Below are 57,671 nucleotides of genomic sequence, written 5' to 3' on the forward strand. Positions count from 1 at the left end.
CTTCGACAGAACCGTTGCGATTGCAGCGGTCAGCGTGGTTTTACCGTGGTCGACGTGGCCGATGGTGCCGACGTTGACGTGCGGCTTGGTCCGTTCGAATTTACCTTTTGCCATTTTATTCTTCCTTAGAACAATGATTTAAATGTAGGGACCGGCATTCTCGTGAAAGCCGGCCCGGAACTTCTATTACTTAGCTTTCGAGCTTACGATCGCTTCAGTCACATGCTTAGGTGCTTCAGCATAGTGCTTGAATTCCATCGTGTAAGTCGCACGACCTTGGGTCGAGGAACGCAACGATGTAGCGTAGCCGAACATTTCCGACAGCGGTACTTCGGCCTTGATGATCTTGCCGCCACCGCCAGCAATTTCATCCATACCTTGCACCATGCCGCGACGCGACGACAGATCGCCCATCACGGTACCGGCGTAGTCTTCCGGCGTTTCCACTTCCACGGCCATCATTGGCTCCAGGATGACTGGCGATGCTTTGCGGCAGCCATCTTTGAATGCCATCGAAGCGGCCATGCGGAATGCATTTTCGTTCGAGTCAACATCATGGTACGAACCGAAGAACAGCGTGACTTTCACGTCAACGACTGGGTAGCCAGCCATCACGCCCGAAGTCAGCGTGTCGCGCACACCTTTTTCAACTGCAGGGATGTATTCGCGAGGAACGGTACCGCCCTTGATCGCGTCAACGAATTCAAAGCCCTTGCCTGGTTCTTGCGGTTCGATCTTCAGAACCACGTGACCGTATTGACCACGACCACCCGATTGCTTGACGAATTTGCCTTCCGACTCTTCGCACACTTTACGGATCGTTTCGCGGTAAGCCACTTGTGGCTTGCCGACGGTGGCTTCAACGTTGAATTCGCGCTTCATGCGGTCAACGATGATGTCCAGATGCAACTCGCCCATACCGGCGATGATGGTCTGGCCCGATTCTTCATCGGTACGCACGCGGAACGATGGATCTTCTGCTGCCAGACGGTTCAGCGCCAGGCCCATTTTTTCCTGGTCGGCCTTGGTTTTTGGCTCAACCGCTTGCGAAATCACTGGCTCAGGGAAGACCATGCGCTCCAGAACCACGCTTGCCTTGTCGTCGCAAAGCGTATCGCCGGTGGTGGTGTCTTTCAGACCCACAACAGCGGCGATGTCGCCAGCGCGCATTTCCTTGATTTCTTCGCGTTCGTTCGCTTGCATCTGCACGATACGGCCGATACGCTCTTTCTTCTGCTTCACGGAGTTCAACACCGAGTCGCCCGAATTCAGGGTACCCGAGTAGCAACGGATGAAGCACAGCTGACCCACGAACGGATCGGTTGCGATCTTGAATGCCAGCGCCGAGAATTTCTCGTTGTCGTCAGCTTTACGCTCGACTGGCTGTTCATCTTCATCCAGGCCTGGTACTGGTGGAATGTCCAGTGGCGATGGCAGGTACTCGATGACCGCGTCCAGCATGGCTTGCACGCCCTTGTTTTTAAAGGCGGTACCGCACAGCATTGGAACGATTTCGCTGGCGATGGTACGCTGACGCAGGGCAGCCTTGATCTCGTCTTCCGACAGGTCGCCTTCTTCCAGGTACTTGTTCATCAGGTCTTCCGACGCTTCAGCAGCGGCTTCAACCATGTTCTCGCGCCACTTGGCAGCATCAGCGGCCAGGTGTGCAGGAATCTCTTCGTATTCGAACTTCATGCCTTGCGAAGCGTCGTCCCAAATGACGGCCTTCATCTTGACCAGATCGATAACACCGGTGAACACGTCTTCAGCGCCGATAGGCATCTGGATAGGCACCGGGTTAGCTTTCAGGCGCGAACGCATCTGATCGTAAACCTTGAAGAAGTTGGCGCCGGTACGGTCCATCTTGTTGACGAAGGCCAGACGTGGCACTTTGTACTTGTTAGCCTGACGCCATACCGTTTCCGATTGTGGCTGCACGCCGCCGACTGCACAGTAAACCATGCAAGCGCCATCCAGCACGCGCATCGAACGTTCCACTTCAATGGTGAAGTCAACGTGGCCTGGGGTGTCGATGATGTTGATGTGGTGAGCTGGGAAGTTGTTAGCCATGCCTTTCCAGAAGCACGTAACAGCAGCCGAGGTAATCGTGATACCGCGCTCTTGCTCTTGTGCCATCCAGTCGGTGGTGGCAGCGCCATCATGGACTTCGCCCAGCTTGTGGTTCACGCCTGTGTAGAACAGGACGCGCTCGGTCGTGGTCGTCTTACCTGCATCGATGTGAGCGGAGATACCGATATTACGATAGCGCTCAATGGGGGTCTTGCGGGCCATAATTAATCCTAAATGAATGGACAAAACCGAGCAGCATTTTTTTGCAAAAATGAGCCCGGCCTCGAACAACAGATGCTTGACAGCCGCCTTGCGGTAGCTGGCTTTATATTAGAAGCGGAAATGCGAGAACGCTTTGTTCGCTTCAGCCATACGATGGACTTCGTCGCGTTTTTTCATCGCGCCGCCGCGGCTTTCAGCCGCTTCCATCAGCTCACCGCCGAGGCGTTGTGGCATCGATTTTTCGCTGCGCTTGTTAGCAGCTTCACGCAACCAACGCATGGACAGGGCCATACGACGGACTGGGCGAACTTCGACCGGCACCTGGTAGTTTGCACCACCGACGCGACGGGATTTCACCTCAACCAACGGCTTGGCGTTGTTGATTGCGGTAGCAAAAACTTCGAGCGGATCTTTGCCCGATTTTGCTGCGATGTGCTCGAAGGCACCGTAGATGATGTTTTCTGCAACCGATTTCTTACCGGACAGCATCAGCACGTTTACAAATTTAGCGACATCAGTGTTGCCGAATTTTGGATCTGGCAAAATTTCGCGCTTGGGTACTTCACGACGACGTGGCATATCAATTCCTTTCAATCTTCAGTTGAGCGCGCGTTCTTCGCACACTCGCGGACGACCATCATAGTCCTCCACTTACTCGACCAGATGCGGTCGACTACATTCACTTAGCTAGTTGCCACTGAGCGAAACTTGGGTTTGCTGCGTACAACTTATTACTTCTTGCCTGCTTTAGCGCGCTTGGTACCGTACTTCGAACGCGATTGCTTACGGTCTTTAACGCCTTGGGTATCCAGGGCACCGCGAACCATGTGGTAACGCACACCCGGCAAATCCTTGACGCGGCCGCCGCGCAACAGCACAACACTATGCTCTTGCAGGTTATGGCCTTCACCGCCAATGTACGAAATGACTTCGAAACCATTGGTCAGGCGAACTTTAGCGACTTTACGCAGAGCCGAGTTTGGCTTCTTTGGAGTCGTGGTGTAAACACGTGTGCAGACGCCACGCTTTTGCGGGCTGTTTTCCAGCGCCGGCGATTTGCTCTTCACGGTCAAAGCGACGCGTGGATTGCGAATCAATTGATTGATGGTTGGCATCGTTATAAATCCAACAAAAAACTACGATTAATAACCCGGGCAAGATGCCCGGCGACTAAAACCTCGTCCCGCTTTCATCTGCTGCGCACCGGCGGCGCCCGCAGCCACTCGATTAGGAGCGGCCATGAAATGCCAAGTAACACGTAAACGATGTGCAGAATAAAATCGAGAACTCGCTAGTTTAGACCTTGTGTTACAGGGGGTCAATCAGTTTACGGCTTTTTGCTATAAAAAAAGGCAAAGATCCGCCCCTTTTGTGGCGTTTTGGCTAATTTTTCCCGCTGGCACGGTCATCACCCACTTGCCGATTTGAAACTCTTTCTCCGCAGATACGCCGCTGCCGGGGCCGCTCTTGTATGACCACAAGATGACAAAAGGAATGATAATAGCGGACATTTTTCGCTGCCCTCCCTTATGCGCCCCTTGCTTCGTCCCGCCAATCTGTTCCTGCTGCTGACCTACGCCCTGCTGACGGCCGTGCCCTTCCTTCCCGCGCTGCTGGGGCGTCCGCTCGAGCATCCATGGCAGATGCTGACGTTCGAACTGCTGGCCTGGCTGGCCGTCTGGTGCATCTTCAAGCGGCCCGCGTATTTCCACTGGCTGCTGGTACCAGCCTTCCTCGCCCTGCCGACGGAAATCTACCTGTTCATCTTCTATGGCCAGGGCATTTCCACGCACCACCTGGGCATCATCGTGGAAACCAGCCCCAAGGAAGCGATGGAGTTTCTGGGCCAGAAAGTCTGGCTGATGGGCGCCGTGATGCTGGGCGTCATCGCCTGGTGCGCCCTGAGCTGGCATGCGGCCACGCGCACGCGCGACCTGGACTGGCGCGGCAAGACGCGCCCGGCCGCCTTCGCGCTGCTGCTGATGCTGGGCGCTTTCTGGGGCTATGGCTATGAATTCGGTTTCGACGCCAAGGTCCTGCATAGCGCCGCCGCGTCCGCCAAGGCCAACAAGCCGGCGGCCAGCGCCAAGGCGGGCGCCTCCGGCTTCGGCGACGCCAGCGCGGCCGACGACGAGTCAGCCGAGGAAGACGAGGAAAGCAGCAAGCCGGAAAACGCCAGCATCGCCGGCGCCGACGAGACAGGCCTGGGCTGGCCCAGCCTGCCCCACTGGGCGCGCCTGCCCTACACCTTCGAGACCATCAGCAATGCCTGGCCCTTCGGCCTGATGGCGCGCGGCCTGGACTTTTACAAGGAACGCAAATACCTGGCCGAACTGGGCCAGAAAAGCAGCACTTTCCGTTTCGGCGCGCACCAGCAAAATCCCGATACCCAGCCGGAAGTGGTGGTGATGGTGATCGGCGAATCGTCGCGCTACGACCGCTGGAGCCTGAATGGCTACGAGCGCGACACGAATCCCCTGCTGAAACAGGAAAGCAACCTGGTGCCACTGGCCGACGTCATCACGGCCGTTTCCGCCACGCGTTTGTCCGTGCCGGTGATCATCTCGCGCAAGCCGGCCACGCAAAGCCTGAAGGATGGTTTTTCAGAAAAATCCTTCCTGACGGCCTACAAGGAGGCGGGCTTCAAGACCTACTGGCTGTCGAACCAGATCTCGTTCGGCCAGTTCGACACGCCCGTTTCCGTGTTTGCCAAGGAAGCGGACGTGGTGCAGTTCCTGAACCTGGGCGGCTTTACCAACAATTCGAACTTCGACCAGATCCTGTTCGACCCGCTGAAAAACGCGCTGGCCGATCCGGCGCCGAAAAAGCTCATCGTGCTGCACACCCTGGGTAGCCACTGGAACTACAGCCAGCGCTATCCGAAAGCGTTCGACAAATGGCAGCCCTCGCTGTTCGGCGTCGACAAGCCCGTCTACACGGATACGGCCATCAAGCCGCAGCTCAACAACAGCTATGACAGCTCGATCCTGTACACGGACTGGTTCCTGTCGAACGTGATCGGCATCCTGAAGGACGATGGCCAGCGCATGGCCCTGCGCAGTTCGCTCGTCTACGTGGCCGACCACGGCCAGACCCTGTACGACGGCACCTGCCGCCTGGCCTTCCACGGGCATAACACGCAGTTCGAGTTCCACGTGCCCGCCTTTGTCTGGTATTCGCCGCAGTTCCAGCAGCACTACCCGGACAAGGTGACGCAGCTGCAGCGCCATCAGAAGGCGCGCCTGTCGACGGAAAACATGTTCCACACCCTGCTTGACCTGGGCGACATTCGCTTTGCCGGCGAACAGCCGGAATGGAGCATCGCCAGCCCGCGCTTCAAGCAGCACAAGCGCTACGTCGACAGCTACGGCTGGACCAACTACGACAACGCCATCATCCGCGGCGACTGCCGCGAAGTGATCGACAAGAGCACGCCGGAAAAGCAGGACAAATAAGCGCTGCCCTCAAGCCCGCTCCAGCACCCCCGCGCAATCGGCCGGCTGCGCCATGTGGGTGCTGAGCCAGTCAAAGACGCGCCCGGCCTTGTCCGCGATGCCGGCATCAAAGCCCCGCTGCGCCAGCAGGGCGATGCCGTTGGTGGCCTGCAGCACGCCGGGCGCCAGCAGCAGCGCGCCATCGGCGTCGCGGCGCACGCACCAGGGCGCCAGGCAGTCTTCCAGCAAGGGACCCAGCACCAGGTTGTGCGAGGACACGATCACCAGGTGCCGCGCCGCCAGGCTGTGCAGCACGGCCGCCGCTGCCGCCACCGATTCGAGGTGGTTGGTGCCACGGAAAATCTCGTCGATCAGGAACAATGCCGGCGTGCCGTCCTCGGCCAGCGCCAGCAGTTCGCGCGCGCGCCGCAGTTCGGCGATATATAAACTTTCGCCGCCATCGAGCGTATCCTCGTTCTGCATGCTTGAATACAGCGGCGCCATCGGCACGCTGGCCGCCTGCGCATAGCAAAAGCCGAAGGCGCGCGCGCTGACCAGGTTCAGGCCCACGCCGCGCAGCAAGGTGCTCTTGCCGATCGCATTCTGTCCCGAGATGAAGGCGCCGCGGCCATCGAGGCGCAGGGACAGCGGCACGGCGCCGCCCAGCAGCGGGTGCACCATCGCCTCGAACGACAGTTGCCGCGCGCCCGCTTCCTGTGCCCAGCAGAACTGCGCGCGGCCGCGCAGGTGGCGCGCCAGGGCCAAGTCCGCTTCCAGGTCGGCCAGCAGCAAAAAGCTCTGGCGCAGGAAGGCGCGCTCGCGCCGCACCACGCGCAGGCTATGAAAATAGCGGCGGATATTGCCCAGCATGAGCCAGTCGTCATATTCACTCAGCATTGGCACCATCTTGATCCAGCGCAGCGGCGTGATCTGGCGGTTGATCGCGCCTGCCGCACGGCCGCCTTCGCGCAGCGCCGCCGTGAATGGCATGTCGAGCGCGGCCAGGCGGCCATGCACCAGCAGTATGCGCTGCAGGGTAAACACGCTGCGCTCCCACGGCTTGCAGCGCTCATGAAAGCGCATCTGCAGCCCCATCAGGAACAGCCAGACAGGCACCACGACGGCCCATGCCAGCGGCGCGACCAGCCATGCGGCCAGCAGCGCCACCATCAGCGCCAAGGTGGGCAGCAGCAGCCAGCGGCTCCACCAGGGCACCGCGGCGGGTGCGGCGCCGCACAGCAGCGCCGCCACTTCCATGTCGACCGTGCGCAGCGGCAGCATGGCCTGTTCGAGCGCCGCCTGCTGTCCCGGCGCGGCCAGCAGGGCCGCGATGCGCGCGCGCGACGCGGGGTTCGCCGTGCCGCTGGCCACACGCTGGTGCAGGCGCTGCTGCCCGAGGATGCTGGTCTGCTCGCCCAGCTGCGCATGGTAGTCGTCGAGCAGCATTTCGTCCCACGTCTGGCCATCGAGCTGGCGCGCGCCACCTTTGACCTGCTGCAGCATGGCGATGTCGCTGGGGCCGAACGGATAATCGAATTCGGCCGGCTCGGGCAGGCTGGCGAACTGGCGCAGCCAGTGTTTTACCGTGGCGAACTTGCTCTGTTTGAAGGGCGAGGCAGGCATCATGCTCCAGAAAGTGAGCAGCATGGCGCCGCGCGCCATCACTGCGGGCAACAGATCAGGACGATTGCCAGATTATCAAGATCCCTGCGCCTGTCCTGTCCGCAGGACGCGCGCGGACACCCGCTGGCCGGCGCGGACACCCCGGACAGCCGGACACGCGGTTTTTTCTCCTTGCCAATCAAAGGCTTATGCATTGGCATGGATCGTGCATTGAAAAAACCATTGTCCACGAAATGTCCACCATGATCCGCGATACTTCTTCCCAAGATGCCGTAGTGAGCGCGCCACCGGGCCAGCGCCACAAGAAACGCGCCCTGCTGCTGGCCGGTGCCGTCATCGTCATCGGCGGCGCCGTCGCCGTGTTTGCCGGCTGGCGCAACAGCGAACACTCCGTCAACGCCAGCCGTTTGCGCATCGCCGACGTCACGCGCGGCACCCTGATCCGCGACGCCGCCGTGAATGGCCGCGTGGTGGCCGCCATCAGCCCCACCCTGTATTCCACCACGGTGGCCACCGTCACCTTGAAAGCCAAGGCGGGCGACACGGTGAAGAAAGGCGACATCCTCGCCGTGCTGGAATCGCCGGACCTGTCCGATGCGCTGAAACGCGAACAGTCAAGCGTGCAGCAGCTGGAGGCGGAAGTGGCGCGCCAGCAGATCCTGGCCAAGAAACAGAAGCTGCTGGCGCGCCGCGAAGCGGACACGGCGGAGATCGAGCGCCTGTCCGCGCAGCGCACCCTGGAGCGCTACGAAAGCGTGGCGCAGGTGGGCATCATCGCCAAGATCGACTACCAGAAGGCCAAGGATGCCTTGAATTCCGCCGAGATCCGCAGCAAGCACGCTTCGCAGGCGGCAGGCCTGGAAAGCGAGGACGTGACCCTGGCGCTGAAGACCAAGGCGAACGAACTGGAACGCCAGCGCCTGAGCCGCGACAATGCCCAGCGCCGCGTCGACGAACTGACCGTGCGCGCGCCCGTCAACGGTTTCATCGGCACCCTGTCGGTGGCCAACCGCAGCGTGGTGCAAGCCAATACGGCGCTGATGACCCTGGTTGACCTGTCGCAGCTGGAAGTGGAGCTGGAAGTGCCGGAAACGTATGTGGCCGACATCGGCCTTGGCATGGGCGCGGAGATCGAGACGGGCGCCATCAGGGCGACCGGCAAGCTGTCGGCGCTGTCGCCGGAAGTGGTGAAGAACCAGGTGCTGGCGCGCGTGCGCTTCAATGGCGAACAGCCGGCCGGCCTGCGCCAGAACCAGCGCGTCACGGCGCGCCTGCTGATCGACGAAAAACCGAATGTGCTGATGCTGGCGCGCGGTCCCTTCGTCGAAGCCGACGGCGGCCGTTTCGCCTACGTCGTGCGCGACGGCGTGGCCATCCGCACGCCCATCAAGATGGGCGCCACGAGTGTCTCATCGGTGGAAATTCTCGGTGGCCTGAAGCTGGGCGACAAGGTCGTTGTCGCCGGCATGGAAGCGTTTGACAACGCCGCCCGCGTCTCCATCAATCAATAAACCGCATCCCATCCCAGAAAGAGGCACGCCATGCTGCGCATGCAAAACCTGAACAAAGTCTACCGCACCCACATGATCGAAACGCACGCGCTGCGCGGCTTCGAGATCCACGTCAAGCAGGGCGAATTCGTCACCGTCACGGGGCCGTCCGGCTCCGGCAAGACGAGCTTCCTGAACATCGCCGGCCTGCTGGAAGAATTCACGGATGGCGAATACATCCTCGACGGCGTCAACGTGAAAGGCATGAACGACAATGCCCGCTCGCGCCTGCGCAATGAAAAACTCGGTTTCATCTTCCAGGGCTTCAACCTGATTCCCGACCTGTCGCTGTTCGACAATGTCGACGTGCCCCTGCGCTACCGCGGCTACAACAGCGCCGAGCGGCGCGAACGCATCGAGGATGCGCTGGCCAAGGTGGGCCTGGCCTCGCGCATGAAGCACTACCCGGCCGAGCTGTCGGGCGGCCAGCAGCAGCGCGTGGCGATCGCGCGCGCGCTGGCCGGCTCGCCCAAGCTGCTGCTGGCCGATGAACCGACAGGCAACCTCGATACGCAGATGGCGCGCGGCGTGATGGAACTGCTGGAAGAAATCAATGCGCAAGGCACCACCATCCTGATGGTCACCCACGATCCGGAACTGGCGCTGCGCAGCCAGCGCAACGTGCACATCATCGATGGCCAGGTCTCGGACCTGGTGCACAAGGAGCCGTCGCTGGCCAGCAGCCCGGCCAAGGCCGGCAGCCACACCGCCACCGCCTGAGGACAGATCCATGCTCCAGTACTACTTCCTGCTTGGCCTGCGCAGCCTGCGCCGCAACCCTGCCCTGACGGCGCTGATGGTGCTGACCCTGGCCATCGGCGTGGCCGCCAGCATTTCGACCCTGACGATCCTGCACGTCATGTCGGGCAATCCGCTGCCGCACAAAAATGGCCGCATGTTCGTGCCGCTGGTCGACAACGGCTCGCTCACCGGCTACACGCCGGGCAACGAGTCGGGCGACAAGCAGCTCAGCTACCGCGATGCCGTCAACTTCCAGAACAGCAAGATCGGCGAGCGCCGCAGCGTCATGTACGGCGTGAGCGGCGCCATCGAACCGGAGCGCAAGGATATCGGCGCCTTCAGTTCGCAGGGCATCGCCGCCTACCGCGACTTCTTCCCCATGTTCGAGACGCCGTTCCTGTACGGCCAGCCATGGAGCGCGGCCGACGATGCGGCCGGCGCCGACGTCATCGTCCTGTCGCGCAAGCTGGCGGAAAAACTGTATGGCGACAGCAACCCGGTTGGCCAGCGCATGACCTTCATGGGCTTCCAGTACCAGATCACGGGCGTGCTCGACAAATGGGATCCCGTGCCGCGCATCCACCGCATCATCGGCAGCGGCGCCTTCGGCAGCGAAGACAGTTATTTCATCCCGTTCAGCAGCGCCATCCGCCACCAGACGGGCCACAACGGCAGCATGAATTGCAGCGGCAACCGCGAACCGGGATTCCAGGGCACGCTCGATTCGGAATGCACGTGGATGCAGTTCTGGTTCGAGATGGCCAGCGATGGCCAGCGCGGCGAACTGCAGAATTACCTGGACAGCTATGCGCAGGAACAGCGCAAGCTGGGCCGCCTGAAACGGGCCGCGCCGAACAAGCTGTTTACCATCGATGAATGGCTGGCGCACCTGCGCGTGGTTGGCAACGACAACAAGCTGTCGGCCTGGCTGGCCTTCGGTTTCCTGGCCCTGTGCCTGGTCAACGCCATCGGCCTGCTGCTGGCGAAGTTTTCCGTGCGCGCTTCCGAGGTGGGCATCCGCCGCGCGCTGGGCGCCTCGCGCGGCGACATCTTCCGCCAGTTCCTCATCGAGACGACCGTCATCGGCCTGGCCGGCGGCGTGCTGGGCCTGCTGCTGTCCTTCGGCGCGCTGGCACTTATCGGCATGCAGTCGAAACAGCTGACCGTCGCCGCGCACATGGACTGGGTGATGCTGGCCATGACCTTCGTCATTTCGGTCGCCGCCGCCATCCTGGCCGGCTTGCTGCCGACCTGGCGCGCCTGCCAGGTGACGCCGGCCATCCAGCTCAAATCCCAATGACCACACACACCGCACACGAATAGGACACCATGGAAATCCGACCCATCCTGTCTGCGCTGATGCGCAGCAAAACCGGCGCCATCCTGGTTGCCGTGCAAGTGGCCCTGAGCCTGGCCATCCTCGCCAATGCCCTGCATATCGTCAACGTGCGCCAGGAAGTGGCGGCACGCCCCAGCGGCGTGGCGGCCGAGGGCGACGTCTTCCACCTGCTGGCGCGCAACCTGCGCCCGCTCGGCCACAATGAAGAACTGGCCCTGCAAAAACGCCTGGCCGCCGCCGCGCGCGCCGTGCCCGGCGTCGTCTCCGTGGCCCAGGTGAGCCAGGTGCCGCTGTCGCGCAATGGCAGCAACAGCGGCTTCGCCGCCAGCCGCAAGCAGGAAAACAGCACCGCCGTCGCCGCCGTGTACATCACGCCGGATTCCCTGATCAAGACCTGGGGCCTGCAGCTGCGCGAAGGGCGCGATTTCACGCCCGCCGAAATCGCCGAGATCGACCAGAACGTGACCGAGGTATTTCCGCCGCAAGTGATCGTCACGCGGGCCATGGCCGAAAAAATCAATCCGGGCGGTGGCAGCGCGCTGGGCATGCCGCTGTTCCTCGGCACCGGTGAAAATGCCCAGCAACTGCAAGTCGTCGGCGTCATCGAGCGCCTGCAAAGCCAGGGCGCGGAAGTGGGCGAACAGGGCGAATACTCCGTGATCTTTCCCGTGCGCCTGACGGGCGACGGCGATACCCTGCTGACCATCCGCGCGGAGCCGGGCCAGCGCGACCGCGTGATGAAGGAAGCCGAGCAGGCGATCCGTGCGGCCACGCCGGACAAGCTGATCGTGCGCATCCGCAGCCTTGAGGAAGACCGCAGCACGCGCTACCGCGCCGACCGCGCGCTGTCGTGGATGCTGATCACGGTGTCGGCCCTGCTGCTGCTGGTCACCGCCAGCGGCATCGTCGGCATCGCCAGCCTGTGGGTGACGCAGCGGCGCAAGCAGATCGGCGTGCGCCGCGCCCTGGGCGCGCGCCGTATCGACATCCTGCGCTACTTCCTGACGGAAAATTTCATGATCACCAGCGTCGGCGTGGCGGTGGGCGTGGTGCTGGCCCTGGCGCTGAACCAGCTGCTGGTCAGCCAGCTGGAAATGGCGCGCCTGCCCTTGCCGTATCTGCTGGGTGGCGCACTGCTCTTCTGGCTGCTGGGCCTGGGCGCCGTGTATGGCCCGGCCTGGCGCGCGGCCAGCATTTCGCCGGCCACCGCCACGCGCAGCACGTGAGCTTTCATCGCTGTCATGGCGGCCATGAGAATGTTATGCTGCGCGCATGCCTACCGTACTGATAATTGACGACAATGCCGCCGTGGCCATCGCGCTCGACGTGCTGTTCTCGCTGCACGAGATCGATGCGCTGCGCGCCGCCTCGCCCGAGGAGGGCCTGGCCCTGCTGGCGCGCCATCCCGTCGACCTGGTGGTGCAGGACATGAACTTCACGGCCGACACCACCTCGGGCGAGGAAGGCAGCGCCCTGTTCCACGCCATCCGCGCGCGCCATCCGGACCTGCCCGTGATCCTGCTGACGGCATGGACGCAGCTCGATGCGGCCGTCGACCTGATCAAGTCGGGCGCGGCCGACTACCTGGCCAAGCCATGGGATGACCGGCGCCTGATCGCGTCCGTGCACAACCTGCTGGAACTGGGACAAGCCAGCCGCGCGCTGCGCCAGCGCGTGGTGCAGGAGCGGCGCCAGCGCCACGCGCTCGAAGACAGCTTCGATTTGCGCGGCATGGTCTGGCAAGACCCGGCCACGGAGCGCGTCGTGCACCTGGCGTGCCAGGTGGCGCGCGCCGACGTGCCGGTGCTCATTTCCGGTCCGAACGGCAGCGGCAAAGAACACATCGCCGCCATCGTGCAAGCCAATTCCCAGGTCGCCGGCGGCCCCTTCGTGGTGCTCAATTGCGGCGCCGTGCCGGTCGACCTGATCGAGGCCGAACTGTTTGGCGCGGAAGCGGGCGCCTACACGGGGTCCACGCGCGCGCGCGACGGCAAGTTCGATGCGGCCGACGGCGGCACCCTGTTTCTCGACGAGATCGGCAACCTGCCGCTGGCCGGGCAGATGAAACTGCTGCGCGTGCTGGAAACGGGCCGCTTCGAGCGCCTCGGCTCGAACCGCGAACGGCAGGTGAAGGTGCGCGTCATCAGCGCCAGCAACGCCGACCTGCCGGCCATGATCCGTGCCGGCACCTTCCGCGAAGACCTGTTTTACCGCCTGAACGTGATCGAGCTGCGCCTGCCGCCGCTGGTCCAGCGTCCGGCCGACATTCTGGTGCTGGCGCGGCACTTCCTCGGTCCCGGCAAGGCACTGCATGCGCAAGCCGAAGCGGCGCTGCAAGCCCATGGCTGGCCCGGCAATGTGCGCGAGCTGAAAAACGTCATGCAGCGCGCCAGCCTGCTGACGGCCGGCAGCGTGATCCATGCGCAGGAACTGGGCTTGCCGCAGGCAAGCGCGCCAGCGCTGCGCACGCCGCCCGACCCTGCCGGCGCCGAGCCCGATCGCGACAGCCTCGTCGCCGCGCTGGCCCGCGCGCACGGCGTGGTGGCGCAGGCGGCACAAGACCTGGGCCTGTCGCGCCAGGCGCTGTACCGGCGCATGGAGCGCCTGGGCATCGCGCGCAGCTGATGCCACCTACCGCGCCCAGGCCGATGCGCCCGACTGGCTTGCGCCTGTCCTTGCTCACGCGCTGGACGGCCCTGATCGTCACCCTGCTGGTCCTGGGCATGGGCATCGCCCTGCTGCTCGCGCACTTCCTGCCGGGCCAGCCATGGCTGGTGCTGGGCCTGTCCCTGCTGTGCATCCTGCCGATTGCCATCATCACCATCCGCGCGCAGCTGCAAGCGATGCTGTCGCTGTTCCGCGCCCTGTCCGGCACGGTCGCCAGCTACCAGGACGGCGACTTCGCCTTCAGCCTGCGCTGGCCGCAAAACGATGAACTGGCCGACCTGGTGGCCACGCATAATGCGCTCGGCGACGTGCTGCGCAAGCAGCGCCTGGACCTGGTGCAGCGCGAACTGCTGCTCGACACCATGGTGCAGAACACGCCCGTGGCCATGCTGCTGGTGGCCGAGGGCAGCGCCATCGTCTACGCCAACCTGGCCGCGCGCCAGCTGCTGCACCAGGGGCGGCGGCTGGAAGGCCAGCACCTGGACGACATCGTGCAACAGGCGGCCCCCGCCCTGGCCGAAGCCCTGGCGCGCGCCAGCGACGGCCTGTTTACCAGCGGCGACGGCGAGCAGGAAGAGGTGTACCACCTGGCGCGGCGCAGCTTCAGCCTGAATGGCCGCAAGCACGAATTGCTGCTGCTGCGCCAGCTGACCCTGGAGCTGCGGCGCCAGGAGGTGCAGACGTGGAAAAAAGTCATCCGCGTCATCAGCCATGAGCTCAACAATTCACTGGCGCCGCTGGCCTCGCTGGCCCATTCCGGCGCCGAGCTGGTGCGCCGCGGCCAGACGGAACGGCTGCCGCAGATCCTAGCCACCATCGAGGAACGCACGCGCCACCTGGAGTCCTTCATCCTCGGCTACGCGCGCTTTGCCAAGCTGCCTGCGCCGCGCCTGGCGGCCTGCGAATGGGCGCCGTTCCTCGACAGCCTGGCTTCGCAGGCGGCCTTCACGCTCGACTGCCCGCCGCCGGATCAGCCAGCCGTGTTTGACGCGGCGCAGATGCAGCAGGCGCTGCTGAACCTGCTCAAGAATGCGCTGGAGTCCGGTTCCAGGGAAGAGCATATCGGCCTGCACGTGAGCCAGGCGCAGGGGCAGGTGCGCATCGAAGTGCGCGACCGGGGGCCAGGCATGAACGGCGCCGTGCTGGAAAACGCGCTGGTGCCGTTCTATTCCACCAAGCGCAGCGGCACGGGCCTGGGACTGGCGCTGGCGCGCGAAATTGCCGAGGCACATGGCGGACGCATCACCCTGGCCAACCGCGAGGGCGGCGGCCTGGCCGTGAGCATGACCTTACCATTGCTGCAGGCAAATTAGATTCCTTCGAAACAATAAATTTCTCACACAATTTCACATTTCTTTAATGCAATTTACACAATTACTGTTTTAAATTTTACAATTAAAATGCCCTTATGCCCGTGTAGTAGCAATAAGCTATTTAAGCGAGGACAGCGATAAAAAAATAGCTCGTTGACAATAAAAATTGGTAACGATAATTTGTCGGTGCGGTACGGTTTTTTTGAATATCAATCGTCTTTTCGCGGGGATAAATATGAAACTGAAATCATTGATCGCAGTAGCGGTACTGGGCACTGCGTCCATCGGCAGCGCGTACGCGGCGGCGTACACCGTCAATCTGACAAATACCACCGGCAATCTGTGGACGGGCGGCTTCAACGCCGTACCGAGCCCGCTCGGCGACTTCACGGACGTCTTCACCTTCACGCCCGATGCCACCTTCGGCTCGACCGCGCAAGCCTTCCTGGCCAACCTCTCGGTCACGGGCAGCGATGCGGCCTCCATCAACTTCAGCAACGCCAATCTGAACGGCATCGCCCTGACAGGCTTTGGCGGCCCCACCGTCTTTGGCTATGCCCAGGGCCAGATCCTCGCGCCCACCAACATCCTGTTCAATGGCCCGCTGGTCCTGACCGTGATGGGCAATACCAAAGGCGGCAGCTATGGCGGCACCTTCAACCTGAACCTGGCGCCGGTACCGGAGCCGGAAACGTATGGCATGATGCTGGCAGGCCTGGGCATACTGGCCTTCCTGGCGCGGCGCCGCAAGCAATCTTGAGCTCTCCACCCAAAAGACGCCACGGCGTCTTTTTTCTTGCGGCTGCTACACTGGCGCCATGACGACCGATTTCACTTCCACCAGCAGTACCGCTTTCAGCCATCCTGGCCACCCGCCGGCCACCACCACCGAACACCGCGGCATCCGCTATCTGCACCTGGGCACCAAATGGGTGCAAGGCGCCATGCGCCTGGACAAGCCCGACGCCATCGAGCTCGAATACGTGCAGCTGATGATGATGTGGATGCTCTTCAAGATGCAGCCGAAACGCGTGGTGCAGCTGGGCCTTGGCAGCGCTGCGCTGACCAAGTTCAGCTACCGCCGCTTCCCCGACGCCACGGTCACGGCCATCGAGCTCAATCCGAACGTGATCGCCATCTGCGGCGCCCAGTTCGCGCTGCCGCCCAACGATGCGCGCCTCGACGTGCGCGAAATGAATGCGCTCGACTTCGTGCTCGACCAGGCCAACCACGGCACGGTGGACGTGCTGCAGGTGGACCTGTATGACGAGGAAGCGCGCGGTCCCGTGCTCGACACGCCCGAGTTCTACCAGGCCTGCTTCGACTGCCTGACGGACGATGGCATCATGTGCACGAATGTCTTTGGCGACTTCCCCAACTACGACAAGAATTTGCAGGCGATGGAACTGGTTTTCGACGCCGTCGTCTGGGTGCCGGAAATGGAAGACGAGAACATCGTCGTGCTGGCCTTCAAAAAATCACCGTCGCTCGATTTCAGCGAGTTGTACGAGCGTGCCGCCGCCATCAAGAAACAGTGCAACCTGCCCGCCAAGAACTGGGTCAACGGCTTGAAGCAATGGATGCTCGACCAGCAGTAGCGCGGTAGCGCCGCCTCACACCGGAAGCAGCGCGCCCAGGCGGCGCGCCAGGCCATCCATGTGCTCGGCCGGCACCTGCGCGTAGCCAAGCAGGAAGCCGTTCCAGCCGCTGCCCTCGCGCATGCTGTCGCCCGTGCCATGGGCGGACAGGGCCAGCGCCACGATGCCTTCCTGCGCGGCGCGCCGGCTCAGCGCCAGGTCATCCCGGCCCGCATCCTCGAAGCGCAATGCCAGGTGCATGCCGGCCGAACCGCCATGGATGGCCGCGCCCGCGCACGCATGGCGCTGCAAGGCCTCGCCCAGGGCGTCGCGGCGCTGGCGGTACAGCCGTCGCATGCGCCGCACGTGGCGCGCAAACAGGCCGCTGCGCAGGAACTCGGCCAGCGCCAGCTGCTCGGCCACCCGCCCGCGCGCCGCGCCCTGTGCCTGCATCTGCGCGAAGGCCCCTGCCAGCGCGGCCGGCACGACGATAAAGGCGATGCGCAAGGCGGGAAACATAGTCTTGCTGAACGTGCCCAGGTACACCACGGGCGCGTCCGCCACCAGCCCCTGCATGGCGGCCAGCGGTGGCCCGCCATGGCGAAATTCACTGTCGTAATCATCCTCGATGATCAGGGCGCCGGCCGCGCGCGCGCGTTCGAGCAGCGCCATGCGGCGCGCGGGACTGAGCACGCTGCCCGTCGGATACTGGTGCGATGGCGTCGTATAGATCAGGCGCGGCGGCGTGGCCAGCCAGTCCGCGTGCGTCGGCGCGATGCCATCCATGTCGACGGCGATGCCGGTCACCTGCAAGCCGGCGCCACGGCCTGCCGCCAGCGCGCCGCCATAGCCGGGATGCTCGATCCACAGGGTCTCGCCCTGGTCGGCAAACGCCCGCAGGCACACATCGAGGCTGCTCTGCGTGCCATCCGTGATGAACACCTGGCCCGCATCGCAGACGACGCCGCGCGCGACGCGCAAATGCTCGGCAATGGCCATGCGCAATGCCGGTTCGCCGGCCGGATCGCCGTAATTGAGCTGGCGCGGCGTCAGCGCGCGCCAGGCGCGTTCCAGCATGCGCCGCCACTGCGCCAGCGGGAATTCATCGAGCGCCGGCACGCCAGGCGCGAACGCGCCCATCGCATCGGCGGGAAACACCAGCGCCGCATTCACATCCTGCCCCGCCACGCCGCGCAAATAACGGGCGCGGCGCGACAAGCCATCCTGGCCATCGACCACTGGCAGCGCCGCCGGCACGCCGGTGCTGCCCGCGACCACGGTGCCGCGCCGGTCCGGCAAGACAAACCCTTCGCTGGCCAGCTGCTCGTAAGCGTACAGCACCGTATTGCGCGCCACGCCCAGTTCGGCCGCCAGCACGCGCGTGGCGGCCAGCCGCGTGCCGGGGCCCAGCTGGCCGCTGCGGATGGCGGCGCGCAGGCATTCGTGCAGCAGGCGCTGGCGCGGCCAGCCCCGTTCGCGATGCGTGCGCTCGAATGCGCTCAGCAGTAAAGCATAATCCATGCGGTTTTCCCGTTTTTGGTTTGCATCTGTGGCCCTAAATTATTTCGTAGTTCTGGATCTTTTTTCAGAGCCAGATGACGATTATAGTGCGGCCTGTCTCCTCAACCAACCGGACTTCCGCCATGAACGCTGCCGCCCTCCCTCCCAGCCCCCGTACCCGCGTACGCCGTGTCGCCGAACTGGCCAACTACACGCCTGCCGCGCTGCACGCCATCATCGATGCCGCCTATCTGTGCCACATCGCCTTCCAGGACGAGCAGGGCCGCCATTGCATCCCGACGGCATGCTGGCGCATCGGCGGCCACCTGTACATCCATGGCTCGAACGGCAGCCGCATGCTCAAGCAGCTGCTGCGCGACACGGATGTCTGCGTGGCGGTCACCCACCTCGACGGCCTGGTGCTGGCGCGCTCCGCCTTCAACCACACCATGAACTACCGCTCGGCGATGATCTACGGGCAGTTTGAAAAAGTGAGCGATATCGGCCAGCAGCATGCGGCCATGGATGCGCTGATGGAGAAGCTGGCGCCGGGACGCCTGGCCCAGGTGCGCGGCGGCAGCGCCAAGGAGTACGCGGCCACCACCGTGCTGCGCATCGCGCTCGACGAATGCGCCGTCAAGCAGCGCACGGGCGGTCCGCTCGACGACGCGGGCGACATGGCACATGTGGTCTGGACGGGCGAGCTGCCCTTCACGCACGGCCGTGGCGCGGCCATCGCCGATGCGCGCAACACCAGCGCGCTGCCCGCGTATGCGGCGGCATGGGCGACGGAATCCGCTTGACCCGTCCGCGCGCTTGCCCGATGATCGGCGTTGATGGCGATAGCCACCAACAGACCCTTTCATGAATGGAGCACAAGATGATGAAGCGAGTATCCCTGGTCGCGGCCCTGGCGGCCGTGCTGGCCTGTGGCGGCAGCGGTGCCGCACTGGCGGCCGATGCGGGCGACGCGGCCCTGAAGGCGGCCATTGCCGGCAGCGCGCGCACGCCCGCCAACGCGGCACGCGACAGCGCCCGCCACCCGTATGAAACGCTGACCTTCTTCGGCATCAAGCCGAACATGACGGTGGTGGAACTGGCGCCCGGCGGCGGCTGGTACACGGAAATCCTGGCGCCCTACCTGCGCGAGAACGGCAAGCTGATCGCCGCCGGCAACGACCCGCAGTCCGCCAGCGAAGGCGCACGCCGTGGCGCGGCGCGCTTCCAGCAAAAGCTCGACGCCAACCCTGCCGCCTTCGGCAAGGTGGAAATCGGCGCCTTCGCGCCGCCCGCCACCTACCGCATCGCGCCGAAAGGCACGGCCGACATGGTGCTCACCTTCCGCAATATCCACAACTGGATACCGATCGGCGAAGACGGCATGCAGACGCTGTTCAAGCAAGTGTATGACAGCCTGAAACCGGGCGGCGTGTTCGGCGTCGTCGAGCACCGCCTGCCGGCCGGCAAGGCGCAGGACGCCACGGCCAGCAGCGGCTACATGCATGAAGCGTATGTGATCAAGCTGGCCGAAGGCGCAGGATTCAAACTGGCGGCGAAGTCGGACATCAACGCCAATCCGAAGGACAAGGCCGACCACCAGGGCGGCGTCTGGGCGCTGCCGCCCACCTACGCCAACAAGGACGTGGAGCGCGACAAGTACACGGCCATCGGCGAGAGCGACCGCATGACCCTGAAGTTCGTCAAGCCCTGAGCAAGGAAAGCGGGGAGCGACAGCAAATGGCGGCGCTCCGCCATTTGCTCGTGCGCGCGGCGTGTCTTACAGGTAAATGCCGTACACGCCGCAAGAGCGTGCGACCAGCGTGCACTGGCTCGCAGTGCCATTTTCGGTACAGTCAATCAAGGCCTGAATGCACTCGCGGCGCGTCGGCTGCGCGTACGCCGTGCTCAAGGCACCGGCCAGGCCAACGGCGGCGCAGAAGACAAACACGGCTTTTTTTACATTGATCATTTTTATCCCATTCCCAAAGAGTTGAGTCGTTATAAAAAACCACTGGAAGACAAACACGCCAGCCGTCAGAAAACGTCTGTCGACAGATGAATCGTATGGCGCATAAAAATAGTACCACCACAAAAAATTAGCAAATACGCAAACAAGAAAACAAGATTACGTTCCTTCTTTGACCCTTTTCAAGCAATAAAAAGCGGCCTGCCGGCCTTGCGTCGCGCACTTGCACGGCATGGGCCGAAAAAAAACCGCAGGCCAGGCTGCGGTTTTGGTAGCGAAGCCTTATTGCTTCGCTTCCTTCGGTTTCACGGGAACCAGGCTCAAATCCTGGAAGTCGTAGCTGAAGTCCGTCTCGGCCGACACGGGCGCCATCTTCACGCGGTCAATGCTGCCGTCCGGGTTGAGCGAGAACGTCACATACGCATCGGCGTTGAAGTTGCGCTCCTTCCAGCGCACGATGAAGGTGTCGTGCTGCCAGTGTTCCAGCTCGCCCGTCAGGTCCGGCGTGCGCGTAAAGCTCAGGATGTGCTTCTTGCCCTCGGGACGGATAGTGACCTTGCCATACCAGGCGTCTTCATACTCGCCGTCATATGCCGCCAGCGGCAGCGAAGGCTGCGATTTTGCCGCGCGCGCGCTCGACGCCTTGGCCTGCTTTTTCACTTCTTCCGCATGCTGGTCCTGCTCCACCCTGGACACCAGGCCGATCCAGTCCGATGGCGCCGCCTGCAGGTAATGGTCGAGGATGCGCCACTGCAGCGCCGTCATCGAGCCGCCATTTTCCGCGTTGGTGAGAATGGCCACGCCCAGTTTCGCTTCCGGCACCATCAGCACGCGCGAATAAAAGCCCTGCAGCGCGCCGCCGTGCATGGCCACTTTCATGCCCTTGTAGTCGCGCAGCTGGAAGCCCAGGCCATACGCGCTGAAGTTCGGTTTGGTTGCGGCCAGCGCAGGTTTCGGTTCAGGGATCTTGACCGGCGTTTGCGCCGTCCACAGTTCACGCGCCTGCTTTTCGCTGATCAGGCGCGCCGGCTTGCCATCCTTGTCCGTCGCGCCGGCGATCTTGCCTTCGTCGAGCAGCAGCATCATCCACTTGGCGATATCTTCCGCATTCGTGTTGATGCCGACGGCGCCCACGGCGTTCGGCACGGGCATCGATTTCACGGCGGCGATCTTGCCGTTAATCTTGCTGTGCGCATTGGCGACGTCGGGATTGCCCGCGTTCTCAGCCAGGCTGGTGGTGGTGGCCGTCATGCCCAGCGGCGCGAGGATGCGTTCGTGCATGGCCTCGCCCCAGCTCTTGCCCGCCTTGTCGGCGATGATCTTGCCGGCCACGATGTACAGCAGGTTATCGTAGGCGTAGCTGTTGCGGAAACTCGTGGCCGGGCGGATGTAGCGCAGCTTCTCGATGATCTCGTCGGTACTGAAGGTGGTGGTCGGCCACCACAGCAAGTCGCCGGCCCCCAGGCCCAGGCCGCTGCGGTGCGTCAGCAGGTCGCGGATGGTCATGGCGCCCGTGACGTAGGAGTCGTGCATCTGGAAGCCCGGCAGGTGCTTGGTGACGGGATCGTCCCAGGCCAGCTTGCCCTCGTCGACCAGCATGGCCAGCGCGGCGGCCGTGAAGCCCTTCGAGTTCGATGCCACCTCGAACAGGGTCTTCGCATCGACGGCGGCCGGCTCGCCCAGTTTGCGCACGCCAAAGCCCTGGGCGGCAACGACCTTGCCATCCTTGACGATGGCAATGGCGATACCCGGCACATCGAAAATTTTCAGCGCGCTGTTGACGTCGCGCTCCAGGTCAAAGGCGGGCGCCGGCGCCGCTGCTGGCGCGGCAGCGACGGCTGGCGCGGCGTCAAATGCCAGCGCCGGCACGCTGATGCTGGAAAACGCCAGCACGATGGCGGCGGCGATACGGTGCATGTTTTGCATGTTCATGGTGTCCAGTCAGGTTCAACGCGCTTGCGCGGCCATCAGGCGGTCGACGCTTTCCTGCGTCACCGGGTGGTAGCGTTCACGCGCCTTCGCATACACGTCCTTGGCCCAGGCATGGCCTTGCGGCGTCTTCATCAGGGCGCTGTACAGGGGCACGACGAATTTCTGGCGGCCCACGCTCATGAGGAATGCCTGCAGGGGCTGCTGCACGTCGTAGCCCGCGTTCACGGCGGCCAGATAGAAGCGGTAGGCCACCTCATTGTTGCCGCTCTTGCCCACGCCGTAGACCTGGTCCAGTTCGCGCAATTGCGCCGCGCTGGCCTTGTTGTTGATGTCGTTCAGGAAGTGCATCGATTCGATGGCGATCCACTTGTCCATGCCCAGGTCCTTGGTCGCCAGTCCGCCTTTCAGCCAGGCGTCGCGGTGCTGGTCCAGCAGCGCCAGGCGCGGCGAGACGACGCGCTGCGCGCTGGCCGGCACGCCCGTGCCATACAGCCATTCATCGAGTTCCGCTTCCGGCATCACGTCCGGATGCTGCGCCAGCAAATTCTTGCGCAAATAGCTGATGAACTGCTCCGTCGTCACGCTCTGGAACGCGTGCTGGTCGAACCAGCCGCGCAGGAACGGGTCGAACACGGCGCGGCCGGCACGGCGCTCCATGGTGGCCAGGAACCAGGCGCCTTTCGGATAGATGATGCCGTCATCCGTATAGGTCTCGGCCGGATTGGCATCCGCGTCGCGCGTGATCAGCGCCGTTTTCGCCGCCGGCAGTTCGCGGATCGCAGCGGCCAGTTCTTCCTGGTCCACCTGCACGCCCATCTGCGCCACTTCGCTGCCATACAGCTGCTCGACGATGCGCGTCGTGACATAGGTGGTAAAGCCTTCGTTGAGCCACATGTGCTTCCACGAAGCGTTGGTGACCAGGTTGCCCGACCACGAGTGGGCCAGTTCATGCGCGATCAGGTCGACCAGGCTGCGGTCGCCCGCGATCATGGTCGGCGTGAGGAAGGTCAGGCGCGGGTTTTCCATGCCGCCGTAAGGGAACGATGGCGGCAGCACGATCATGTCATAGCGTCCCCAGCCATACGGACCATACAGCGCTTCGGCCGCCTGGATCATTTTTTCCGTATCGGCCAGCTCGTATTCGGCCGCCTTGATGCGCGGCGGTTCCGCATACACGGCGGAGCGGGGGCCGAGTTTGCGCACTTCCAATTCGCCGATGGCAATGGCCAGCAGGTAGGAAGGAATCGGCTGCGGCATCTTGAATTTCCAGCCGCCCTTGCCCGTCGCTTTTTCATCGTTCTCGGCACTCATGACGACGCGCATGCCCGCAGGCGCATCGATGCGCGCGCTATACGTAAAACGCACGGCCGGCGTATCCTGCGACGGCACCCACGAGCGGGCGTTGATGCTTTGCGACTGGCTGAACATGAAGGGCAGCTTGCCCGACATGGTCTGTTGCGGCGTGAGCCACTGCAGGGCGATGGCGTTCGGCGCCGTGTGATAGTAGACGCGCACCTTCTCGGGCTGGCCCGTGGTGGTGATGCGCAGCGCCTGGCCCTTTTCCGGGTCGGCCTTGTCCAGCTGGTACGGCGCCATCTGCCAGGCGCCGCGTTTATCCTGCACCTGCACCTTGGCGATCGCCAGGTCGCGCGTGTCGAGCACCAGGGTGCGCGCGGCCGGATCGATCCAGTTCAAGGACAGCTCGGCATAGCCGGACAGAGTCTTTTGCTTGAAGTCCGCTTTCAGGTCCAGCTGCAGGTCGCGCGTGCGCACCTGGTCGTAGCGCGCATAGCTCAAGGGGTCGGCGTGCGCGGCCAGGGTCACCTGGCAAAGGAGCGCACAGCCCAGCGCGCGCAGATAGGTCATAGTTTGCATGGTCGTCTTTTGAATGATTTGCGAAGGCCCCGGTCCGTGTGCGCCGGGGCGTCGCGCAGAATAGCACTTCCGGCGCAGGCCGGCAGAAAAAAGCGCCGGACTGTCCGGCGCTGTTTTCCTATTTCGCTTCCGGCCTGGCCTCGGCCTTGGTCTCGGCCTTGGTCTCCGGCGCCTTCAGCGGCGTATTAAAATCCTTCATCAGGTTGTTCTTGTCGCGGTCCTGCTTGAACAGCTCCAGGCGCGACGGCGTGATTTTTCTCGGCCAGGCGTTGTTGCTCGTGTCGATGTCCGCCGTCTCCCAGTACGGGTCCTGCACCAGGCCCACCATCGGCTCGTCGGTGATGATCACCTTGCTGATCTTGTGCGGCGCATAGCGCCACACTTCGGCCGGCACGCGCTCGATGATCTTCTTGCCGCTTTTCAGTTCGATTTCCAGGATCAGCGGCATCACCAGACCGCCGATGTTCGAGAAATCGACCAGGTACAGATGCTTGCCCATGTTGCGCTGTTCCAGCAGCTTTCTCTCCCACGGCTCCAGCGCCTCCTGCTCTTCCGCATAGCTGTTGCGGTCCTTGTTGGTGACCGTGAAATCGTCATGCTGGTTGTAGAAATCCTTCAGCGCGGGATCGATGTCGACCTTCTTCGGCAGCGCCTTGTTGCGCTGGTCCGAGATCGAGATGGGCTGGGCCTCTTTCTGCGCCTTCTTCCACGCCTTTTCGATCTCGGGATTCTTCGTGCTCACGCCGTATTCGCTGATGCCGTCGATACTGATGTCGACGGCGTCGGTGGTATAAAACCAGCCGCGCCAGAACCAGTCCAGGTCCGTGCCGGAAGCGTCTTCCATGGTACGGAAAAAGTCGGCCGGGGTGGGCCGCTTGAACTTCCAGCGCAAGGCATATTGTCTGAAGGCGAAGTCGAACAATTCACGCCCTAGGATGGTTTCGCGCAGGATGTTGAGTGCCGTGGCCGGCTTGTCGTAGGCATTCGCCGAAAACTGCAGCAAGGACTCGGAATTGGTCATGATGGGCACCTGGTTCTGGCTGCGCATGTAGTCGACGATCTTGCGCGGCTCGCCATTCCAGGACGGGAAATGCTCTTCCCACGCCTGCTCGGCCAGGTACTGCAGGAAGGAGTTCAAGCCTTCGTCCATCCACGTCCACTGGCGCTCGTCGGAGTTGACGATCATGGGAAAGTAATTGTGGCCTACTTCGTGGATGATCACGCCGATCAAGTCGTATTTGGTCGTCTTCGAGTAGGTGAGCTCGCCCGTCTTCTTGTCCTTCACGGGGCGCCCGCCATTGAACGCGATCATCGGATACTCCATGCCGCCCACGGCGCCATTCACGGACAGCGCATTCGGATACGGATAGTCAAAGCTGTACTTGTTGTACTGCTCGATGGCGTGCACCACGGCGCGCGTGCTGTACTGCTGCCACAGCGGATTGCCCTCGTTCGGATAATACGACATGGCCATCACGCGCTTGCCGCCGCTGTCGAGGCCCTGCGCATCCCAGATGAACTTGCGGCTCGACGCCCATGCCACGTCGCGCACATTGGCCGCCTTGAAATGCCAGGTTTTCATGCCCGCCGCCCTGCCTTTTTCCGCTGCCAGCGCTTCCTGCGGCGTAATCACCAGCAGCGGCGTATTGCTGTTTTTTGCCTTCGCCAGGCGCTCGCGCTGCGCCGCGCTCAGGACGGCCGCAGGATTTTGCAGTTCGCCCGTGGCGGCCACCACGTGGTCGGACGGCACCGTCAGGTACAACTCGTAGTCGCCAAATTCCAGCGTGAATTCGCCGGAACCGAGGAACTGCTTGTGCTGCCAGCCGACAGCATCGTAGTAGGCGGCCATGCGCGGGAACCACTGCGCGATCTGGAAGATCGTGTTCTTGTCCTCTTCAAAATATTCATAGCCGGAACGCTCGACCAGCACCTTCTGGTCATTGATCTGATACGACCAGTCGATGTTGAACGTGACGCTCTGGCCAGGCGCCAGCGCCACCGGCAAATCGATGCGCAGCATGGTCTGGTTGATGACGTACGGCAGCGGCTTGCCGCTGGCCGCTTTCACGGCGATGAGCTTGAAGCCGCCATCGAATTCGCGGCCCGCATGGATGGCCCGCAGGTCCTCGAATTTGAGCGCCTCGTCCTCGCTGCCGCTGAGCCAGGCCTGGCGCGATGGGGCGCTCAGCACGCGGCGCTGGTCGGCATCCTTGCGCAAGCCATTTTGGTCCAGCTGCAGCCACAGGTAGGCGAGGCTGTCGGGCGAGCGGTTGTGATAGGTGATCTGCTCGCTGGCCGTGATGGCGCGGCGCGCTTCGTCGAGGGTTGCGCGGATCACGTAGTCGGCGCGTTGCTGCCAGTAGGCGTGGCCCGGCGCGCCGGAGGCGGTGCGGTAGCTGTTTGGCGTGGGCAGCAGTTCTTCCAGCTGGCGGAACTTGTCGTCGAAGGGCGCGGCGGCAGCAGAGACACTGGGAGCACTGGCGAGCAGCGCGCAACACAAGGCAAACAGGCGAACGAGGAGCGGCATGGCGCATTCCATCTGGGAGTCGTGGACAGAACTGCATTCTAAGTCGAGTCTGTTTTCAAAACGCTCAGTGTTGTCGCCACCCCACACAGCCTGCCACGCGGCGGCCCGCCGGCACTGGCGCGCCGGCAGGCATTGGCGTATGATGCGCCTCGAACATTGGGGAGTAGTCGTTCCGCGGTCATGCCGCGGGAACCTGTATCAACATGATTGGCCCGCAGGCCATGGTGCAGGTGGTTGCAGAACTTGACGAGACCATTGATCCAGGGCGGCCGCATGGGCCGGAGTCGCCCGTGGATCATTGGTTAATTCGTCCGGCCCACGTACCTCTTGCACTCTCATGGAAGCATTCCTCATCTCCACCGGCATCGTCGGTCTCGCTGAAATCGGCGACAAAACCCAACTCCTGGCCTTTTTACTGGCTGCCAAATTCCGCAAGCCCCTGCCCATCGTGCTGGCCATTTTCGTCGCCACCATCGCCAACCACGCATTTGCCGCCGCCGTCGGCGCCTGGATCACCAGCATGCTGGGGCCGGACGTGCTGCGCTGGGTGCTCGGCGTGTCTTTCCTTGCCATGGCCGCCTGGACCCTGATCCCCGACAAGCTCGATGAGGACGAGACCAGGCTGGCCAAATATGGCGTCTTCCTGACCACCCTGATCGCCTTCTTCATGGCGGAAATGGGCGACAAGACGCAGGTGGCCACCGTCGCGCTGGCGGCGCGCTACCACGACATTGTTTCCGTCGTGCTGGGCACCACCTTCGGCATGATGCTGGCCAACGTGCCGGCCGTCTACCTGGGCGACAAGATCGCCAACCGCGTGTCGCTGCCCCTCGTGCATGGCATCGCGGCACTGGTGTTTGCCGTGCTGGGCGTGGCCACCCTGCTGGGCGCGGGAGCGGCGCTGGGATTCTAGAACAGCATTGAAAATTCCTTATTTACAATGTTCATGTGCATAATTACAATGTCGTCGACATGAACACCGGCGCGCCGTGCCTGACTGGCCAGCGCGCTTTTTTAAGGAATGTATGCAGTTCACAGGAAGAGCGGCGGCACTATGCCTGGCCGCCTGCGCCAGCACCTTGCCGGCCACCAGCGCCGCATCCACGCAGCATCGGGCGCCATCCGGCGCACGGCAAACCGTCCCGGAAGTACGCACGCGCGACCTGCTGCTGTTTGCCGCGGGCCTGATCCTGCTGGCGGGGCGGCGCCGTCCCGGGCACGACAAATGGCAGCACGAGCAGTCGCGGCAAGACGATGTACAGCACGACGCGCCACGGCAAGGCCCCCTCGCGCTACAACAGCAGTAGCACCGCGTACTCGCGGCCCTCGTCGCGCAGGGCGATGCTGTCGCCAGCCTGCGCCACGCCATCGACTGACAATCCCGCGGCGCGTCCCTGCGCCTGTTCCACCGTGATCGCATAGCTGCTGGCGCCAAAGCGGTAATGCAGCTTGAAGCTGCCCCATTCCGCCGGCATGTTCGGCGCCAGGCGCAGCACGTCCGCTTCGCGCGTCAGGCCAAGCAGGGACTCGACGATCAGGCGGTACAGCCAGCCCGACGACCCCGTGTACCAGCTCCAGCCGCCGCGCCCCACGTGCGGTGCCACGGCATACACGTCGGCCGTCACCACGTACGGTTCGACCTTGTAGCGCGCCACCGCCTGCGCATCAACGCCGTGGCGCACGGGGTTGATCATGCGCAGCAGCTCCCACGCTTTTTCACTCTCGCCCATGCGCGCAAACGCCATCGCCGTCCAGATGGCCGCATGCGTGTACTGGCCGCCGTTCTCGCGCACGCCCGGCACATAGCCGCGGATATAGCCGGGATTGAGATCGGATTTGTCGAACGGCGGATCGAGCAGCTGGATCACGCCGGAGTCACGCCGCACCAGGCGCGCGTCGACCTGGCGCATGGCGCCGGCGACCCGTTCCTTGTTGGCGGCGCCCGACAGCACGCCCCAGCTTTGCGAAATCGAATCGATCTGGCATTCCTCGTTCGTGTGCGATCCCAATGGCGTGCCGTCGTCGAAATACGCGCGCCGGTACCACTCGCCATCCCATGCATGTTCCTCGACATTGGCCGCCAGTTTCACGGCTTCATCGCGGCAGAACTGGGCAAACGGCGCATCGCCGCGCAGCACGGCCACTTCGGCAAAGCGCTGCAGCACTTCATACAGGAAGAAGGCCAGCCACACGCTCTCGCCCTTGCCGTGTTCGCCCACCTTGTCCATGCCGTCATTCCAGTCGCAGGAGCCGATCAGCGGCAAGCCGTGCACGCCCATTCGCAGGCCGTGGCGGATGGCGCGCACGCAGTGTTCGTACAGGTCGGCCGACTCGCCCGAACGCACGGGCAGGTCGTAATACGAATCCTCTTCCGGCTTGACGGCGCGCCCCTCGATGAAGGGCGCCACTTCCGACAGCACGTTGACGTCGCCCGTGGCGATCACATAGCGGCAGGCGGCCAGCGGCAGCCACAGATAGTCGTCGGAGCAATGCGTGCGCACGCCGCGCTCCGAAGGCGGATGCCACCAGTGCTGCACGTCGCCCTCGACAAACTGGTGCGCCGCGCACAGCAGCAGGTGCTTGCGCAGCAGCTGCGGCGCCGTATGGATCATGGCCATCGCGTCCTGCAGCTGGTCGCGGAAACCATAGGCGCCGCCCGACTGGTAATAACCGCTGCGCGCCCACAGGCGGCAGGCGATGGTCTGGTACATCAGCCAGCCGTTGGCGATCACGTCAAGCGAAGGATCGGGCGTCTCGATGCGCACGGCGCCCAGGGTCGTTTCCCAGTGCGCGCGCACTTTTTCCAGGGTCGCGCGGGCCGCCTCCTTGCCCGCATGGCGCTGCACCATGGTGCTGGCGTCGGCATTGCGGCGCCCGCCCACGCCGAGGATGAAGACGATTTCACGCTCCTGCCCCGGCTGCAATTCAAATGGCACCTGGATCGCCGCGCACGGGTCCAGTCCCGTGCCGGCCTTGCCGGACAGGCGTACCCGGCGCAAGGCGGCCGGCTGCGCCAGGCTGCCGTTGCGGCCGATGAATTCATTGCGGTCGCAAGTGATGGAACGGATGCTGGCATCCGTATTGAAAAAGCCCACCCGGCCCGAAAATTCCGTGTTGTAGTTGTTGCGCGCGAACAGCGCGCCGCTGATCGTGTCGACTTCGGTGGCCACGTGCATGCCGGACTTGGCGCGCAGGTCGGCCAGTACCCATTCCACATAGCCGGTGACGGACAGCCGGCGCGGCACGCCGCTGTCGTTGCGTACCTTGATTACCGAATATTTGACGGCCGCGTCCAACGCCACGTAGGTGCACAATTCAGTGGCGATGCCCGCTTCGCTGTGCTCGAACACGCTGTAGCCGAAACCGTGGCGCGTGACGTAGTCGCCGCTGCCGCGTGCCGGCAGGGATGAGGGCGACCAGAACTGGCCACTCTGCTCGTCGCGCACATAAAACGCCTCGCCGGACAAGTCGGAGACAGGGTCGTTCTGCCATGGCGTGAGGCGGAATTCATGCGCGTTCTCGCTCCAGGTATACGCCTGCCCGCCTTCCGACACCACCGTGCCGAATTGCGCGTTGGCCAGCACGTTCGACCACGGCACCGGCGTCTGTTGATCCGCACCCGTGGTGATCACGTATTCGCGCCCGTCCGGCGTGAAGCCGCCGAGGCCATTTTCCAGGATCAGTTCGCGCGCGGGCGCCCGGTGCGGCACGCCGGCATGTTCACGCGCCGGTTCCTGCAGCAGTGGCGGCATGCGCAGCACGGGGCTGGGCGGACGCTTGACCTGCTCGGCCAGGGTGCCGCGCAAGTCGCTGATGATGGCGCGCGCCACCGATTGCAGCAAGATGCGGTCTTCATTGGCGATCTGCTCAGCCAGGCGCACGAAGATGCCGCCCGGTCGGTCGATCGCCTGCGCATCGATGCCCGAGGCGATCAGGCCCATGATCTGGTCGTGCAGCAGCTGGCGGTAGCCCGACTGCTCTTCGTACCAGATCACCAGGTCGACGATCAGCCCTTTCAGGCGCCAATAGGCATGCGCCTGTACCATCTGGCGCGCCAGCTCGATATTGGCCGCGTCGCGTATCTGCAGCAGCACGATCGGCAGGTCGCCCGAGATGGCATACGCCCACAGGCCCGACTGGCCCCGCTGGTTCTTGATCAGAATGCTGGCCTCGGCGCGCAGGGCCGCATTCGGATAAATCACGGCATTGGCCAGGCGCGCATACAGCTGCGCATCGGCTTCGCTGGCGTTGAGCTGGCGCAGCACCACCTGGCTGTGCGTCCAGGCCAGTTCGAACACGCGGTCGGCCAGGTGGCGGTCCTGGTATTTGTCGATCAGGTGCAGGGCCGCGTCGCGCTGTTCGGCCATGCCGGTGACGCTGTCGACGGTGACGGCCTGGTCGGGTTCCAGGGTGATGACATAGCGGATGGCCACGACAGGGTCGAGCACCGAACCATGGCCGCCACTCAGCGGGCCGCTTTCCTGCAACGCCTGCGGCAATTGCGCCGTGTTGCCACGGCCAATGAAGCGCGCGCGGTCCGTCTCGAACGACACTTCGTAGCGCTCGATATCATGTACCGTCATCACATGCAGCAGCCACGGCATCTGCTCCTCTTTCGAGCGGGGCCGGCGCGTACATAAAATCGCCTTTTCATGCGCGAGGATTTCCGTCTGCACGAACAGCTTGCTGAAGGCAGGATGGGCCGCATCGGCCGCCGCCGGCGCCATCACCACTTCGGCAAAACTGGTGATCTCGATGCGCCGCTGGCGGTTTGAATTATTGCTGATGCGCGTGCGGCGAATCTCGATGTCGTCCTCGGGCGAGACGACGATTTCCGTGTACAGGTCCAGGCCATGATCGGCGCGGCGGAACTCGGCCCGGCCCTCGGAAAAGATCACCTCGTATTTCTTCGGCTCGGCCAGGGTCGGCTGGTACATGGTGGACCAGACTGCACCGTCGTCGAGGTCGCGCAGGTAGCAGAAATTGCCCCAGTTATCGCGCGTGCTGTCTTCGCGCCAGCGCGTCACGGACAGGTCTTTCCAGCGGCTGTAGCTGCCGCCCGCATTGCTCACCATGACGTGGTAGCGGCCATTCGACAGCAGCTGCGTTTCCGGCACGGCGCTGTTGGCCTGCGTGAGGATGCGCATCGGCATGGCCTGCTCGGGCGCGCCGCTGCGCAGCACCGCCAGTTCGGCCGTATTCGAGTAAAACGCGCCCGCCTGCGGAGTGCGCTCCTGCAGCACCAGCAAGGCCGATTGCAGCAGCGGATCGGACTCGAAACGGCGCTGCATGGGGCGGTCGTGCAGCAGGTAGCTGAGGGCCAGGAAGCCCATGCCCTGGTGGTGCACCATGAACGATCGGATGATGGCGCTGCCCTGCCCGCGCGGCAGGCGCGCGGTGGTGAAATCGATGGCCTCGAAGAAGCCATAGCGGCCCATGTAGCCGGCCGCCTGCATGCGCTGCAGGTTCTGACACGACGCCTCCGGCCGCACCATCAGGCCCATCATGCTGGCATATGGCGCCACCACCAGGTCGTCGGCCAGGCCCCGCTTCAGGCCCAGTCCCGGTACGCCGAAGGCGCGGTATTGATAGTTCAGGCTGGCGTCGACGGTGTTGTAGCCGGACTCGGAAATCCCCCACGGCACGTCGCGCTGGCGGCCGTAATCGATCTGCGCATCGATGACGGAATGGTAGGTCTGGTCGAGCAGGGTATTCGGGTAGTTCGGCATCACCAGGAGCGGCATCAGGTACTCGAACATCGAGCCGCTCCACGACAGCAGCACGGGCTGGCCCGCCACCATGCACAGCTGGCGGCCCAGCGCGAACCAGTGCTCCTGCGGCAGCTGGCCCTGGGCGATGGCGATGAAGCTGGCCAGACGCACTTCGGACGCCAGCAAATCGTAGTAGCTGGGGTCCAGGCGCCGTTCGCTGACGTTGTAGCCGATGGCCAGCAGTTTTGTCGACGGGTTGTACAGGAAGCCGTATTCGATCTGCGCGAAGTCGCGCGCCTGGCCCGCCGCATGGGCGATGTCGCGCATGTAGCGCGCGGCCTGTTCGCGGCCCTGCGCCAGCAGCGCCGCCAGCTCGGACGGCGCGCCTTCCATGCTCTCCAGGTTGGCCAGTTCACGCAGGGTCGGTACGCGCATCAGCGCCGCGTCGACGCCCGCTTGCGCCGCCCAGGGCGCCAGTTGCAGCAACTCGGCCAGCGCCGCGCGGCACTGGCGCGCCAGGGCGCCCGTCCACATCGACAGTTCGCCATCCTCGCTGTGCAAGGTCAGCGACAGCAAGGCGTCGGCGGCGCCATTCGCGGCGGCGAGATAGGCATGCCATTCGGCCAGGCTGGCCGGCGCGGCCGGCGCCTGCAGCAGCGCCATGCTCTCGCGCATGGCCTTGCCTTCGCCTTCGGCGGCGATGCATTCCTGCAGCACCTGCGCCGTCGTGCGGATGCCCTGTACCACTTGCGCGCCGATGATGGGCGCGTCATACAGTTCCACCAGTCCCGGCTGCAGGGTCAGCAGATGGCCGGCCAGGTTGCCGCTGTCTACCGTCGAGATGTACATCGGCTGCAGCGCCTTGAGCGTCTGCGTGTCGTACCAGTTATAGAAGTGGCCCTGGAAGCGTTCCAGCTCGCCCATGGTGTGCAGGGTGGCGCGGCTGCGCTCGATCAACTGGCCCATGCTGATGTAGCCGAAATCATAGGCCGTCAGGTTGGCCAGCAGCGCCAGGCCGATATTGGTCGGCGAGGTGCGGTGCGCCACCACCAGGGTCGGATGCTCCTGCATGTTATCGGGCGGCAGCCAGTGGTCGTCGGGCCCGACGAAGGTGTCGAAATAGGCCCAGGTCTTGCGCGCCACGCCGTGCAGGAAACGGCCCTGCTCGGCCGACAGGCGCGCCACGGCGCGCTCGATCGGGCGGCTGATCCACCAGGCGATGGCGGGGGCGGCGAACCACAGCAGCAGCACCACGGCGGCGGCCGGCAAGGCTTCCGGACGCCAGTGGAGCAAGGCGCCGAAGGTGGCCAGCGCCAGCGCGGGCGAGCACCACATGGCGCGCCAGCTGTCCGCCTGCGAGCCGGAGGAGCTGTGCAGGTTCGAGGCGCGCCAGTCGAGCAAGTGCTTGTGCGACACGCCCAGGCGCCACAGGGTGCGCACGATGGCGTCCAGGCTGATCCACGCTTCGTACGGCAGGAAGACGAGGGTCAGCATGGCATGCGAGAACTGCACGCCGCAGCGCCGCTCGAACGCGGCCAGGTGCTGGCGCCACAGGGTATCGCGCGGCTTGCGCAGCAAATCGTACAGGGCTGAAAACACGGGCGGCAGGAAGATGATGGCCAGCACGGCCGCGCTCCAGAAGGCCACGTGCGGCAAAAAGCCCCACACCAGCAGCAGCGACAAGGTCGTGGCAGGCGCCACCACGCTGCGGCGCAGATTGTCGAACAGCTTCCAGCGCGACAGCATCGACAGCGGGTTACGTTCGCGCTTGCCGGCGCGGCCCGGCACACGGCCCAGCAGCCAGCCGATCAGCTGCCAGTCGCCACGGATCCAGCGCTGGCGGCGACTCACGTCGGCGTCGTAGCGGGCCGGATATTCCTCGTACAGCTGCGAGTCGCTCAAGAGGCCCGCGCGCAGGTAGCAGCCCTCCAGCAGATCGTGGCTGAGGATTTTATTGTCGGGCAGGCGCTGACCCAGCACGCGCTCGAACATGTCGAGGTCATAAATGCCCTTGCCGATGAAGGAGCCTTCATAGAATACGTCCTGGTACAGGTCGGAAACGGTGCGCGTGTACGGGTCGATACCGGGTTCGCCGCCGCACAGCAGCTCGTAGCGCGAGGCGTTCGCGCTGGGCAGCGCCACGGCCACGCGCGGCTGCAGGATGCCGTAGCCGGCCACCACGCGGGTGCCGGCCGCGTCCAGCACGGGACGGTTCAGCGGGTGCATCATGGTGGCGATGAATTCGCGCGCCGCGTCGCGCGGCAGCAGTGTATCCGTGTCGAGCGTGATCACATACTTGATGGTGCGCAGGCCGCGCAACTCGCCTTCCACCAGCGAGAATTTGTCGCGCGCGCCGCCGCGCAAAAACGCGTGCAGGTCGGAGAGCTTGCCGCGCTTGCGCTCCTGCCCCATCCACGCATTCTGCTGCGAATTCCACAGGCGCGGACGGTGCAGCAACAGGAACGGTCCCACGTGGCCCAATGCATCGGGGTCGGCCGGGTCGCCATTTTCCTTGTACTCGACGCCTTCCACGCGGTATTTGTCATTCAGTGCGCGGATGGTCTCCTGCGCCTGGCGCAGCAGGGCGTCGTCGCCCGGCAAGGTTTGCGCCTGCGCGTCGACAAAGTCCGTCAGCAGGCAAAAGCGCAGGTTCGGATCGCGGTTGGCCAGGTAGCGCACTTCCAGCGCCTCGCACAGGGCCGCCACGTTTTCCTGGCTGTAGATCAGGGTCGGCACGACGACAATACCGCGCGCGTCCGACGGAATGCCGCCCTGGTAATCCATGCGCGGCAGCGGGTGCGGCGACGTCATCAGGGTCGCCAGCCAGTTCACCACGGCCACGGACAGCTGGCTGCTGCCCAGCAGCGCCAGCACGCCCAGCGCCGCCAATGGCCAGCCCTGCACGCCGTGGCGCACGGCGCGTTCGAGCAGCAGCGCGCTGGTGGCCAGGGTCATAAAGGCGATCGCGCCCAGGTAGACGGCCAGCGGCGCGGCGCGTGCCGTATGCTGCAGCGCCTCGACAAACGGCAATTTGGCGCCGGCCTGCTTTTCCAGCACCAGCACGCCACGTCCGACCAGGTAGAAGCCGATGTGGCCGCGGCGCGCATCGTTGCCGTTGCCATGCGTGTGCGCCAATTGCACCACCATCTCGGCCACTTCCACTTCGCTGCGCGCGCTGCGCTTGGCGATGCGTTCGATGGCGTGGCGGTAGCTGTCGCGCGTGGCGAAATCCATCAAGCCATACGTGCCGGCCGGGTCCAGGCGCAGGGTTTGCTCGACCACGCTCATGGTCTCGACGAATTCCTGCCAGTCCATGGTGCCGAGAAAACGCAGGCTGCCGATGCTGTTGGCGATCGAGACCTGGTCGGCAGCCTGCTGCCCGATCTCGGACTGGATCTGCTGCTCGATGGTGAGGCCCGATTCGGCCAGCTTGTGCGTCAGCCACGACAGGGCCAGGGTGAGCGACGGACTTTGCCCCTGCAGGCGGCGCGACAATTCCGCCACGAAGGCACTGGTGATGGGCGGATTCGAGCGCGCCATGTCGGCCACCAGCAGGATCAAGCCGCTGGGATTGCGCTCGGCTATTTCCGTCATCTGGTCGGCCCAGGTATTGGCCAGGTCGCGCTGCATGCGGTCGTCGGCCACGCGCACGGCCACGCGGCGCAGGTTCTCGATCAGCGCCAGGCGCAGCATGATGGGCACGGCCCACAGTTCCCCAAGCGTGAGCGTGGCCACGTCCTGGTAGGCCTCGACGAAGTGGCACAGGTTTTCCAGGTCGACCCTGCCATCGCCATGCGAGATGATTTCCAGCGCGATTTTATACACGCGCGGGCAACCGGCATCCGTGCCGGAAGTGAGCCGAGGCAGCTCCTTGCTGTAATTCTTCGGCAGGTGGCGCCGCGTGGTGCGGATCTGTTCTTCGATCAGGTAAAAATTATCCAGCAGCCATTCCGAGGCGGGCGTGACCTGGCGCCCGCTTTTCACCGTGGCCGTCAATTCATTGACGGTGGCCGTGATCAGGGCCGCGTTGTCGGCCAGGCGCGCCAGCAGGCGGTCGCGGCCATGATGCCGCCCCACCGCATGGCCGGCGGCCACGTGCTTGCCATGGGCGGCCATCTGCATGGCGCTGAACAATTCCGAGCGCAAGGGCAAGGCATCGTCGCGCGCGGCGTCGAAGGTATCGGGTGCAAGGGTATGGTCGCGGAAGATTCCCCTGGCTTTGGAAATCTGTGCCTTGATTTGCTGCGTGACGACTGCTGTGTACTCTTTCAACTTGGGCCTCGCTAGGTGCGCGCAGGCAGCCAGCGGCCGCCGTCACGCTGGCCCAGTCTGGAAGAACACGATCGGACACTGGCGAAAACGGAAAGCGAAGCGCCGGAGCGTTGCGACGAATCTCAGGGTATAGGGAGATTTTCTGAACTTCATCGTAGGGGCGCGCCGCGCGCAAGACCGTGCGCTAGCGTACACACCCGGCGTTTTAGGCGTGTGTCGGCAAAGAAAGTGGCGGGGTGAACGGGGGAAAGATGCCGGGAGGAAATGAACTGGCGAAAACCCACGACCGCACCGCGCCTGGGAGCGCGCGGTGCAAGGTCATGCAGGAACTACTGGCGATCTCAGGCAGCGATGGCCAGCGGATGATGCGTCGCTTCCGCCATGGCCATGCCACCGTTGAGCTGCCATGCCGCCGCATGGCCCAGACGGCGCAGGCAGGCGCTAGCGCGCGCGCTGCGGTTGCCGCTGCGGCAGAAAAAGACCAGCGGACGCTGCGGCTGCTGCAGCCAGGCGGCCACCTGCCCCGCCAGCCGGCTCAAGGGCACGCTGCGCACTTCGCAGCCGGCGAAAACGCCGCCGGCGCAAGCCGCATGCTCGTAGGCCTCGCGCACATCGACGAGGACGGCGTCGGGGTGCTGGCGCAAAAAGGCCGGCAAGCCAGCCGCGTCGAGCTGCAGTTCGGCGGCGGGCGCCACGCCGGCATCCATGGCGCGCGCGGTGCCGCAGATGGTGCCGTCGTCGTGCGCCGCGCACAGTATCGTGTCCTGTGTCACCAGGCCCGCATCAAGCAGCGAGGCGATGCGGTGCGGCGCCAGGGCACCGGTGAAGGCGAAGCGTTGCTCCAGCAGGTAGACGTGCGTGTCGCCATATTCCACACGGCGCAGGCGCTGCTGTCCCAGCGCCAGTTCGCCGCTGGCCCCCAGGTCGCCCACCTGCTCGATGGACAGTTCCTGCAGCAGCGCCAGGCGTGCCGCGCCGTTGTCAACGGGCCGCGCCGTATGCACGATGGCGCGCAAATCGAGCTGCTGGCAACGGATGAAGGCGGCCAGGCGCGGCACCAGCGCGGCGGCAGGGTCGATGACGACACAGGTGGCGCTGGCCGCGTCGCTGAGCAGCCAGGTGCACTGGCCGTCGACACTGAGCTGGATGACGCCGTCCTGTGCGCCATCGTGCGGCGATGGCGCCAGCGCCGACGGCAGCAAGCAGCTGCTGCGCAATGCTTCGCCGCAGCGCTCGATGCGCGCGCAGGCGGCGCCAACCGTCGCCGCGTCGATCAGGGGGCCGAACGACAAACGGATGGCGGAACTGGCGCGCCACTGCGGCACGTGCATCGCTTCGAGCACATAACTGGGGAGGGCCTTGGCGGCGGAACAGGCGCTGCCCGAACTGACGCGCACGCGCGCGGCGTCGAACAGGTCCAGCAATTCCTTCGAGGACAGGCCAGGCACGGAAAAATTGAGCGTGGTCGGCAACGACAAGTCGAACGGCATGTTGAAGACGATGCCGGGGAAGGCGTGCTCCAGGCTGGTCACCAGCTGCGCGCGGAACGCGGCCAGGTCGGCGTGGCCACGGAAGGTCGTGCCGTCTTCCAGCGCGGCCAGCACGGCGCCCAGCGCGGCGATGCCGGCCATGTTTTCCGTGCCCGAGCGCTGGCCAGCCTCCTGGCCGCCGCCCATCATCAGCGGCGTAAATGGCGCGCCGGCACGCACGTACAGCATGCCGATGCCCTTGGGCGCATACAGTTTGTGGCCGGAAAACGGCGCGTAATCGATACGCGTGGCGGCCAGGTTCAAGGCCAGCTTGCCCAGCGCCTGCACGCAATCGACCATCCAGTAGGCGTCCGCGCCACGCTGCCGCAGCAGCTGGGCGATGGCCGACAAATCGCTGATGACGCCCGTTTCATTATTCGCCGCCATGGTGCACAGCATGGCGGCGTCGCCGATCAGCGCACCGAGGGCCTGCAGATCGTGGAGCCCGTGTGCATCGACGGGCAGCTTGCGCACTTCCAGGTTCAGGCCCAGCAGACGATTCCAGTGCGCCAGGCTTTCCGGCACGGCCTTGTGCTCGGTGGCGCCATACAGCAGCAGGCTGCCGATGCGCTTGCCCGCATCGCGCCGCTCGCGCAGCGCGCACAGGGCGGACAGCACGGCCGTCTGGATGCCCTCGGTGGCGCCGCTGTTGAACATCAATCGCCCCTCGCCCACGCCCAGCAGGCGGCTGGCGCGATGGCGCACGCCATCCATCATGGCCTTGGCCTGCAAGCCCGTCGCGTGAGTGCTGCTGGGGTTGCCAAAGCCCTGCTCCATCGCCTGTCTGGCGGCGGCAACGGCGGCAGGCAGCACGCAGGTAGTGGCATTGCTGTCGAGGTAGATTTCTTTCATGATGGCAGTCCGGGCATTCTATAAAAAGGGGCAGCGCTAGCGGCTGAAACATATCTACAGTCTAGCGGCGGCGGCCCATGAAGATATGCCAAACAATGCTGCAAATACGCTACCATGCAGCATGTATATGCTACAAAATGGAAAATGGCAAAATGAATTCCCCTAATGCCTCCCTCGACAAATTCGACTGTGCCATCCTGGCCGCCCTGCAGCAGGACGGCACCCTGTCGATCGCCGCCCTCAGCGAGAAGATCGGCCTGTCCAGCACGCCCTGCTGGAAGCGGGTCAAGCGGCTGGAGGAAGACGGCTATATCGAAAGCCGCGTGGCCATCGTCAACCGGCAAAAAGTGGGCTTGCCCGTCACCGTCTTCGTCAGCGTGCGCACGGGACAGCACGATGAAAAATGGCTGCGCCGCTTTGCCGCCGCCGTCATCGTCTTGCCGGAAGTGCAGGAATTTCACCGCATGAGCGGCGACATCGATTACCTGCTGAAAGTCGTCACCACCGACATCAAGGGCTACGACACGTTTTATAAAAAACTCATCAAGGCGGCACAGCTGACGGGCGTATCGTCCGCCTTTTCCATGGAACAAATCAAGTGCAGCACGGAACTGCCGCTGGAATTGATCGCCCACGGCTTGCCGGCCTGACGGATTTCCCCGCAGGGCGCGCAAGCATGAAAAAACGCCATGATTGACTGTTTTTCACGTTGCCGCAATGCAACATGAATGAGCGGTAAGCAGCATTGGTGCGGCGGTGCGCGCGGCGCGGCCGGTATACTGGCACCTTGCCTGCCCGCTTTTCTGCCTAATATTGTGCAGGCCATCCTTCAAGGTCTTTCATGTCTCTGCTTCGCCGTCTCTCCATCCAGAAAAAACTCCTGTTCAGCATGGGCTTGTGCCTGCTGCTCTTTATGGCGATCTCGTCTTTTCTCAGCGTGCGCATGAGCAGCGATTACGTGCGCGAGCGCGTCGTCGGCCAGGAATTGCCGGCGCAGGTGGGTGAAATCCGCAACGACGTGCTGCGCCAGATCAGCCAGCCCCTGTCCGTGGTGCAAACCATGGCCAACGATGTTTACCTGCAGGACTGGGAAGATGCGGGCCTGCCCGACAGCGGCATCGCCACCTTCCAGCGCTACGCCAAGGTCGTCAAGAAAAAGAACAAGGCCGCCTCGATCAACTGGGCCTCGGCCAGCACGGGCAAGTATTTCACCACGGACGGCTTGCTGCGCACCCTGGACAAGAACCAGGCGGCCGACCAGTGGTTCTATGGCTTGCTGGCCGGCGACAAGGCTTACACGCTCGACATCGACAAGGCGGAAAACTCCAGCGACCTGATGCTGTACCTGAATGCGCGCGGCCAGACGGCGGGCGGCAAGCAGATCGCCGCCGGACTGGGCCTGTCCATCAATGCGCTGGCCGACACCATTCGCAGCTACAAGATCGGCCAGACTGGCCACGTCTACCTGGCGCGCGCCAACGGCATCGTGCTGGTGCACCGCGATACAAAGCTGGCCGACGGCAAACATGCATTGAAGGATCTGCCCGGCTTTAGCGAAGCCTTGAGCAAGAGCCTGTTGACGGGCACCAAATATGTCTCCGCCATCTACGACGCGCCGGCCGGGCGCCAGTTCGTCGCCGCCTCGTTCGTGCCGGAATTGAATCTGTATGTGATGGCGGAAGTGCCGGAAACGGAAGTGCTGGGCAATGTCACGCGCTCGGCCCTGATCGCCGCGCTGATCGCTGGCCTGGTCGGCGGCGGCATCGCCCTGGTCATCATTTACGTGATCAGCCGCGCCATCGCCGCGCCCGTCGCGCGCGCAGCCGGCATGCTCAGCGAAATCGCCAGCGGGAATGGCGACTTGAGCCGCCGCATGCCCGTCGAATCGGAGGACGAAGTCGGCGCGCTGGCCGCCGCCTTCAACCGTTTCGTCGCATCGCTGAACGTGACGATACGCGAAGTTCGCGACAGTACCGGGGCCATTGCCAGCGCATCGAGCCAGATCGCTTCGGGCAACCTGGACCTGTCGGCGCGCACGGAAGCCCAGGCATCAAGTCTGGAAGAAACGGCGGCGGCCATGGAAGAACTCACGTCGACCGTGAAACAGAATGCGGACAATGCGCGCCAGGCCAACCAGCTGGTGGTGTCGGCCTCGGGCCACGCCGTCAAGGGTGGCGACGTGGTGGGGCAAGTGGTGCAGACGATGGGCGAAATTACCGAAAGTTCGCGCAAGATCGCTGACATTATCGGCGTCATCGACGGCATTGCCTTCCAGACCAATATCCTCGCCCTGAATGCGGCCGTCGAGGCGGCGCGCGCAGGCGAACAGGGTCGCGGCTTTGCCGTGGTGGCCACCGAGGTGCGCAACCTGGCGCAGCGCTCGGCGGCGGCGGCGAAGGAAATCAAGGACTTGATCGTCGATTCGGGCAGCAAGGTGGAAGCAGGCAGCAAGCTGGTCGACTCGGCCGGCGCCACCATGCAGGACATCGTCGTCTCCGTGCAGCGCGTCGCCGACCTGATGGGAGAAATCGCCTCGGCCAGCCAGGAGCAAAGCCAGGGCATTGCGCAAGTCAACGCTACCGTCACGCAGATGGATGATGCGACCCAGCAAAATGCGGCCCTGGTGGAAGAAGCGGCAGCCGCGGCCCAGTCACTGCAGGATCAGGCCGGCCGGCTGGCGCAGGTGGTCAGCGTGTTCAAGCTGGAAGAAACGGGACAGGCAGCGCAGCCAGCGGCCAGCCGGCCCACGCCGCCCAAGGCTGTGCGTGCATCGATCGCCACCACGCGCACGCCGGCCGCGCGCCCGGCCACGCCGGGCAGCGATGCATGGGAAGAGTTTTAAGGCTGCCGCTTCACGTCATTACATCGCGGGCGCCTTGACGCTGGCCGCCTGCTTGAAGAAGTCATAAATGCCGCTCTCGCTCATGCGGCGCGCATTCGCCAGTTCGCCGCCCTTGGTGGCATACAGCACCTGGTTGTTGTCGCTCGACACCAGCACGGCGGCCGGAATGCCCTTCTTGAGCGGGTTGCCATAGGCATGCGCCACATCCAGGTTATGGTCGAAATTGCCCACGTCCACCTTGACCACCTTGAACTGCTGCTGCATCAGCTCCGCGTTCTTGCCTTCCTTCAAGGCCCGGTCGAGCGCGCGGCAATCCTCGCACCAGTTGGCGCCAAAGATCAGCAGCACGGGCACGTGGGCAGCCTTGGCCTCGGCCAGCGCATGGGCCACGTCGGCCTTGGCATCGGCGGCCGCGTTGTACGGCAGGTGCGGCGTGGCGACGGGATTGCTTGGTGTTGGCGCGGCAGCAACAGCGGTGCCGGCCAGCAGCACACTGGCGAGAACGGTAGAAAGGATGGAAGCGCGCATGCGGAACTCCTGTGAAATAAGCGTGAGGCCAACTGAACAGATGCCAGCAGGCATGGCCATTTAGAATATGCCTGCCTACAGGAAATATCCACAATTTAATTGCACTGTGCTTATACGAAAAACGCATAAGCAAGACCAGGAGCATGCATTGACCAAGCAAAACCAGCTGCCGCAACCACTGTGGAGCGCCGCACGCATGCTGCGCAGCGCCTTCCCGCCCGGCATCCCCGACACGGCGTATGGACCCGTGCTGGCCTTGTTATATGAACACTTTTCCGACCGCCATCTGGCACAGCTGATGGCGGACGCCACGGGCAAGGATGCGGCGCGCGTGCTCAATGACATCCATGCGTGTGCCGGCAGCAAGCCCGGCACCGCCGCCACCGACAGCATCAGGGAGCTGCTGAACCAGCACGGCCTGCAGGCCGTCTGCGCGGAAGATTGATACCGGCAAGATGGGCACTTGCCGGCAGCAAAACGGCACGCATGGGATAATGACGGGCTTAACCGAGCAACGCGTCTGGAACGCGCCCTCCCCATCATGACGACATCTTTCCTGGCACGCTGGCTGCCGCAACCGAACAACGGCAGCCGCCGCGAACAGGCGCGCGCCTGCGCGGGCGCCATCTGCGGCTTGCTGCTCACTGGCCTCATCTGCCATTTTCTGCTGGCGCCCGACAGTGCCAGCGTCTACCTGATCGCCCCCATGGGCGCCTCGGCCGTACTGCTGTTCTGCCTGCCTGCCAGCCCCCTGGCCCAGCCATGGTCGGTGGTGGGCGGCAATGTGGTGTCCGGTCTGGTGGGCGTGGCCTGCGTGAAATGGCTGGGACCCAGCGTGGGCGTGGCGGCGCTGGCCGCCTGCCTGGCCATTGGCGCGATGTTCGCCCTGCGCTGTTTGCACCCGCCGGGCGGCGCCGTGGCGCTCACCACCGTGGTGGGCGGCGCCAGCGTGCATGCGGCCGGCTTTGAATTCGTCTTCATCACCGTACTGTTCAATTCCGCCGTGCTGGTCGCTTGCGCCGTGCTGTACAACAACCTGACGGGACGCCGCTATCCGCACATCCAGCAACTGGTGGCGCCGCATCCGCACGCCACCAAGGATGACGTGCCCAGCGCGCGCCTGGGCTTTTCGCCGGACGATCTCGATGCCGTGCTGCGCCAGCACGGCGAAGTGCTGGACATCAGCCGCGATGATTTGCAGGCCATCTTTTTGCAGACGGAAATGCGCGCCTACCAGCGGCGCTTCGGCGTCATCACCTGCGCCGACATCATGTCGAAGGACGTGCTCAGCGTGGAATTCGGCACGCCTTTGGATGTTGCCTGGCGTACCATGCGCGAGCACGAGGTGGGCGCCCTGCCCGTCGTCAATCGCGCGCGCCGCGTCATCGGCATCATCACGCAGACGGATTTTTTGCGTCATGGCGGCCTCGACGATTACCAGGGCATGCGCCAGCGCCTGCGCAGCCTGCTGCAGCGCAGCGGCCTGTCGCATACCGACAAGCCGGAAGTGGTGGGGCAGCTGATGACGCCGTCACCGCATACGGCCCGCCTGGGTACGCCCATCATCGACCTGGTGCCCCTGATGGCCGACGCCGGCTACCACCATATTCCCATCCTCGATGACGAAGAGCGCCTGGCCGGCATCATCAGCCAGTCCGACCTGATGGCGGCCCTGTACGAAAGCCGCTTTGCCGAGGCCGCCGCATGACGGCGTTCCAGGCGCTGCTGACCGGCGCCGATGGCGGTCCGGCCGGCACGCCCGTCAGCGCGCATTTCTTCGGCAGCCAGCTGGCCGTCGATGCGCCCGGCGTCACCGTTGACGTCGGGCAGCTGATCGTCAGCGTGGGCGGCGTCGATGGCCCGGAACTGTTCCTCAACTGGCTCGACGGCCAGGGCCGGCAAGCGTCGCTCAAGCCGCTGGCAGCCGGCGACCTCGCCATCGTCCTGAACGAGGCGCCGGCCGCGCTGCAGCCGCAGCTGCAGCGCCTGTGGAACGAGCGCCAGCGCAACCGCCGGCAAGTGTCGGGCTGGCTGGCAGCCTTGACGGGCGCGGGCGTCGTTGCCGCCGCCTTGCTGTGGTGGCAAGGCGGCAATGCCATCGGCGCGCTGGCCGGCCTGATTCCCCTGTCGACGGAAAAGCAGCTGGGCGAGCTGGCCCTGGCGCAGGTGCGCGCGCAGGGCGGCATCGTCGAGAAGGGGATCGCGCAGCAGACGGTGCAGGATATCGGCCAGCAACTGACGGCCGGCTCGCGCTACTCCTACCGCTGGCTGGTCAAGAACGATGAGAGCGTCAACGCGTTTGCCATGCCCGGCGGCATCATCGTCGTGCATACGGGCTTGCTGCGCCAGGCGGCCGATCCGGGCGAGCTGGCCGGCGTGCTGGCGCATGAAGTGCAGCACGTGGAACAGCGCCATTCGCTGCGGCAAATGATCAGCAGCCTGGGCTGGGGCGCGCTGGTGGGCGTGACCATCGGCGATATCAGCGCCGTGGCCGCCATGCTGGCGCACCAGGCCGGCACCCTGTATTTCAGCCGCGACATGGAAGAAGAAGCCGACCGCCTGGGCTTGCTCGCCCTGCAGCGCGCGCAGATCCGTCCCGATGGCATGCTGCGCTTTTTCCAGAAGCTCGATGACAAGGACCAGGCGAAGGTACCGGGCTGGATTTCCTCGCACCCGCAGACGGCGGCGCGCGCGCAGCAAATCCGCAGCCTGATCGCCGCCACCCCCTGCCCCGCCTGCCGTCCCTTGAGCAGCAGCCACTGGCAGGGCATGAAAGCGGCCCTGCCGCCTACGGCAAAATAGCAACATTCCTCTCGTACAATTTATCCAAACGCAGCAGGCAATCGCGTATGCTTACGCCCCGGCTGCTCCTTCGCGACCGGCCACCCCGACTCCGCTACGCCCCGTTCATTCCCTCCTTACAAAGGACATCGCGCATGAAGCATCGTATTGCCGCCGGCACCCTCGGCACCCTGGCCGTCTCCCTGCTACTCGCCTACGCGCCCATGGCGCAAGCGGCCCCGGCCGCAGCCAAGGCCGCCGTTGCGCCCGCCGCGCCTGCCACCAGCGCGCCACAAGCCAAACAGCAGCTGCAAGTGCTGGCCGACCAGTACTACGATGCGCTGGCCCGTTTCGAGCCGATCGGCGCCACCGAAAGCGGCGACAACCGTTTTGACGACCAGATCGGTTCCGCCATCGTGCCTGCCGCGCGGGCAAAACAGTTTGCGTTGTATCACCAGTACCAGAAAACCTTGCGCGCCATCGCCCGCGCGCAGCTGTCGCAGCAGGACCAGATCAACTACGACATTCTCGACTATGAACTGGCGACGGCGCTGAGCTTCGAGCGCTTCCCCGAACACCTGCTGCCGCTGAACCAGATGGACAGCATGCCCGTCACCCTGGCCAACTATGCGGGTGGCGAGGCATCGCAGCCGCTGACCACGGTCAAGGAATACGACGCTTACCTGAGCCGTATCGGGCAATTGCCGGGCTGGATCGACCAGGCCATCGCCAACATGCAAGTCGGCATGCAGAAGGGCATCGTGCTGCCGAAAGCGCTGACGGAATCGGCCTTGCCGCAATTTAAAAAACTCGTCAGCGCCACGCCGCAGGACAGCGTTTACTACACGCCCATCAAGAACTTGCCGGCCAGCTTTTCCGCCGCCGACAAGGCGCGCCTGACGCAAACCTACACCGTCATCATCGAAGCCAAGCTGATGCCGGCCCTGCAGCGCCTGGCCACCTTCATGGAACGCGACTACCTGCCGGCGGGCCGCGGCAGCAGCGGCTGGAGCGCCCTGCCCGATGGCGCCGCCTGGTACCAGGCGCGCGTGGCCAGCAGCACCACCACGGACATGCAGCCGGAACAGATCCACGCCATCGGCTTGAAGGAAGTGGCGCGCATCCAGGAACAATACGCCATCGTCGGACCGAAGATGGGCTACAACGGCCCGGCCGCCGGCCTGCCCGTGTGGGTCTCGCAACAGGCGAAATACCGCCCGTTCAAGACGGACCAGGAAGTGCTGGACGTCTACCGCAAGATGAATGTGCTGCTTGACAGCAAATTGCCCGCCCTGTTCACCTTGGTGCCGAAGGCGCCGCTGGACTTGCGCCTGGAACCTGAACTGAGCCGCGACACGGCCGCCGACCACTACACGGCGCCGGCCGCCGACGGTTCGCGTCCGGGCGTTTTCTGGTCTGTTGTCACGGATCCGACACTGTATGGCGACACGGGCATGACCACCCTGTTCCTGCATGAAGGCAAGCCTGGCCACCATTTCCACCTGGCGCTGGTGCAGGAGATGGACTTGCCGAACTTCCGCCGCTTCGGCGGCAACAATGCCTTCACGGAAGGCTGGGCCCTGTACGCGGAAACCCTGGGCAAGGAAATGGGCCTGTTCGACGATCCGGCCCAGTATTTCGGCCACCTGAACGACGAGATGCTGCGCGCCGTGCGCCTGGTGGTCGACACGGGCTTGCACACCAAGGGCTGGACGCGCGAGCAGACCATCAAGTACATGCGCGATACGCTCGGCTACGACGCCGTGGCCAGAAGCGAGACGGAACGCTACATGGCGTGGCCGGGCCAGGCGCTCGGCTACAAGATCGGCGCCCTGAAAATCGTTGAACTGCGCCAACGCGCGCAGCAGGCGCTGGGCGACAAGTTCAGCCTGCCGAAGTTCCACGAAGTGGTGCTCGGCGATGGCACCCTGCCGTTGAAACTGCTGGAAGCCAAGGTCGACCGCTGGATCGCGCAGCAGAAGTAAACGCACCAAGTACGCTAGCCCGGTAAGCTAGCCCGTTCTGCAATAGCGGCGGCCCCAGCCAGGGCCGCCGCTTTTTTTCGCGCCGATACTTGATCTGGCACAGAAGCGTGCATAAAACAGCGCATCCCACGCACGCCTGCCGGAACGCCTGCCAGACAACGCTGCCTAATTCCCACACACAGAAGGGAGGCAGCATGCAAAACGAAGACAGGAGCGACGGCGCCACGGCGCGTCCGCCAACATGGCAACAGCAGCCGGCCATGCCGGCGGAAACATCCGCCGCATTCGAGAATGGGCACGACGGCATTCTTCATTACACCAGCGCGCGGGGTCAGCCGGACGGGCACATGCAGCGGCACATTCCCCAGGAGCGCGCGCGCGGCAACACGGCCATGATCAGCGCGCTTGGCTGGCTCAGCATCGGCCTGGGCCTGGCCCAGCTGCTGGCACCGCGCAGCCTGGCGCGGGCCAGCGGCCTGACGGGTGTTTCCCCCCTCTGGATACGCGTCATCGGCCTACGCGAACTGGCCTGCGGCGTGGGCCTGCTGCGTGGCGAGACCCGTCCGGCATGGCGCTGGTCGCGCGTGGCTGGCGACGCCATGGATCTGTCGCTGCTGGGCGTGGCCATGACCAGCCGGCGCAATGCGCGCGCGCGACTGGCGACCACGGCAGCGGTGGTGGCCGGCGTGACGGCCATCGACTATCTCGCCAGCACGCAGCTGGCGCCGCGCAAGCTGAGCGAACTGCCGGGACCTGGCGAAGAGGGGCTGGCGCTGCAAAAGAGCGTGATCGTCAACCGCTCCGCCGATGATTGCTACCGCGCCTGGCGCGACCTGGAAAACCTGCCCCGCTTCATGCCCGGCCTGCAGTCGGTGCAGGTGATCGATGCGCGCCGCTCGCGCTGGAACAGTGTCGAGGGCGTCTGGATAGGCGAACTGACGCAAGAGCGTCCGGGCCAGGGCATGCGCTGGCGCGCGGCCGAGAACCATGCGGAAACGGGCGCGCTTGAACTGGCGCCGGCGCCAGGCGGGCACGGCACGGTGGTCACCCTGCAACTGCACATGCAGGCGCCCGTCGGCAAGGCAGGCGCAGCCATCGCCGGCCTCTTCAGCCAGGCGCCCGCCTACAAGATCGACACCACCTTGCGCCGCTTCAAGCAGTGGATGGAAACGGGCGAAGTCAGCACCACAGAGGGCCAGCCATCGGGCAAACGCAGCTTCAAGACGCGGCTGCTGGACAAGGCTGCAAACAAGGCTGGCAACAACGCCGGCAACAAGGCACATGCTGCCGGTACGCAAACGAACGGAGGTCTGTCATGAAAGCCAATTGCTGGCACGGCAAGCGCGACGTGCGGGTCGAGCAGGTGCCCGATCCCGCCATCCTCAATCCGGGCGACGCCATCATCAAGGTCAGCTCCACGGCCATCTGCGGCTCCGACCTGCACCTCTACAATGGCGTCGTGCCAACCATGGAGCAAGGCGACATCCTCGGCCATGAGTTCATGGGCGAGGTAGTGGAAGTGGGTGCCGCCGTGCGCAAGCTCGAGGTGGGAGACCGGGTCGTGGTGCCGTTTCCCATCGCCTGCGGACGCTGCTTTTTCTGCGAACAGCAGCTGTATTCGGTGTGCGAGAACTCCAATCCGAACGCCTACATGGCGGAAAAGATGTGGGGCCACTCGGGCGCCGGCATCTTTGGCTATTCCCACCTGACGGGCGGCTACGCGGGTGGCCAGGCGGAATACGTGCGCGTGCCCTTCGCGGACGTCGGCCCCATCAAGGTGCCGGACGAGCTGAAGGATGAACAGGTGCTGTTCCTCTCGGACATACTGCCGACCGGCTACATGGCGGCCGAGGCCTGCGACATCGCACCGGGCCAGGTGGTGGCCGTGTGGGGCTGCGGCCCCGTGGGACAGTTCGCCATCCAGAGCGCCCTCCTGCTCGGCGCGGAGAGGGTCATCGCCATCGACCATTATCCTGAACGACTGCGCATGGCGCGCGAACTGTCCGGAGCGGAAACCCTGCATTTCGATGCGGTGGACGTGCCCGATGCGCTGCGTGAAATGACGGGTGGACGGGGTCCCGACGCCTGCATCGATGCGGTCGGCATGGAAGCCCACGGTTCCGGCATCAGCTATCTCTACGACCGCCTCAAGCAAACGATGAAGCTGGAGTCGGACCGTCCCACGGCCTTGCGCGAAGCCTTGATGGCTTGCCGCAACGGCGGCGTGGTCTCGGTGCCCGGGGTCTATGGCGGCTTCAGCGACAAGATTCCATTCGGCTCCATCATGAACCGTTCACTGACCATCAAGACGGGGCAAACGCATGTGCAGCGCTACATGCAGCCCCTGCTGGAACGCATACAGCGGGGCGAACTTGATCCCGGCGCCATCATTTCCCATCATCTGCGCCTGGACGAAGCGCCGCATGGCTACGACATCTTCCAGAAGAAACAGGAGCAATGCATCAAGGTGGTGCTGCATCCGGGACAGTAAGCGCCTTGTCCGGACCGCATGGCGCGAACCTGCGGACGCCGGCTAAGCCTGGCCTGGCGCCGGCAGCCTATCAGACCAGCAGCGCGGCGCTCATCGAACGCACTTCCTCGTTTGATTCGGCCAGGATGCTTTGCAGGGTCTCGTTGTCGATAATGAAATCGATGACGGAGTCGGACGGCGTGAGCATTTCCACGAAAGTCGCCTGCAGTGGCGAGGCCACGGGCGAGAGTTGCTTGGCCAATAACAAGGTGTCGAGCAGGGAGTCGGGCGGGATGGACAGCAAGCCGTCGCGCAAGCCCTCGATGGCCTCGCTAACGGCCAGCGGAATCAGCAGCTTCTTCATGACTTCGCGCGAAATGATCTCTTCGGCCGATTCCATCCAGTGGTCGGCGTCGTCATCGAGCAGGCCGGGAAACTCGTCGGCGCGCGACAGCAGGTAAAAGCCGCCTACTTCATGCACGATGCCCGCAAACAGGGCGGTATCGGGATCGACGTTGGTGATGCGGCGGGCAATCACATGCGCCAGCGCCGCCACATGGGCAGTATGTTCCCACAGCTGGGTCGCCTTCTGGCGCAGCACGGGATCGATGATCTTGCTGCCGAACTGGCGCACCACCATGGCCGCCACCAGCGCATACAAGTTGCGGTAGCCCATGCGCATGACGGCGGCGCGTACGCTGGTCACGGGCGGGGCGTCGCCGCGGCTGTAGACGGCCGAGTTGGCCAAGGCCACGGTGCGCGCCGCCAGCAGCGGTTCGGCCAGGACCAGCTTGATCGCATGGTCAATATGGCAGTCCGGTTCGGCCAGGGCCAGTTGCAATTGCAAGGCGGAATTCACGCTGGTGGGGAAGGTCAGTTCTCCCCGCACCGCCTGGGAAACGATCAAGCCAAACGCCTGTAATTTATTCATCATACGATCAATCCGCCTCAGATATTATTCCAGCAAACAATTTCACTTTATAGCAGAAAGTGTTTGCCAGGCCAGTCCGCTTAAAAAACAGCTGGCATGCCATTTGGCTGCAAGGTGTCGTCTTTTAATGCCAATGCCTGCAACTCCGTTTCATCGCCAATTACAAACAGCTTAGGCTGCTGCAATACCTGCAGCAAGAATGGCTGGCCTTCGCGCAAGCGGCGCCGATAATCGGCCAGCGTATATAAGTTGGGATTGATTTTACGCCGCAAGGTTCGCTCGGCCGGAGCCAATCCCGTTAATAAATCACCGTAATTGGCTTCCTCGCCAATCAGCAGCAGGTCGACGGCACTGCCCGGCAAATCCTGTCCTTTCGCCATGGCGCCATACACGAAGGCCAGCTGCAGCTGCGCGCGCAGCGGCGCCAGGGTGGTGCTGAGCACACCGACCAGGCCAAAGGTCTTTTGCACCAGGCCACTCAACTCCGGATATACCAGACTTTCCTTGTTTGGCCAGAAGCGCCGCACATTCCCAATGCGCTCGGACGTGATCAGGCCCGACTCGTGCAGACGACGCAACTCGCGCTGTGCCGAAGCGCTGCCCAGGCCAGTCAGGCGCATGATCTCGTTCAAATGAAAGCCTTCATTCACGCGGACAAAGAGCAATCCCAGCAGTTTCTGCTGGGCGGGAGTAAACAGGGCTTGGGCAATCATGCGCCAAATCTTAGCATGAATAAACTGGAAACTGGCGCGTCAGCGGGAATCGCCGGCCATGGCGCAACAGTGCGACACCACGTCGTTTCTCCCTCAACCGCGCCTGAGCGCGCCGCGCCAAAAACGCCGAACGGTGGCGGCGTCACATGGTCAAAAAACTTGCAGCGCCATGCGCGCTTGTGAGCGCTCACTGCGCATACCGCGTCTGGCCGCAAAGCACCACGTTTCAGCACGCAGCATGGGCCGGCAGCATCCGATAAACGCGCATATATCGCCGCCAATAAGCTGTCGCGATGCGCAAACCGCTTGTCCATTTTTATTGAACTTTTTATTAGTCCATTCTCACAATGAAATTCGATCAGCATCGCCAATTACATAATCTTAATGTTCAATTTATGGATAATCCGTCTTTACCCAATTGATCCATCTTTTATCAAATGGCCGTCCTGAAAAGCGAATGCCAAAGCACTTCCGTCTCTTTGCGTGCGCGCCGAAAGGTTTTAACAGCGCACATAAAAAAACGGCACCAGGGATTTCTCCCTGATGCCGTTCCTGTCAGCTAGCAGCGTGCTTGATTACGCTTCGTCGCCGTGGTGTTGCTGGATTTCGATGGCGCGCAAAGCTTCGGTGGTTTCACCGGCCAGTGTGGGTTTATCGGCGGCAGCAGTGCTTGCCGCTCTTCCACCTCCCACGCTTCCTTCTCTTTGCGTGTGCGCCGAAAGGTTTTAACCGCGCACATAAAAAAACGGCACCAGGGATTTCTCCCTGATGCCGTTCTTGTCAGCTAGCAGCGCAGATTACGCTTCGTCGCCGTGGTGTTGCTGGATTTCGATATCCTGGAGCGCTTCGGCAGCTTCGCCAGCCAGCGAGGCTTTCTCTGCCAGCAGCAGTGCTTGACGCTCTTCCACTTCCCACGCTTCTTTCTCTTTGCGTGCGCGGTGGAAGGCCAGGCCCGTACCGCCAGGAATCAGACGACCGACGATGACGTTCTCTTTCAGGCCGCGCAGACCATCGCGCTTGCCCATGATCGCCGCTTCGGTCAGCACGCGGGTGGTTTCCTGGAACGATGCGGCCGAGATGAACGAATCGGTCGACAGCGATGCCTTGGTAATACCCAGCAAGACGTTCTCGTAGGTCGCAGGAATCTTGTTCTCCGACGTCACGCGATCGTTCTCGTCCAGCAGTTCCGAACGCTCTACCTGCTCGCCAACGATGTAGTTGGTGTCGCCGGCATTGACGATCTGAACACGGCGCAGCATCTGACGCACGATCACTTCGATGTGCTTGTCATTGATCTTCACGCCTTGCAGACGGTACACGTCCTGCACTTCGTCAACGATGTAGCGTGCCAGCGCTTCGATACCCAGCAGGCGCAGGATGTCTTGCGGATCGGCCGGGCCGTCCACGATCATCTCGCCCTTGTTCACGACTTGGCCGTCATGCACCAGCACTTGTTTGTCCTTGGTAATCAGGAACTCATGCTTGTTGCCGTCCATGTCCGTGATTTCCAGACGCTGCTTGCCCTTGGTTTCTTTACCGAACGCAACCGTACCCGTGACTTCCGCCAGCATACCGGCATCTTTCGGCGAGCGCGCTTCGAACAGTTCCGCAACGCGTGGCAGACCACCGGTAATATCGCGCGTTTTTTGCGATTCGGTCGGGATACGTGCCAGCACTTCACCCACCGATACCTGTTGACCGTCCTTGACCATGATCAGCGCGCCGACCTGGAAGCCGATCGCCACCGAGTGTTCGGTGCCGGCGATCTTGACTTCTTCGTTCGCGTCGTTGATCAGCTTGACTTGCGGACGCAGGGTCTTGGTCAGCGAACCGCGACGTTTCGCATCGATCGCCACCAGGGTGGACAGACCGGTCACTTCGTCGACCTGACGGGCTACGGTGACGCCTTCTTCGACGTTCTCGAAACGCACTTGACCGGCGTATTCGGTAATGATCGGACGGGTCAGCGGATCCCACGTTGCCAGGGCCGTACCGGCCTTGATGACCATGCCGTCCTTGACGATCAGGGTCGCACCGTACGGTACTTTATGACGCTCACGCTCACGGCCATGGTCGTCGGTAATCAGCACTTCGCCGGAACGGGAAATGACGATTTGCGCGCCCTTGCCGTTCGTCACGTAACGCATGGTTGCCGTGAAGCGGATGGTACCGTTCGACTTGGCTTCCACCGACGATGCCACTGCCGCACGCGATGCCGCACCACCAATGTGGAAGGTACGCATGGTCAGCTGGGTACCCGGCTCACCAATCGACTGCGCTGCCACCACACCGACGGCTTCGCCGGCGTTGACCAGCATGCCGCGGCCCAGGTCGCGGCCATAGCACTTGGCGCACAGGCCGAAGCGCGTGTCGCAAGTCAGTGGCGTACGGACCTTGACTTCATCGATGGACAGACGCTCGATCTCTTCGACCATGTCTTCGTCCATCAGGGTACCGGCGTCATACAGGGTTTCCTGGGTTTCAGGATTGACGACGTCATGCACCACCACGCGGCCGAGGATACGGTCACGCAACGGTTCGATGACTTCACCACCTTCAACCAGGGCCTTCATGACGGTACCGTTCATGGTGCCGCAATCGTCCTCGATCACCACCAGATCTTGCGTCACGTCCACCAGACGACGCGTCAGGTAACCGGAGTTCGCCGTTTTCAGCGCCGTATCGGCCAGACCTTTACGTGCACCGTGGGTCGAAATGAAGTACTGCAAAACGTTCAGACCTTCGCGGAAGTTCGCGGTAATCGGCGTTTCGATAATCGAGCCATCCGGTTTGGCCATCAGACCACGCATACCGGCCAACTGGCGAATCTGGGCTGCGGAACCGCGCGCGCCGGAGTCGGCCATCATGTAAATGGCGTTGAACGATTCTTGCGTCGACTTGGTGCCATCGCGGCGGATCACGTCTTCGACTTTCAGCTGGTCCATCATGGCCTTGCCGACTTCATCGGAGGTCTTGCCCCAGATATCGACGACCTTGTTGTAACGTTCGCCGGCGGTCACCAGACCCGAAGCGTATTGCTGTTCGATCTGCTTGACTTCCGATTCGGCCGTCGCGATCAGGGTGACTTTTTGAGGCGGTACCAGCATGTCGTCGACGCAGATCGAGATACCGGCGCGTGTCGCCAGGCGGAAACCCGATTGCATCAGTTTGTCTGCGAACACCACGGTGGCGCGCAGGCCGCACTTGCGGAACGACGTGTTGATCAGCTTGGAAATTTCTTTCTTTTTCAGCGCGCGGTTCAGGACGGAGAACGGCAGGCCTTTCGGCAGAATTTCCGACAGGATCGCACGGCCGATCGTCGTTTCGTAACGCGTTACCGTCTTCTCGAATTCGCCCGTTTCGGCGTTTTTCGGGTACTCGGTAATACGCACGGTAACGCGGGTCGTCAGTTCGACTTCCTTGTTGTCGTAGGCGCGGATCACTTCCGATACGTCAGGGAACATCATCCCTTCGTTCTTCGCATTGATCGCTTCGCGGGTCGCGTAATACAGACCCAGCACGATATCCTGCGAAGGCACGATCGACGGTTCGCCGTTCGATGGGAACAGGATGTTGTTCGATGCCAGCATCAGGGTGCGTGCTTCCATCTGCGCTTCGATCGACAGAGGAACGTGGACCGCCATTTGGTCACCGTCAAAGTCGGCGTTGAATGCGGCGCAAACGAGCGGATGCAGCTGGATGGCCTTGCCTTCAATCAGCACTGGCTCGAACGCCTGGATACCCAGACGGTGCAAGGTAGGTGCGCGGTTCAACATGATCGGATGTTCACGGATCACGTCTTCCAGGATGTCCCACACGACCGGCTCTTGAATCTCGACCAGCTTTTTAGCGGCCTTGATCGTCGTTGCCAGGCCCATCAGTTCCAGTTTATTGAAAATGAATGGCTTGAACAGTTCCAGCGCCATCAGTTTCGGCAAGCCGCACTGATGCAGTTTCAATTGCGGGCCCACGACGATGACCGAACGACCGGAGTAATCGACGCGTTTGCCCAGCAAGTTTTGACGGAAACGGCCGCCTTTACCTTTGATCATCTCTGCCAAGGACTTCAGCGGACGCTTGTTGGCGCCGGTCATCGCTTTGCCGCGACGGCCGTTGTCCAGCAGCGAATCGACCGCTTCTTGCAGCATGCGCTTTTCGTTGCGCGTGATGATCTCTGGAGCGCGCAGCTCCATCAGGCGTTTCAGACGGTTGTTACGGTTGATGACGCGGCGATACAGATCGTTCAGATCCGAGGTCGCGAAACGGCCGCCATCCAGCGGTACCAGCGGACGCAGTTCCGGCGGCAGCACTGGCAGCACTTCCATGATCATCCAGTCAGGCTTGATGCCCGAACGTTGGAACGCCTCCAGCACTTTCAGGCGCTTGGCGTACTTCTTGATCTTGGCTTCGGATTTCGATTCCTTCAGTTCCACGCGCAGGGTTTCGGCATCGCGGTGGATGTCGATCGAGCGCAGCAGTTCACGGATACCTTCGGCGCCCATGAAGGCGGTGAAGTCGTCGCCGTACTCTTCGTACTTGGCGGCGTAGTCGTCTTCCGACATGATCTGGCACTTCTTCAGCGGTGTCATGCCTGGATCGGTCACGACGTATGCTTCAAAGTACAGCACGCGTTCGATGTCCCGCAGGGTCATGTCCAGGACCATGCCCAGACGCGACGGCAGCGATTTCAGGAACCAGATGTGCGCGGTAGGCGAAGCCAGCTCGATGTGGCCCATGCGCTCGCGGCGCACTTTGGCCAGCGTCACTTCGACGCCGCACTTTTCGCAGATCACGCCGCGGTGTTTCAGGCGCTTGTACTTGCCGCACAGGCATTCGTAGTCCTTGATCGGGCCAAAGATCTTGGCGCAGAACAGGCCATCGCGTTCAGGCTTGAAGGTACGGTAGTTGATGGTTTCCGGCTTTTTGACTTCGCCGTAGGACCACGAACGGATTTTCTCAGGCGAAGCGAGACCGATCTTGATTGCATCGAAGGTCTCGTTGGTCTGTACTTGCTTGAATAGATCGAGCAGTGCTTTCATGTATCACTCCAGAGGTGATTAAATTTCTATATTCCTGAGACTACATTGCCCGGCATGGTTTCCCAGCCGGGCTTTGTACTACTCACACCAAATGACAGATGGCTGTCTTTTAGTTGCGTTCGAGGTCGATATCGATACCCAGCGAACGGATTTCCTTGACCAGCACGTTGAACGATTCCGGCATGCCGGCGTCGATCACGTGGTCGCCCTTGACGAGGTTCTCGTACACTTTGGTACGGCCGTTCACGTCATCGGACTTGACGGTCAACATCTCTTGCAAGACATACGACGCGCCATACGCTTCCAGTGCCCAGACTTCCATCTCACCGAAACGCTGGCCGCCGAACTGGGCTTTACCGCCCAGTGGCTGCTGCGTTACCAGCGAGTAAGGACCGGTCGAACGCGCATGCATCTTGTCATCGACCAAGTGATGCAGTTTCAGCATGTGCATGACGCCGACAGTGACCTTGCGCTCGAAGGCTTCACCAGTGCGACCGTCATACATGGTCACCTGGTTCTTCGAAGCGGTCATGCCCAGGTTCTTGGCGATGTCGTCCGGATACGCCAGGTCCAGCATGCGGCGAATCTCTTCTTCATTGGCACCGTCGAACACTGGCGTAGCGAATGGAACACCTTTTTTCAGGTTTTCCGCCAGCTTCATGATCTCTTCGTCGTCGAAGTTATCCAGCTCTTCGGCACGGCCGTTGTCGTTGTAGATCGTCGTCAGGTACTTGCGCACTTGCTCGACCTTGGTTTGCGCCTTCAGCATTTCGCCGATGCGGATACCCAGACCCTTGGCAGCCCAGCCCAAGTGAGTCTCGAGAATCTGACCAACGTTCATCCGCGAAGGAACGCCCAGCGGGTTCAGCACGACGTCGGCTGGCGTGCCGTCGGCCATGTATGGCATGTCTTCCACAGGAACAATACGGGAAACCACACCCTTGTTACCGTGGCGACCTGCCATCTTGTCGCCCGACTGCAGGCGGCGTTTCACGGCCAGGTACACCTTGACCATTTTTTGCACGCCTGGTTGCAGCTCGTCGCCTTGCGTCAGTTTCTTGCGCTTCTCTTCGAAGGCCAGATCGAACTGGTGACGCTTCTCGTTGATCGATTCCTTGATCGCTTCCAGCGCTACCGCTGCATCGTCGTCCGCAGGGCGGATGTCGAACCAGTGGTATTTATCCAGATCGGCCAGGTATTCCTTGGTGATCTTGGCGCCTTTGGCCAGCTTTTTAGGGCCGCCGTTGACAACTTTGCCGATCAGCATTTTTTCCAGACGCTGGAAGGCATCGCCTTCGACGATACGCATCTGGTCGTTCAGATCCAGACGGAAGCGTTTCAGTTCGTCATCGATAATTTGCTGGGCACGCTTGTCGCGCACAATGCCTTCACGGGTGAAGACTTGCACGTCGATCACGGTACCGATCATGCCCGAAGGCACGCGCAGCGACGTGTCTTTCACGTCCGAAGCTTTTTCGCCGAAAATCGCGCGCAGCAGCTTCTCTTCCGGGGTCAGCTGGGTTTCGCCCTTCGGCGTCACTTTACCAACCAGGGTGTCGCCGGCTTGCACTTCGGCACCGATGTAGACGATACCGGATTCATCCAGACGAGCCAGCTGGTTTTCAGCCAGGTTCGAGATGTCGCGCGTAATTTCTTCCGCGCCCAGTTTCGTGTCACGAGCC

39 protein-coding genes and 1 riboswitch (1 of these 40 running past the window's edge) are annotated in these 57,671 nt (G+C 63.3%); of the genes, 21 read left to right on the forward strand and 18 right to left on the reverse strand.

The window, feature by feature from the left end; translation table 11 throughout:
- The 5 genes from ACQ4WR_RS27305 to ACQ4WR_RS27325 all read right to left on the reverse strand — a co-directional run.
- On the reverse strand, nucleotides 1-114 hold a 114-nt coding region (locus ACQ4WR_RS27305), incomplete at its 3' end, for a GTP-binding protein (RefSeq protein ID WP_204317187.1).
- A 72-nt stretch (nucleotides 115-186) separates the two neighbouring features.
- Nucleotides 187-2,292, reverse strand: coding sequence for an elongation factor G (fusA, locus tag ACQ4WR_RS27310; protein ID WP_436491172.1), 2,106 nt, complete (start codon nucleotides 2,290-2,292; stop codon nucleotides 187-189).
- A gap of 108 nt (nucleotides 2,293-2,400) precedes the next feature.
- Complete coding sequence (rpsG, locus tag ACQ4WR_RS27315) at nucleotides 2,401-2,871, reverse strand: 30S ribosomal protein S7 (protein WP_010394377.1); 471 nt, start codon at nucleotides 2,869-2,871, stop codon at nucleotides 2,401-2,403.
- Nucleotides 2,872-3,023: 152 nt separating this feature from the next.
- Nucleotides 3,024-3,407 (reverse strand): 30S ribosomal protein S12, encoded by a 384-nt coding sequence (rpsL, locus tag ACQ4WR_RS27320; protein ID WP_010394376.1) that lies wholly within the window; start codon nucleotides 3,405-3,407, stop codon nucleotides 3,024-3,026.
- A gap of 225 nt (nucleotides 3,408-3,632) precedes the next feature.
- Entirely contained in the window at nucleotides 3,633-3,803 is a 171-nt protein-coding gene (locus ACQ4WR_RS27325; RefSeq protein ID WP_436491174.1) for a hypothetical protein, read from the reverse strand.
- An 18-nt stretch (nucleotides 3,804-3,821) separates the two neighbouring features.
- Between ACQ4WR_RS27325 and ACQ4WR_RS27330 the strand changes: the two genes are divergently transcribed.
- On the forward strand, nucleotides 3,822-5,747 hold the full coding sequence (locus ACQ4WR_RS27330) for a phosphoethanolamine transferase (protein WP_436491176.1): 1,926 nt from the start codon (nucleotides 3,822-3,824) through the stop codon (nucleotides 5,745-5,747).
- A gap of 9 nt (nucleotides 5,748-5,756) precedes the next feature.
- On the opposite strand, the gene ACQ4WR_RS27335 is transcribed toward ACQ4WR_RS27330, so the two are convergent.
- Nucleotides 5,757-7,373, reverse strand: coding sequence for a MutS-related protein (locus ACQ4WR_RS27335; protein WP_436491177.1), 1,617 nt, complete (start codon nucleotides 7,371-7,373; stop codon nucleotides 5,757-5,759).
- A gap of 218 nt (nucleotides 7,374-7,591) precedes the next feature.
- On the opposite strand from ACQ4WR_RS27335, the gene ACQ4WR_RS27340 reads away from it, so the two are divergent.
- The 8 genes from ACQ4WR_RS27340 (at nucleotide 7,592) to ACQ4WR_RS27375 (ending at nucleotide 16,557) form a co-directional block, all read left to right on the forward strand.
- Nucleotides 7,592-8,860 carry an efflux RND transporter periplasmic adaptor subunit gene (locus ACQ4WR_RS27340; protein WP_436491179.1) on the forward strand — a complete coding sequence of 423 codons (1,269 nt, stop codon included), beginning with the start codon at nucleotides 7,592-7,594 and terminating at the stop codon, nucleotides 8,858-8,860.
- A gap of 30 nt (nucleotides 8,861-8,890) precedes the next feature.
- The gene (locus ACQ4WR_RS27345) at nucleotides 8,891-9,619 is read left to right on the forward strand and encodes an ABC transporter ATP-binding protein (protein ID WP_102292811.1); all 729 of its coding nucleotides are present in this window, start codon (nucleotides 8,891-8,893) and stop codon (nucleotides 9,617-9,619) included.
- 10 nt (nucleotides 9,620-9,629) lie between these two features.
- Nucleotides 9,630-10,940 (forward strand): ABC transporter permease, encoded by a 1,311-nt coding sequence (locus tag ACQ4WR_RS27350; protein ID WP_436491180.1) that lies wholly within the window; start codon nucleotides 9,630-9,632, stop codon nucleotides 10,938-10,940.
- A 29-nt stretch (nucleotides 10,941-10,969) separates the two neighbouring features.
- Nucleotides 10,970-12,205, forward strand: a complete 1,236-nt coding sequence (locus tag ACQ4WR_RS27355) for an ABC transporter permease (protein ID WP_436491182.1) — start codon at nucleotides 10,970-10,972, stop codon at nucleotides 12,203-12,205.
- 46 nt (nucleotides 12,206-12,251) lie between these two features.
- Entirely contained in the window at nucleotides 12,252-13,604 is a 1,353-nt protein-coding gene (locus ACQ4WR_RS27360; protein ID WP_436491183.1) for a sigma-54-dependent transcriptional regulator, read from the forward strand.
- Nucleotides 13,605-13,627: 23 nt separating this feature from the next.
- Complete coding sequence (locus ACQ4WR_RS27365; RefSeq protein ID WP_180979606.1) at nucleotides 13,628-14,959, forward strand: sensor histidine kinase; 1,332 nt, start codon at nucleotides 13,628-13,630, stop codon at nucleotides 14,957-14,959.
- A gap of 235 nt (nucleotides 14,960-15,194) precedes the next feature.
- Nucleotides 15,195-15,719, forward strand: coding sequence for an FxDxF family PEP-CTERM protein (locus ACQ4WR_RS27370; RefSeq protein WP_102299039.1), 525 nt, complete (start codon nucleotides 15,195-15,197; stop codon nucleotides 15,717-15,719).
- A gap of 58 nt (nucleotides 15,720-15,777) precedes the next feature.
- Nucleotides 15,778-16,557 carry a spermine/spermidine synthase domain-containing protein gene (locus ACQ4WR_RS27375; protein ID WP_102299040.1) on the forward strand — a complete coding sequence of 260 codons (780 nt, stop codon included), beginning with the start codon at nucleotides 15,778-15,780 and terminating at the stop codon, nucleotides 16,555-16,557.
- 15 nt (nucleotides 16,558-16,572) lie between these two features.
- Here the strand turns inward: ACQ4WR_RS27375 and pdxR are convergent, their stop codons facing one another.
- Nucleotides 16,573-18,057, reverse strand: a complete 1,485-nt coding sequence (pdxR, locus tag ACQ4WR_RS27380; RefSeq protein ID WP_436491185.1) for a MocR-like pyridoxine biosynthesis transcription factor PdxR — start codon at nucleotides 18,055-18,057, stop codon at nucleotides 16,573-16,575.
- A 122-nt stretch (nucleotides 18,058-18,179) separates the two neighbouring features.
- Between pdxR and ACQ4WR_RS27385 the strand changes: the two genes are divergently transcribed.
- Nucleotides 18,180-18,839 (forward strand): pyridoxamine 5'-phosphate oxidase family protein, encoded by a 660-nt coding sequence (locus ACQ4WR_RS27385; protein ID WP_436491187.1) that lies wholly within the window; start codon nucleotides 18,180-18,182, stop codon nucleotides 18,837-18,839.
- Nucleotides 18,840-18,916: 77 nt separating this feature from the next.
- Entirely contained in the window at nucleotides 18,917-19,747 is an 831-nt protein-coding gene (locus ACQ4WR_RS27390) for a class I SAM-dependent methyltransferase (protein WP_436491189.1), read from the forward strand.
- A gap of 66 nt (nucleotides 19,748-19,813) precedes the next feature.
- On the opposite strand, the gene ACQ4WR_RS27395 is transcribed toward ACQ4WR_RS27390, so the two are convergent.
- The 4 genes from ACQ4WR_RS27395 to ACQ4WR_RS27410 all read right to left on the reverse strand — a co-directional run bounded on the left by ACQ4WR_RS27395 (nucleotide 19,814) and on the right by ACQ4WR_RS27410 (nucleotide 26,336).
- The gene (locus ACQ4WR_RS27395; protein ID WP_436491191.1) at nucleotides 19,814-20,128 is read right to left on the reverse strand and encodes a hypothetical protein; all 315 of its coding nucleotides are present in this window, start codon (nucleotides 20,126-20,128) and stop codon (nucleotides 19,814-19,816) included.
- A 156-nt stretch (nucleotides 20,129-20,284) separates the two neighbouring features.
- Nucleotides 20,285-21,928 carry a serine hydrolase gene (locus tag ACQ4WR_RS27400; protein ID WP_436491213.1) on the reverse strand — a complete coding sequence of 548 codons (1,644 nt, stop codon included), beginning with the start codon at nucleotides 21,926-21,928 and terminating at the stop codon, nucleotides 20,285-20,287.
- 21 nt (nucleotides 21,929-21,949) lie between these two features.
- Nucleotides 21,950-23,809, reverse strand: a complete 1,860-nt coding sequence (locus ACQ4WR_RS27405; RefSeq protein ID WP_436491193.1) for a M1 family metallopeptidase — start codon at nucleotides 23,807-23,809, stop codon at nucleotides 21,950-21,952.
- A gap of 118 nt (nucleotides 23,810-23,927) precedes the next feature.
- The gene (locus ACQ4WR_RS27410) at nucleotides 23,928-26,336 is read right to left on the reverse strand and encodes a M1 family metallopeptidase (protein WP_436491195.1); all 2,409 of its coding nucleotides are present in this window, start codon (nucleotides 26,334-26,336) and stop codon (nucleotides 23,928-23,930) included.
- A 146-nt stretch (nucleotides 26,337-26,482) separates the two neighbouring features.
- Nucleotides 26,483-26,652, forward strand: a riboswitch (yybP-ykoY riboswitch).
- 21 nt (nucleotides 26,653-26,673) lie between these two features.
- Here ACQ4WR_RS27410 and ACQ4WR_RS27415 point away from each other — a divergent pair.
- Both ACQ4WR_RS27415 and ACQ4WR_RS27420 read left to right on the forward strand, forming a co-directional pair.
- A complete protein-coding gene (locus ACQ4WR_RS27415; RefSeq protein ID WP_102292797.1) occupies nucleotides 26,674-27,249 on the forward strand; it encodes a TMEM165/GDT1 family protein in 576 nt (191 codons plus the stop codon).
- A 112-nt stretch (nucleotides 27,250-27,361) separates the two neighbouring features.
- Nucleotides 27,362-27,643: a hypothetical protein gene (locus tag ACQ4WR_RS27420; protein ID WP_436491196.1), complete on the forward strand. Its 282-nt coding sequence runs from the start codon at nucleotides 27,362-27,364 to the stop codon at nucleotides 27,641-27,643.
- Here ACQ4WR_RS27420 and ACQ4WR_RS27425 read toward each other — a convergent pair.
- Nucleotides 27,629-36,256 (reverse strand): glycoside hydrolase family 94 protein, encoded by an 8,628-nt coding sequence (locus ACQ4WR_RS27425; protein WP_436491215.1) that lies wholly within the window; start codon nucleotides 36,254-36,256, stop codon nucleotides 27,629-27,631. The two genes, ACQ4WR_RS27420 and ACQ4WR_RS27425, sit on opposite strands and share 15 nt — an antisense overlap.
- Nucleotides 36,257-36,660: 404 nt before the next feature.
- The gene (locus ACQ4WR_RS27430) at nucleotides 36,661-38,700 is read right to left on the reverse strand and encodes an aminotransferase class V-fold PLP-dependent enzyme (protein WP_436491198.1); all 2,040 of its coding nucleotides are present in this window, start codon (nucleotides 38,698-38,700) and stop codon (nucleotides 36,661-36,663) included.
- A gap of 152 nt (nucleotides 38,701-38,852) precedes the next feature.
- Here ACQ4WR_RS27430 and ACQ4WR_RS27435 point away from each other — a divergent pair, with 152 nt between their 5' ends.
- Together ACQ4WR_RS27435 and ACQ4WR_RS27440 are read left to right on the forward strand one after the other, a co-directional pair.
- Nucleotides 38,853-39,350 (forward strand): Lrp/AsnC family transcriptional regulator, encoded by a 498-nt coding sequence (locus ACQ4WR_RS27435; RefSeq protein WP_070223410.1) that lies wholly within the window; start codon nucleotides 38,853-38,855, stop codon nucleotides 39,348-39,350.
- A gap of 191 nt (nucleotides 39,351-39,541) precedes the next feature.
- Nucleotides 39,542-41,542, forward strand: coding sequence for a methyl-accepting chemotaxis protein (locus ACQ4WR_RS27440; protein ID WP_436491200.1), 2,001 nt, complete (start codon nucleotides 39,542-39,544; stop codon nucleotides 41,540-41,542).
- 18 nt (nucleotides 41,543-41,560) lie between these two features.
- Here the strand turns inward: ACQ4WR_RS27440 and ACQ4WR_RS27445 are convergent, their stop codons facing one another.
- A complete protein-coding gene (locus ACQ4WR_RS27445; protein ID WP_219726773.1) occupies nucleotides 41,561-42,070 on the reverse strand; it encodes a thioredoxin family protein in 510 nt (169 codons plus the stop codon).
- A gap of 148 nt (nucleotides 42,071-42,218) precedes the next feature.
- Between ACQ4WR_RS27445 and ACQ4WR_RS27450 the strand changes: the two genes are divergently transcribed.
- From ACQ4WR_RS27450 to ACQ4WR_RS27475, 6 genes are all read left to right on the forward strand, one after another.
- The gene (locus tag ACQ4WR_RS27450; RefSeq protein WP_180979267.1) at nucleotides 42,219-42,515 is read left to right on the forward strand and encodes a DUF3349 domain-containing protein; all 297 of its coding nucleotides are present in this window, start codon (nucleotides 42,219-42,221) and stop codon (nucleotides 42,513-42,515) included.
- Nucleotides 42,516-42,611: 96 nt separating this feature from the next.
- Nucleotides 42,612-43,778, forward strand: a complete 1,167-nt coding sequence (locus ACQ4WR_RS27455) for an HPP family protein (RefSeq protein ID WP_436491203.1) — start codon at nucleotides 42,612-42,614, stop codon at nucleotides 43,776-43,778.
- Entirely contained in the window at nucleotides 43,775-44,872 is a 1,098-nt protein-coding gene (locus tag ACQ4WR_RS27460) for a M48 family metallopeptidase (RefSeq protein ID WP_436491205.1), read from the forward strand. Before ACQ4WR_RS27455 ends, ACQ4WR_RS27460 begins: the two co-directional genes overlap by 4 nt.
- Nucleotides 44,873-45,006: 134 nt before the next feature.
- Nucleotides 45,007-46,836: a DUF885 domain-containing protein gene (locus tag ACQ4WR_RS27465; RefSeq protein WP_436491207.1), complete on the forward strand. Its 1,830-nt coding sequence runs from the start codon at nucleotides 45,007-45,009 to the stop codon at nucleotides 46,834-46,836.
- A gap of 194 nt (nucleotides 46,837-47,030) precedes the next feature.
- The gene (locus ACQ4WR_RS27470) at nucleotides 47,031-48,155 is read left to right on the forward strand and encodes an SRPBCC family protein (protein ID WP_102292805.1); all 1,125 of its coding nucleotides are present in this window, start codon (nucleotides 47,031-47,033) and stop codon (nucleotides 48,153-48,155) included.
- Nucleotides 48,152-49,327: a zinc-dependent alcohol dehydrogenase gene (locus ACQ4WR_RS27475; protein ID WP_102292806.1), complete on the forward strand. Its 1,176-nt coding sequence runs from the start codon at nucleotides 48,152-48,154 to the stop codon at nucleotides 49,325-49,327. Before ACQ4WR_RS27470 ends, ACQ4WR_RS27475 begins: the two co-directional genes overlap by 4 nt.
- A gap of 70 nt (nucleotides 49,328-49,397) precedes the next feature.
- Here the strand turns inward: ACQ4WR_RS27475 and ACQ4WR_RS27480 are convergent, their stop codons facing one another.
- The 4 genes from ACQ4WR_RS27480 to rpoB form a co-directional block, all read right to left on the reverse strand.
- The gene (locus ACQ4WR_RS27480) at nucleotides 49,398-50,237 is read right to left on the reverse strand and encodes an HDOD domain-containing protein (RefSeq protein ID WP_102292817.1); all 840 of its coding nucleotides are present in this window, start codon (nucleotides 50,235-50,237) and stop codon (nucleotides 49,398-49,400) included.
- Between the two features lie 80 nt (nucleotides 50,238-50,317).
- Nucleotides 50,318-50,950, reverse strand: coding sequence for a transcriptional regulator (locus ACQ4WR_RS27485; RefSeq protein WP_102292807.1), 633 nt, complete (start codon nucleotides 50,948-50,950; stop codon nucleotides 50,318-50,320).
- A gap of 797 nt (nucleotides 50,951-51,747) precedes the next feature.
- The gene (gene rpoC / locus ACQ4WR_RS27490; RefSeq protein ID WP_102292808.1) at nucleotides 51,748-55,989 is read right to left on the reverse strand and encodes a DNA-directed RNA polymerase subunit beta'; all 4,242 of its coding nucleotides are present in this window, start codon (nucleotides 55,987-55,989) and stop codon (nucleotides 51,748-51,750) included.
- A 109-nt stretch (nucleotides 55,990-56,098) separates the two neighbouring features.
- Nucleotides 56,099-57,671 carry the 3' end of a DNA-directed RNA polymerase subunit beta gene (rpoB, locus tag ACQ4WR_RS27495; RefSeq protein WP_102292809.1) on the reverse strand. 2,534 nt of this gene lie beyond the right edge of the window, so 1,573 of the gene's 4,107 nt are visible here — the last part of the coding sequence; the start codon falls outside the window, past its right edge — the gene reads right to left on this strand; its stop codon occupies nucleotides 56,099-56,101.

The organism is Janthinobacterium amylolyticum, assembly GCF_051380655.1.
Classification (GTDB): Bacteria; Pseudomonadota; Gammaproteobacteria; order Burkholderiales; family Burkholderiaceae_D; genus Janthinobacterium.

What these genes read in the sequence shown, in the direction of transcription:
- fusA (WP_436491172.1), bottom strand. Translation starts at nt 2,292, where the DNA reads ATGGCCCGCAAGACCCCCATTGAGCGCTATCGTAATATCGGTATCTCC.
- rpsG (WP_010394377.1), bottom strand. Translation starts at nt 2,871, where the DNA reads ATGCCACGTCGTCGTGAAGTACCCAAGCGCGAAATTTTGCCAGATCCA.
- rpsL (WP_010394376.1), bottom strand. Translation starts at nt 3,407, where the DNA reads ATGCCAACCATCAATCAATTGATTCGCAATCCACGCGTCGCTTTGACC.
- ACQ4WR_RS27325 (WP_436491174.1), bottom strand. Translation starts at nt 3,803, where the DNA reads ATGTCCGCTATTATCATTCCTTTTGTCATCTTGTGGTCATACAAGAGC.
- ACQ4WR_RS27330 (WP_436491176.1), top strand. Translation starts at nt 3,822, where the DNA reads ATGCGCCCCTTGCTTCGTCCCGCCAATCTGTTCCTGCTGCTGACCTAC.
- ACQ4WR_RS27335 (WP_436491177.1), bottom strand. Translation starts at nt 7,373, where the DNA reads ATGCTGCTCACTTTCTGGAGCATGATGCCTGCCTCGCCCTTCAAACAG.
- ACQ4WR_RS27340 (WP_436491179.1), top strand. Translation starts at nt 7,592, where the DNA reads ATGATCCGCGATACTTCTTCCCAAGATGCCGTAGTGAGCGCGCCACCG.
- ACQ4WR_RS27345 (WP_102292811.1), top strand. Translation starts at nt 8,891, where the DNA reads ATGCTGCGCATGCAAAACCTGAACAAAGTCTACCGCACCCACATGATC.
- ACQ4WR_RS27350 (WP_436491180.1), top strand. Translation starts at nt 9,630, where the DNA reads ATGCTCCAGTACTACTTCCTGCTTGGCCTGCGCAGCCTGCGCCGCAAC.
- ACQ4WR_RS27355 (WP_436491182.1), top strand. Translation starts at nt 10,970, where the DNA reads ATGGAAATCCGACCCATCCTGTCTGCGCTGATGCGCAGCAAAACCGGC.
- ACQ4WR_RS27360 (WP_436491183.1), top strand. Translation starts at nt 12,252, where the DNA reads ATGCCTACCGTACTGATAATTGACGACAATGCCGCCGTGGCCATCGCG.
- ACQ4WR_RS27365 (WP_180979606.1), top strand. Translation starts at nt 13,628, where the DNA reads ATGCGCCCGACTGGCTTGCGCCTGTCCTTGCTCACGCGCTGGACGGCC.
- ACQ4WR_RS27370 (WP_102299039.1), top strand. Translation starts at nt 15,195, where the DNA reads ATGAAACTGAAATCATTGATCGCAGTAGCGGTACTGGGCACTGCGTCC.
- ACQ4WR_RS27375 (WP_102299040.1), top strand. Translation starts at nt 15,778, where the DNA reads ATGACGACCGATTTCACTTCCACCAGCAGTACCGCTTTCAGCCATCCT.
- pdxR (WP_436491185.1), bottom strand. Translation starts at nt 18,057, where the DNA reads ATGGATTATGCTTTACTGCTGAGCGCATTCGAGCGCACGCATCGCGAA.
- ACQ4WR_RS27385 (WP_436491187.1), top strand. Translation starts at nt 18,180, where the DNA reads ATGAACGCTGCCGCCCTCCCTCCCAGCCCCCGTACCCGCGTACGCCGT.
- ACQ4WR_RS27390 (WP_436491189.1), top strand. Translation starts at nt 18,917, where the DNA reads ATGATGAAGCGAGTATCCCTGGTCGCGGCCCTGGCGGCCGTGCTGGCC.
- ACQ4WR_RS27400 (WP_436491213.1), bottom strand. Translation starts at nt 21,928, where the DNA reads ATGCAAAACATGCACCGTATCGCCGCCGCCATCGTGCTGGCGTTTTCC.
- ACQ4WR_RS27405 (WP_436491193.1), bottom strand. Translation starts at nt 23,809, where the DNA reads ATGCAAACTATGACCTATCTGCGCGCGCTGGGCTGTGCGCTCCTTTGC.
- ACQ4WR_RS27410 (WP_436491195.1), bottom strand. Translation starts at nt 26,336, where the DNA reads ATGCCGCTCCTCGTTCGCCTGTTTGCCTTGTGTTGCGCGCTGCTCGCC.
- ACQ4WR_RS27415 (WP_102292797.1), top strand. Translation starts at nt 26,674, where the DNA reads ATGGAAGCATTCCTCATCTCCACCGGCATCGTCGGTCTCGCTGAAATC.
- ACQ4WR_RS27420 (WP_436491196.1), top strand. Translation starts at nt 27,362, where the DNA reads ATGCAGTTCACAGGAAGAGCGGCGGCACTATGCCTGGCCGCCTGCGCC.
- ACQ4WR_RS27430 (WP_436491198.1), bottom strand. Translation starts at nt 38,700, where the DNA reads ATGAAAGAAATCTACCTCGACAGCAATGCCACTACCTGCGTGCTGCCT.
- ACQ4WR_RS27435 (WP_070223410.1), top strand. Translation starts at nt 38,853, where the DNA reads ATGAATTCCCCTAATGCCTCCCTCGACAAATTCGACTGTGCCATCCTG.
- ACQ4WR_RS27440 (WP_436491200.1), top strand. Translation starts at nt 39,542, where the DNA reads ATGTCTCTGCTTCGCCGTCTCTCCATCCAGAAAAAACTCCTGTTCAGC.
- ACQ4WR_RS27445 (WP_219726773.1), bottom strand. Translation starts at nt 42,070, where the DNA reads ATGCGCGCTTCCATCCTTTCTACCGTTCTCGCCAGTGTGCTGCTGGCC.
- ACQ4WR_RS27455 (WP_436491203.1), top strand. Translation starts at nt 42,612, where the DNA reads ATGACGACATCTTTCCTGGCACGCTGGCTGCCGCAACCGAACAACGGC.
- ACQ4WR_RS27460 (WP_436491205.1), top strand. Translation starts at nt 43,775, where the DNA reads ATGACGGCGTTCCAGGCGCTGCTGACCGGCGCCGATGGCGGTCCGGCC.
- ACQ4WR_RS27465 (WP_436491207.1), top strand. Translation starts at nt 45,007, where the DNA reads ATGAAGCATCGTATTGCCGCCGGCACCCTCGGCACCCTGGCCGTCTCC.
- ACQ4WR_RS27470 (WP_102292805.1), top strand. Translation starts at nt 47,031, where the DNA reads ATGCAAAACGAAGACAGGAGCGACGGCGCCACGGCGCGTCCGCCAACA.
- ACQ4WR_RS27475 (WP_102292806.1), top strand. Translation starts at nt 48,152, where the DNA reads ATGAAAGCCAATTGCTGGCACGGCAAGCGCGACGTGCGGGTCGAGCAG.
- ACQ4WR_RS27480 (WP_102292817.1), bottom strand. Translation starts at nt 50,237, where the DNA reads ATGAATAAATTACAGGCGTTTGGCTTGATCGTTTCCCAGGCGGTGCGG.
- ACQ4WR_RS27485 (WP_102292807.1), bottom strand. Translation starts at nt 50,950, where the DNA reads ATGATTGCCCAAGCCCTGTTTACTCCCGCCCAGCAGAAACTGCTGGGA.
- rpoC (WP_102292808.1), bottom strand. Translation starts at nt 55,989, where the DNA reads ATGAAAGCACTGCTCGATCTATTCAAGCAAGTACAGACCAACGAGACC.